The organism is Streptomyces sp. NPDC001536 (assembly GCF_042894505.1).
Taxonomy (GTDB): Bacteria; Actinomycetota; Actinomycetes; order Streptomycetales; family Streptomycetaceae; genus Streptomyces.
Map to the genome: position 1 here is coordinate 1 of NZ_JBIAVQ010000013.1, position 56,052 is coordinate 56,052.

General features: G+C 71.4%; 51 protein-coding genes and 4 pseudogenes (1 of these 55 only partly in view). 28 read left to right on the forward strand and 27 right to left on the reverse strand.

Translation table 11 applies throughout. From position 1 onward, the window contains the following. The 3 genes and pseudogenes from ACFY0U_RS31070 to ACFY0U_RS31080 all read right to left on the reverse strand — a co-directional run. A pseudogene (locus ACFY0U_RS31070) lies at window positions 1-143 on the reverse strand (electron transfer flavoprotein subunit beta); the annotation flags it as partial. 214 nt (window positions 144-357) lie between these two features. After that, window positions 358-867, reverse strand: a complete 510-nt coding sequence (locus ACFY0U_RS31075; protein ID WP_388641478.1) for a flavin reductase family protein — start codon at window positions 865-867, stop codon at window positions 358-360. Between the two features lie 208 nt (window positions 868-1,075). Continuing rightward, window positions 1,076-1,489 carry a TlpA family protein disulfide reductase gene (locus tag ACFY0U_RS31080; protein WP_388641480.1) on the reverse strand — a complete coding sequence of 138 codons (414 nt, stop codon included), beginning with the start codon at window positions 1,487-1,489 and terminating at the stop codon, window positions 1,076-1,078. 76 nt (window positions 1,490-1,565) lie between these two features. Between ACFY0U_RS31080 and ACFY0U_RS31085 the strand changes: the two genes are divergently transcribed. The 3 genes from ACFY0U_RS31085 (at window position 1,566) to ACFY0U_RS31095 (ending at window position 4,043) form a co-directional block, all read left to right on the forward strand. Beyond that, a complete protein-coding gene (locus ACFY0U_RS31085) occupies window positions 1,566-1,982 on the forward strand; it encodes a DUF4395 domain-containing protein (RefSeq protein ID WP_388641482.1) in 417 nt (138 codons plus the stop codon). Between the two features lie 188 nt (window positions 1,983-2,170). Next, a complete protein-coding gene (locus ACFY0U_RS31090; RefSeq protein ID WP_388641484.1) occupies window positions 2,171-2,899 on the forward strand; it encodes a lysophospholipid acyltransferase family protein in 729 nt (242 codons plus the stop codon). Between the two features lie 121 nt (window positions 2,900-3,020). Continuing rightward, entirely contained in the window at window positions 3,021-4,043 is a 1,023-nt protein-coding gene (locus ACFY0U_RS31095) for a hypothetical protein (RefSeq protein WP_388641486.1), read from the forward strand. Between the two features lie 6 nt (window positions 4,044-4,049). On the opposite strand, the gene ACFY0U_RS31100 is transcribed toward ACFY0U_RS31095, so the two are convergent. The 6 genes from ACFY0U_RS31100 to ACFY0U_RS31125 form a co-directional block, all read right to left on the reverse strand. Then, window positions 4,050-5,240, reverse strand: coding sequence for a hypothetical protein (locus ACFY0U_RS31100; RefSeq protein ID WP_388641487.1), 1,191 nt, complete (start codon window positions 5,238-5,240; stop codon window positions 4,050-4,052). Window positions 5,241-5,266: 26 nt separating this feature from the next. Further along, the gene (locus ACFY0U_RS31105) at window positions 5,267-5,971 is read right to left on the reverse strand and encodes a B3/4 domain-containing protein (RefSeq protein WP_388641488.1); all 705 of its coding nucleotides are present in this window, start codon (window positions 5,969-5,971) and stop codon (window positions 5,267-5,269) included. A gap of 8 nt (window positions 5,972-5,979) precedes the next feature. Continuing rightward, window positions 5,980-6,573 (reverse strand): transglutaminase domain-containing protein, encoded by a 594-nt coding sequence (locus ACFY0U_RS31110; RefSeq protein WP_388641490.1) that lies wholly within the window; start codon window positions 6,571-6,573, stop codon window positions 5,980-5,982. An 82-nt stretch (window positions 6,574-6,655) separates the two neighbouring features. After that, window positions 6,656-7,726 (reverse strand): threonine aldolase family protein, encoded by a 1,071-nt coding sequence (locus ACFY0U_RS31115; protein WP_388641491.1) that lies wholly within the window; start codon window positions 7,724-7,726, stop codon window positions 6,656-6,658. Beyond that, window positions 7,723-8,472 carry an SDR family NAD(P)-dependent oxidoreductase gene (locus ACFY0U_RS31120; protein ID WP_388641492.1) on the reverse strand — a complete coding sequence of 250 codons (750 nt, stop codon included), beginning with the start codon at window positions 8,470-8,472 and terminating at the stop codon, window positions 7,723-7,725. Before ACFY0U_RS31120 ends, ACFY0U_RS31115 begins: the two co-directional genes overlap by 4 nt. A 50-nt stretch (window positions 8,473-8,522) precedes the next feature. Beyond that, window positions 8,523-9,920: a DUF6421 family protein gene (locus ACFY0U_RS31125; protein WP_388641493.1), complete on the reverse strand. Its 1,398-nt coding sequence runs from the start codon at window positions 9,918-9,920 to the stop codon at window positions 8,523-8,525. A 382-nt stretch (window positions 9,921-10,302) separates the two neighbouring features. On the opposite strand from ACFY0U_RS31125, the gene ACFY0U_RS31130 reads away from it, so the two are divergent. Then, complete coding sequence (locus ACFY0U_RS31130; RefSeq protein ID WP_388641494.1) at window positions 10,303-10,986, forward strand: glycerophosphodiester phosphodiesterase; 684 nt, start codon at window positions 10,303-10,305, stop codon at window positions 10,984-10,986. A 15-nt stretch (window positions 10,987-11,001) separates the two neighbouring features. Here the strand turns inward: ACFY0U_RS31130 and ACFY0U_RS31135 are convergent, their stop codons facing one another. Further along, a complete protein-coding gene (locus tag ACFY0U_RS31135; protein WP_388641496.1) occupies window positions 11,002-11,532 on the reverse strand; it encodes a GNAT family N-acetyltransferase in 531 nt (176 codons plus the stop codon). A 70-nt stretch (window positions 11,533-11,602) separates the two neighbouring features. Here ACFY0U_RS31135 and ACFY0U_RS31140 point away from each other — a divergent pair, with 70 nt between their 5' ends. Then, the gene (locus ACFY0U_RS31140; protein WP_388641498.1) at window positions 11,603-11,995 is read left to right on the forward strand and encodes a VOC family protein; all 393 of its coding nucleotides are present in this window, start codon (window positions 11,603-11,605) and stop codon (window positions 11,993-11,995) included. Window positions 11,996-12,055: 60 nt separating this feature from the next. Here the strand turns inward: ACFY0U_RS31140 and ACFY0U_RS31145 are convergent. Beyond that, window positions 12,056-12,370 (reverse strand): annotated as a pseudogene (locus tag ACFY0U_RS31145) (hypothetical protein); the annotation flags it as partial. A gap of 166 nt (window positions 12,371-12,536) precedes the next feature. On the opposite strand from ACFY0U_RS31145, the gene ACFY0U_RS31150 reads away from it, so the two are divergent. Beyond that, window positions 12,537-13,301, forward strand: coding sequence for a VOC family protein (locus tag ACFY0U_RS31150; RefSeq protein ID WP_388641499.1), 765 nt, complete (start codon window positions 12,537-12,539; stop codon window positions 13,299-13,301). An 89-nt stretch (window positions 13,302-13,390) separates the two neighbouring features. After that, on the forward strand, window positions 13,391-14,443 hold the full coding sequence (locus ACFY0U_RS31155) for an aldo/keto reductase (RefSeq protein ID WP_388641500.1): 1,053 nt from the start codon (window positions 13,391-13,393) through the stop codon (window positions 14,441-14,443). Here the strand turns inward: ACFY0U_RS31155 and ACFY0U_RS31160 are convergent. From ACFY0U_RS31160 to ACFY0U_RS31175, 4 genes are all read right to left on the reverse strand, one after another. Continuing rightward, window positions 14,440-14,937: a cupin domain-containing protein gene (locus ACFY0U_RS31160; protein ID WP_388641502.1), complete on the reverse strand. Its 498-nt coding sequence runs from the start codon at window positions 14,935-14,937 to the stop codon at window positions 14,440-14,442. The two genes, ACFY0U_RS31155 and ACFY0U_RS31160, sit on opposite strands and share 4 nt — an antisense overlap. Window positions 14,938-15,074: 137 nt before the next feature. Next, window positions 15,075-17,588 carry a cellulosome protein gene (locus tag ACFY0U_RS31165; RefSeq protein WP_388641503.1) on the reverse strand — a complete coding sequence of 838 codons (2,514 nt, stop codon included), beginning with the start codon at window positions 17,586-17,588 and terminating at the stop codon, window positions 15,075-15,077. A 112-nt stretch (window positions 17,589-17,700) separates the two neighbouring features. Next, window positions 17,701-18,237, reverse strand: a complete 537-nt coding sequence (locus tag ACFY0U_RS31170; RefSeq protein WP_388641505.1) for a MarR family winged helix-turn-helix transcriptional regulator — start codon at window positions 18,235-18,237, stop codon at window positions 17,701-17,703. Then, a complete protein-coding gene (locus ACFY0U_RS31175; RefSeq protein WP_388641507.1) occupies window positions 18,234-19,844 on the reverse strand; it encodes an FUSC family protein in 1,611 nt (536 codons plus the stop codon). Before ACFY0U_RS31175 ends, ACFY0U_RS31170 begins: the two co-directional genes overlap by 4 nt. A gap of 163 nt (window positions 19,845-20,007) precedes the next feature. Between ACFY0U_RS31175 and ACFY0U_RS31180 the strand changes: the two genes are divergently transcribed. The 6 genes from ACFY0U_RS31180 to ACFY0U_RS31205 all read left to right on the forward strand — a co-directional run bounded on the left by ACFY0U_RS31180 (window position 20,008) and on the right by ACFY0U_RS31205 (window position 24,332). Beyond that, window positions 20,008-20,538 carry a DUF5134 domain-containing protein gene (locus ACFY0U_RS31180; RefSeq protein ID WP_388641508.1) on the forward strand — a complete coding sequence of 177 codons (531 nt, stop codon included), beginning with the start codon at window positions 20,008-20,010 and terminating at the stop codon, window positions 20,536-20,538. A gap of 75 nt (window positions 20,539-20,613) precedes the next feature. Next, complete coding sequence (locus ACFY0U_RS31185) at window positions 20,614-21,549, forward strand: M56 family metallopeptidase (protein ID WP_388641510.1); 936 nt, start codon at window positions 20,614-20,616, stop codon at window positions 21,547-21,549. Window positions 21,550-21,606: 57 nt separating this feature from the next. Further along, a complete protein-coding gene (locus ACFY0U_RS31190) occupies window positions 21,607-22,278 on the forward strand; it encodes a phosphatase PAP2 family protein (RefSeq protein ID WP_388641511.1) in 672 nt (223 codons plus the stop codon). Next, entirely contained in the window at window positions 22,275-22,775 is a 501-nt protein-coding gene (locus ACFY0U_RS31195) for a hypothetical protein (protein WP_388641513.1), read from the forward strand. Before ACFY0U_RS31190 ends, ACFY0U_RS31195 begins: the two co-directional genes overlap by 4 nt. 9 nt (window positions 22,776-22,784) lie before the next feature. Then, window positions 22,785-23,501, forward strand: a complete 717-nt coding sequence (locus tag ACFY0U_RS31200) for an HAD family hydrolase (RefSeq protein WP_388641515.1) — start codon at window positions 22,785-22,787, stop codon at window positions 23,499-23,501. A gap of 153 nt (window positions 23,502-23,654) precedes the next feature. Next, a complete protein-coding gene (locus ACFY0U_RS31205; protein WP_388641517.1) occupies window positions 23,655-24,332 on the forward strand; it encodes a TetR/AcrR family transcriptional regulator in 678 nt (225 codons plus the stop codon). Here ACFY0U_RS31205 and ACFY0U_RS31210 read toward each other — a convergent pair. Next, a complete protein-coding gene (locus ACFY0U_RS31210; RefSeq protein ID WP_388641518.1) occupies window positions 24,320-25,819 on the reverse strand; it encodes an LVIVD repeat-containing protein in 1,500 nt (499 codons plus the stop codon). The genes ACFY0U_RS31205 and ACFY0U_RS31210 overlap by 13 nt on opposite strands. A 97-nt stretch (window positions 25,820-25,916) precedes the next feature. Here ACFY0U_RS31210 and ACFY0U_RS31215 point away from each other — a divergent pair, with 97 nt between their 5' ends. Next, window positions 25,917-26,555, forward strand: a complete 639-nt coding sequence (locus ACFY0U_RS31215; RefSeq protein ID WP_388641519.1) for a DUF305 domain-containing protein — start codon at window positions 25,917-25,919, stop codon at window positions 26,553-26,555. 27 nt (window positions 26,556-26,582) lie between these two features. Here the strand turns inward: ACFY0U_RS31215 and ACFY0U_RS31220 are convergent, their stop codons facing one another. Beyond that, entirely contained in the window at window positions 26,583-27,044 is a 462-nt protein-coding gene (locus ACFY0U_RS31220) for a DUF6214 family protein (protein ID WP_388641520.1), read from the reverse strand. Between the two features lie 199 nt (window positions 27,045-27,243). Between ACFY0U_RS31220 and ACFY0U_RS31225 the strand changes: the two genes are divergently transcribed. Further along, the gene (locus ACFY0U_RS31225) at window positions 27,244-28,587 is read left to right on the forward strand and encodes an FAD-dependent oxidoreductase (RefSeq protein WP_388641521.1); all 1,344 of its coding nucleotides are present in this window, start codon (window positions 27,244-27,246) and stop codon (window positions 28,585-28,587) included. 88 nt (window positions 28,588-28,675) lie between these two features. Beyond that, window positions 28,676-30,064: a nucleobase:cation symporter-2 family protein gene (locus tag ACFY0U_RS31230; RefSeq protein WP_388641522.1), complete on the forward strand. Its 1,389-nt coding sequence runs from the start codon at window positions 28,676-28,678 to the stop codon at window positions 30,062-30,064. On the opposite strand, the gene ACFY0U_RS31235 is transcribed toward ACFY0U_RS31230, so the two are convergent. Next, window positions 29,984-30,337, reverse strand: coding sequence for an ArsR/SmtB family transcription factor (locus tag ACFY0U_RS31235; protein ID WP_388641523.1), 354 nt, complete (start codon window positions 30,335-30,337; stop codon window positions 29,984-29,986). The genes ACFY0U_RS31230 and ACFY0U_RS31235 overlap by 81 nt on opposite strands. 120 nt (window positions 30,338-30,457) lie before the next feature. Here ACFY0U_RS31235 and ACFY0U_RS31240 point away from each other — a divergent pair, with 120 nt between their 5' ends. Next, window positions 30,458-31,537 (forward strand): NADH:flavin oxidoreductase/NADH oxidase, encoded by a 1,080-nt coding sequence (locus ACFY0U_RS31240; RefSeq protein ID WP_388641524.1) that lies wholly within the window; start codon window positions 30,458-30,460, stop codon window positions 31,535-31,537. A gap of 308 nt (window positions 31,538-31,845) precedes the next feature. Here ACFY0U_RS31240 and ACFY0U_RS31245 read toward each other — a convergent pair whose 3' ends face one another. Next, entirely contained in the window at window positions 31,846-33,162 is a 1,317-nt protein-coding gene (locus ACFY0U_RS31245) for a PHB depolymerase family esterase (RefSeq protein ID WP_388641526.1), read from the reverse strand. Between the two features lie 340 nt (window positions 33,163-33,502). Between ACFY0U_RS31245 and ACFY0U_RS31250 the strand changes: the two are divergent. After that, a pseudogene (locus ACFY0U_RS31250) lies at window positions 33,503-33,646 on the forward strand (pectate lyase); the annotation flags it as partial. A 40-nt stretch (window positions 33,647-33,686) separates the two neighbouring features. Beyond that, the gene (locus ACFY0U_RS31255; protein WP_388641527.1) at window positions 33,687-34,469 is read left to right on the forward strand and encodes a pectate lyase; all 783 of its coding nucleotides are present in this window, start codon (window positions 33,687-33,689) and stop codon (window positions 34,467-34,469) included. A 63-nt stretch (window positions 34,470-34,532) separates the two neighbouring features. Here the strand turns inward: ACFY0U_RS31255 and ACFY0U_RS31260 are convergent, their stop codons facing one another. After that, a complete protein-coding gene (locus tag ACFY0U_RS31260) occupies window positions 34,533-35,264 on the reverse strand; it encodes a PaaX family transcriptional regulator C-terminal domain-containing protein (protein ID WP_388641528.1) in 732 nt (243 codons plus the stop codon). A gap of 65 nt (window positions 35,265-35,329) precedes the next feature. Here ACFY0U_RS31260 and ACFY0U_RS31265 point away from each other — a divergent pair, with 65 nt between their 5' ends. Both ACFY0U_RS31265 and ACFY0U_RS31270 read left to right on the forward strand, forming a co-directional pair. Beyond that, complete coding sequence (locus ACFY0U_RS31265) at window positions 35,330-36,970, forward strand: DNA alkylation response protein (RefSeq protein WP_388641530.1); 1,641 nt, start codon at window positions 35,330-35,332, stop codon at window positions 36,968-36,970. A 122-nt stretch (window positions 36,971-37,092) separates the two neighbouring features. Then, on the forward strand, window positions 37,093-39,096 hold the full coding sequence (locus ACFY0U_RS31270; protein WP_388641531.1) for a HEAT repeat domain-containing protein: 2,004 nt from the start codon (window positions 37,093-37,095) through the stop codon (window positions 39,094-39,096). Between the two features lie 11 nt (window positions 39,097-39,107). On the opposite strand, the gene ACFY0U_RS31275 is transcribed toward ACFY0U_RS31270, so the two are convergent. Next, on the reverse strand, window positions 39,108-39,707 hold the full coding sequence (locus tag ACFY0U_RS31275; protein ID WP_388641533.1) for a hypothetical protein: 600 nt from the start codon (window positions 39,705-39,707) through the stop codon (window positions 39,108-39,110). A gap of 282 nt (window positions 39,708-39,989) precedes the next feature. Between ACFY0U_RS31275 and ACFY0U_RS31280 the strand changes: the two genes are divergently transcribed. The 4 genes from ACFY0U_RS31280 (at window position 39,990) to ACFY0U_RS31295 (ending at window position 43,932) form a co-directional block, all read left to right on the forward strand. Further along, window positions 39,990-41,075: a WD40/YVTN/BNR-like repeat-containing protein gene (locus tag ACFY0U_RS31280; RefSeq protein WP_388641535.1), complete on the forward strand. Its 1,086-nt coding sequence runs from the start codon at window positions 39,990-39,992 to the stop codon at window positions 41,073-41,075. 72 nt (window positions 41,076-41,147) lie between these two features. After that, a complete protein-coding gene (locus tag ACFY0U_RS31285; RefSeq protein WP_388641537.1) occupies window positions 41,148-41,825 on the forward strand; it encodes a uracil-DNA glycosylase in 678 nt (225 codons plus the stop codon). A 50-nt stretch (window positions 41,826-41,875) separates the two neighbouring features. After that, window positions 41,876-42,892: an N-acetylglucosamine kinase gene (locus tag ACFY0U_RS31290; protein ID WP_388641899.1), complete on the forward strand. Its 1,017-nt coding sequence runs from the start codon at window positions 41,876-41,878 to the stop codon at window positions 42,890-42,892. 119 nt (window positions 42,893-43,011) lie between these two features. Continuing rightward, complete coding sequence (locus ACFY0U_RS31295; protein WP_388641539.1) at window positions 43,012-43,932, forward strand: sirohydrochlorin chelatase; 921 nt, start codon at window positions 43,012-43,014, stop codon at window positions 43,930-43,932. Between the two features lie 89 nt (window positions 43,933-44,021). Here the strand turns inward: ACFY0U_RS31295 and ACFY0U_RS31300 are convergent, their stop codons facing one another. The 3 genes and pseudogenes from ACFY0U_RS31300 to ACFY0U_RS31310 all read right to left on the reverse strand — a co-directional run bounded on the left by ACFY0U_RS31300 (window position 44,022) and on the right by ACFY0U_RS31310 (window position 47,276). Next, window positions 44,022-45,047 carry a lactonase family protein gene (locus ACFY0U_RS31300; protein WP_388641541.1) on the reverse strand — a complete coding sequence of 342 codons (1,026 nt, stop codon included), beginning with the start codon at window positions 45,045-45,047 and terminating at the stop codon, window positions 44,022-44,024. Window positions 45,048-45,149: 102 nt separating this feature from the next. Then, window positions 45,150-45,567, reverse strand: a pseudogene (locus tag ACFY0U_RS31305) (nitric oxide synthase oxygenase); the annotation flags it as partial. A gap of 221 nt (window positions 45,568-45,788) precedes the next feature. After that, entirely contained in the window at window positions 45,789-47,276 is a 1,488-nt protein-coding gene (locus ACFY0U_RS31310; RefSeq protein WP_388641542.1) for an FUSC family protein, read from the reverse strand. A 222-nt stretch (window positions 47,277-47,498) separates the two neighbouring features. Between ACFY0U_RS31310 and ACFY0U_RS31315 the strand changes: the two genes are divergently transcribed. Next, entirely contained in the window at window positions 47,499-47,975 is a 477-nt protein-coding gene (locus ACFY0U_RS31315; RefSeq protein ID WP_388641543.1) for an Lrp/AsnC family transcriptional regulator, read from the forward strand. A 13-nt stretch (window positions 47,976-47,988) separates the two neighbouring features. After that, window positions 47,989-48,723: an HAD family hydrolase gene (locus ACFY0U_RS31320; RefSeq protein ID WP_388641545.1), complete on the forward strand. Its 735-nt coding sequence runs from the start codon at window positions 47,989-47,991 to the stop codon at window positions 48,721-48,723. Between the two features lie 107 nt (window positions 48,724-48,830). Here ACFY0U_RS31320 and ACFY0U_RS31325 read toward each other — a convergent pair whose 3' ends face one another. Both ACFY0U_RS31325 and ACFY0U_RS31330 read right to left on the reverse strand, forming a co-directional pair. Beyond that, complete coding sequence (locus ACFY0U_RS31325; protein ID WP_388641547.1) at window positions 48,831-50,246, reverse strand: FAD-binding oxidoreductase; 1,416 nt, start codon at window positions 50,244-50,246, stop codon at window positions 48,831-48,833. A gap of 109 nt (window positions 50,247-50,355) precedes the next feature. Continuing rightward, window positions 50,356-52,974: a helix-turn-helix transcriptional regulator gene (locus tag ACFY0U_RS31330; protein ID WP_388641548.1), complete on the reverse strand. Its 2,619-nt coding sequence runs from the start codon at window positions 52,972-52,974 to the stop codon at window positions 50,356-50,358. A 189-nt stretch (window positions 52,975-53,163) separates the two neighbouring features. On the opposite strand from ACFY0U_RS31330, the gene ACFY0U_RS31335 reads away from it, so the two are divergent. Beyond that, window positions 53,164-55,986 (forward strand): beta-L-arabinofuranosidase domain-containing protein, encoded by a 2,823-nt coding sequence (locus ACFY0U_RS31335; RefSeq protein ID WP_388641550.1) that lies wholly within the window; start codon window positions 53,164-53,166, stop codon window positions 55,984-55,986. A gap of 3 nt (window positions 55,987-55,989) precedes the next feature. Here the strand turns inward: ACFY0U_RS31335 and ACFY0U_RS31340 are convergent, their stop codons facing one another. Further along, window positions 55,990-56,052, reverse strand: partial view of a LysR substrate-binding domain-containing protein gene (locus ACFY0U_RS31340; RefSeq protein WP_388641552.1) — the end only. The gene runs 690 nt beyond the window's last position; the window shows 63 of its 753 coding nt (coding positions 691-753); its start codon lies off the right edge, out of view — the gene reads right to left on this strand; it ends in the stop codon at window positions 55,990-55,992.

The following is a 56,052-nucleotide window of genomic DNA, read 5'->3' on the forward strand; positions in this document are numbered from 1 at the left end:
AGGGCCTGCTCGACCGCGTACTCGTCCAGCTCGGAGAGCAGGCCGTCCACGTCGTCACGGTCGACGGTCAGGTCATCGGCGAAGTGCCGGTCGCCAGTGGCGTCGGGCACGTACTTCACGGTGACAACGATCCTCAAGCTCACGCCGGCTCTCCTACTGCTGCGTCGACATTTCTCTGCTGCCTACTTGCAGGCAGCATAGGCGCCCCAAGCGGCCGATCCCGTTCGGGGCGACCCGCGCTCCGAACGAAATATTACTCGTCAGTACACCCAGTTCGTTCCCGCTAAGCAAGCGCTTTGAACTGTGACCTTCGCAACGCAGCGTAATCGGAACTCGACCGCTTCGCAGAAGTGGGCGTCAGTCGCGCAGCCCGCCGAACCGGCCCTGGTGGTAGACGAGCGGACGGCCGGCACCGGCCGGATCGCCGAGGAGCACCTCGGCCAGGACGATGCGATGGTCCCCGGCGGGCACGCGCGTGACGACCCGGCACACCAGCCAGGCCAGGACGTCGTCGAGGACGGGCACACCCTCGGGGCCCTCGCGCCAGGCGGTCGGCGTGCCGAAGCGGTCGGCGCCGCTGCGCGCGAAGGTGGCGGCCAGCTCCTGCTGGTGCTCGCCGAGTATGTGCACGCCGACGTGGTCGGCCTCGGATATCGCCGGCCAGCTGGAGGCGCCGACACCGATCCCGAAGGAGAGCAGCGGGGGCTCGACGGAGACCGAGGTGAGGGAGGTGGCGGTGAAGCCGACCGGACCCTCCTCGCCACCGGCGGTGATCACGGCGACCCCCGCCGCGTGCCGCCGGAAGACGGAGCGCAGGAGGTCGGCGGAGGCGAGTTCAGGGGTACGGAGTTCCGGCGAGGCCGTCATGGAGTGATCCTTCGGCAAGGAGGGGCGAGGGGGTCCGTGGCTGCTCAACAACCCGGACAGCGCGCGCTCGCCGTACGGGCGAGGTCGACATGGACCCGCCCGAAGAGAAGGAGTTCCGAAGGCATACGGTCAGGCTGACGATAGGTGCTGCGCACAGTCAAGTACGTTCCGGCATATGGGAGATGCCTCACCGTCCGCGTGAGCCCGGTCAAACCGCCTCCCCCAGCGCCGCGATGACGTCCGCCTTGCGCGGCTGCCCGGTGGCCCGCCGCACGACACGGCCATCGGCGTCCAGCACGAGCACGGTCGGCGTCTTGAGGATGTCGAGTTCGCGGACGAGGTCCAGATGGGCCTCGGCGTCGATCTCGATGTGGGCGACTCCGGGCACCATGTCGACCACCTCGCCCAGGATCCGCTTGGTGGCGCGGCAGGGCGCGCAGAAGGCGCTGGAGAACTGGACGAGCGTGGCGCGCTCCCCCAACTCCCCGCCCAGCTCGGCCGCGCCGAGCCGCTTGCCGTCGTCACGCCCGCGCACGCGCACTCTCCCGCTCCGCCGCTTGTGCAGCACTCCATAGGCGCTCGCGACGGCGAGCACCACCACACACACCACAACTCCGGCCATCACTGGGCTCCAGCGTTCACGAGACTGCAAAGATTCCCGGTGCCACGAACGGTTTTCCATGCAGAATGCTTGATTCATGGACATCGACGTGAGGGGACCGCGCTTCGGGGCGGCCGTGACGACCCTAGTACTGGCGGTCGTGCTGATCACCGGCAACGTGTGGCTCCTGGCCTGGCAGACCCTGGCGTTCGCCCTGGGCGCGGCCGGCGGAGTGGCGCGTTCGCCGTACGGCTGGCTGTTCCGCAAGGCCGTGCGACCCCGGATCGGCCCGCCGACCGAGTTCGAGGCGCCGGAGCCGCCGCGGTTCGCGCAGGCGGTCGGGCTCGTCTTCGCCGCCGTGGGGCTCGTCGGCTACGCGCTCGGACCGACATGGCTGGGGCTCGCCGCGACCGGCGCGGCGCTCGCGGCCGCCTTTCTCAATTCCGCGTTCGGGTACTGCCTGGGCTGCGAGGTGTACCTGCTCGTGCGGCGGGTAACGGTACGTACGCAGTAAAGGCGGCGTAAAAGCACGAGGTGGATCAAGCAGCCGACGTGACAAGGATCTCGCCGTTCACGGGCACGAAGACTGGCCCCCGGTCCGTTCTTGGGGCACGATCTGCGAGATGCCGTAAACCTACGGCGCCGTAACTTTCCCGCCGGGAGCCGTCTTTCCCAGCAGAGAAGGAAGGGTCCACCCCGTCCATGGCAGAGCTTGTCTATCGACCCGCTGTCGGCCTCGCGCTCACGCTGTTCAAGGCGTGGGACCTCAAGATCGACTGCCAGGGGTCGGAGAACATCCCGCGCTCGGGCGGCGCCGTGCTGGTGAGCAATCACATCAGCTACCTGGACTTCATCTTCGACGGCCTGGCGGCGCTCCCGCAGAAACGACTCGTTCGCTTCATGGCGAAGGAGTCCGTCTTCCGGCACAAGATCTCCGGACCGCTGATGCGCGGGATGAAGCACATCCCCGTGGACCGCAAGCAGGGTGAGACCGCGTACCAGCACGCGCTGGACTCGCTGCGTTCCGGCGAGATCGTCGGGGTCTTCCCGGAGGCCACGATCTCGCAGTCGTTCACGCTGAAGTCCTTCAAGTCGGGTGCCGCGCGCATGGCCCAGGAGGCGGGCGTCCCGCTGATCCCGATGGCGGTGTGGGGCACGCAGCGACTGTGGACCAAGGGCCACCCTCGTAACTTCAAGCGCAGTCACATCCCGATCACGATCCGCGTCGGCGAGGCGATCGAGGCGTCCAAGGACAAGTACGCGGGCGCGATCACCCGCCAACTGCGCGAGAGCGTCCAGCAGATGCTGGAGGCCGCGCAGCGGGCGTACCCGGTCCGGCCGAAGGACGCCAACGACACGTGGTGGATGCCGGCGCATCTCGGTGGGACCGCGCCGACGCCGGAGGAAGTCAAGGCGTCCGAGGCCCGCTGACACCCCGCGGTCCGCGCGGTGCGGCGCGGCCGATAGGGTCCCGGCGGTAAACGGAAACCGGGTGCCCGGGGCTCTTCACGTGGTCGTCGGACGATCCGGTGGCGCGCTACGGGGGCTGGGCATGAGGCGTTGGATCAAGGTGTCGGTCACGGCTGCGGTCGTGCTGGGGATCGGCGGCTGGATCGCCACCCCGTACGTCAACGACTGGTGGCTGCTGCGTACCGCCTGCGACGGATCGCTGCCCGTCGACGCGGTGCGGGAACTGGGGCGCAACGGCTCGCACTTCAAGGACGCGACGAGCGCCTCCCATCCGGAGTTGGGTGACTACGGCTGCTCCCTCGGCTTCGAGGGCGACGAACTGCGCAGCGACCGGCTGCTGATGATGGAGGCGTACACCCGGCGGGACGACCTGGACCGGGAGTTGATGACGGTCTTCCCCGAGTCGGGGTTCGACACCATGGCGCCGATGCCGGACGGACTGCCCGGCTTCATCGACAAGTTCGGCGCTCTCCAGCTCCTGGTGCCCTGTCCGGAACTCAAGAAGGACGACGAGGGCCGCCAGCCCAAGCTGTTGGTGCGCACCCGGCTGGGTCGGGACACGCTGTGGGGCACGCCCGCCGCCTACGAGACGGCCGTGACGCTCGCCAACTCCGCGTCCGAGCGGCTGGGTTGCGGCGCCGAGCCGCTGAGGACACCCGAGGGCGATGCCGCACCGGTGGATCCGGACAGGGATCCGAAGACGGTGTCTCTGGACAGGTCCGCGGACACCGCCTGCGGCTGGGCCGACGAGTCCGGGCTGCTCGAAGCGTCCCGGTGGCAGGTCGCGACGCTGATGAACGACGCGGGTCCGGTGGGGCGTTGCGACCTGTACGCGCGGGACGCCGATTCCGGCGAGATGGAGACCCAGCTGTCGTTCGCCGCCTGGTACGGCGACTGGAGCAGCCGTCTGATCGCCGAGGAGAGCCGCCTGCCCGCGGCCCGTACGGCGACGGCGCGCTGCGACGGCGAGGCGGCCAACTTCGCGCTCAGCGACGACGAGGACATCCCCGGCGTCGGCGAGGCCGTGAAGCGGAAGCTGCTCACGGCCTTCGCCCGGGAGCAGGTGCGGCAGCGGGGGTGCTCGGACCTGGAGCTCGGCGGCTGAGTCCGCTCAGAACGTCATCCACAGCGCCCTGACGTACCGGTCGTCGATCAACTGCCGCAGGTCCGAGGCGCGTTCCGGCGGCACGTTCCGCGCCTTGGCCCAGGCGTCCAGCACGGTGAACAGCTGGTGCCGCCCGTCCATCAGGTCCCCGGCGACCGGCCCGGAGACCTGTCGCTCGGCGATGTCCCCCATCGGCGGACGGCTGCTCAGCTGTCGCGTGGCCGCCCGATAGGTGCCGCGCGTGTGCTGCTGCACGACTCTGTCGAAGGCCGCGAGGTCGGGGATGGTGCCCTCCCTGGCGTAGCGCGCCCGGAGGTTCATCAGGGTGCCGACGCGGTCGGTGAGGTGTTCCAGGTCGATGTCGACCCAGGTGTCGGCGGGCCGGGGTGTCCCGTCCTTGTCCGGCTCCGGGTGGTGGTCGGGGTCCGCGCCCGCCCGGGTGAGGCGTTCGAGGTAGTAGGCGAGGTAGGCGCGCTGGGCGTCGTAGAGGATCGCGAACGCCTCGGGGTCCTTGGCGAGTTCGGCCATCAGGGCTTCCGGGTCCGCGCCCACGGACGAATAGGGCTGGGCGTGCTCGAAGTCGGCGTGCGCCTCGCCGGGGGCGAGGAAGCGGCCGTACGTCGTCCACCCGGTGTCGTCCGGTGCGGCCGACGTGGCGTCGGCGGCCGGGGTGTAGGCCTCGTCGTCGGGGCTCAGATAGCGGTTCGCGTCCACGACGTACTCGGCGAGCAGACGGGCCAGGCCGGGTGCCAGGCCGGCGGGCACCTCCGTGTCGTCGAAGGCGGCCACGACCGCGTAGGCGCCGCGGGCCTGGGCGAGGGTGTGGGGCTTGCCGTCCGGGGCACGGGTGGCCGCCTCCACGACCCGGCCGAGCACCTCGGCGCCGTCCCCGCACGGGTTCTCGTGCACCAGGAGGTCGCGCACGGCGCCGAACAGGGTCAGTTCGTCGCCCGGGTCGAGGGCGCGGGTGGCGGCCGCCGGGTCCTTCGCGAGCGCGCGGGTCGACGCGGGGATCTCCTGGCATCGGGGCTCGTCCCCGGAGTCCGCGAGGACGACCGGCACGGCCGTGGCCGTCGCCAGCACCGCCAGCGCCACGGCCGAGGTGAGCAGCCAGTGCTTCCTCAGCCGGGCGAGCGGCCTGGTCGGCTGCTCCGCGTCCACACTCGTGCCGTCTTCCGCTGCTCCCCCATCACGCATGCCGGGAGGTTAACGACCGCGACGGATCAGCCGCGCACCGGGTCGGCCTCGTGCACCTCGATACGTGCCCCGGGGCTGAACTTCTCCAGCAGCTCGGCGAGTTCGGCGGCCGCCGCCTCCACCTCGGGGACCGGCATCGGCGCGAGGCTCTCCAGCAGGAAGATGCCGGAGACGGTCTCCTCGGTGAGCCGGGTGCGCGGCCCCTGGCGCCAGTTCCAGCGCCGGCAGGTCACGCCCCGCTCGTCGCGCCAGACCACCTCTCCGGCGTCGGGGTGCTCGACGGTCTCCACGCCGCCGGCCACGGTCACGAAGTCCTCGTCGCCACTCGCCCGCACGAGGCGCATCCCGCCCTCGATGCGGTCGATGTCCTCGCCGCCGACCGGGATCAGATGGGCGACGCTGATGGCGTTGTAGAGGTCGACGAGCAGGTTGATCCGGGGCAGCCCACCGTCCGCCAGAGCGCGCTTGGCCAGCGCCTCCGCCGAGTTGCGGGTGCGCGAGGGCTTCGACCCGAACGCCGTGTAGGCCTCGCGCCAGGCGGCCATGTGCGGGTCCTCGTGCGGGGCCCGCCCTGCCAGGCGTACGGCGAGACGGCGGGCGGCGTCGTCGAGAAGCGCGGAACTCGCCTCGGTGCTCGGTCCGTTGACGAGGCCGTGCGCCTCGACGCCCACATGCGTGAAGCCGGGCGCGAGCGCGCGCACCTCGTCGGACACGGTCAGGGAGAAGGTCATCGACTGCCTCAGAGTGCGGAAGGGAGTGTCTTCCACAGGTGGGGCCGGTCGGGGGCGGCCTGCAGAACACTCAACACGGTCGGATGAGGTTCAGCGTACAGCACCGGGTAGTCCACCTCATTGGACTGCGGATCCGGGATCCACGCCAGCCGCTCGCCTTCGAGGGAGAACCGGGCATCCACCCCCGGCTTGTTGCCGCGCGGGTCCTGCCGGTGCCAGGCCCCGTTGAACCGCAGCGCGACCAGACCGTGCACGACATGCCCGGTCCCGTCGTCGCTCGCCAGTCGCTGATAGCAGAGGGCGGTCGGGATGTCCTCGGCCCGCAGCAGCGCGGCCAGCGCATGGGCTTTGGCGTGGCAGATGCCGGTGCCCTGTTCGAGCACATCGGAGGCCCGCCAGGTGACACGCAGGTCGCCGGAGTCCTGCGAGTGGGGGATGGCGTCGCGCACGAACTCGAACGCCAGCTGCGCATAGGCATACGAGTCCGCGGCCTCCGGGGCGAGGCGCGCAGCCGTCTCGCGGACCAGCGGATGGTCATGGTCGATGACCTGGTCGGCCGCCAAGTACGCGGACAGGTCAGGGGTGTTCTGGATCAGCTCCATGACCGCAGAGCATAGGAACGCGATCACCGAGAGTCAATTCTTTTTCGGGTGACCGCATACCTATGCATTGATGGGGAGGCCGCTAGTGCGCCATCTCCTCCTTCAGCGCCGCGACGAACGCGTCCACGTCCTCCTCGGTCGTGTCGAAGGCGCACATCCAGCGCACGACGCCCGCCGTCTCGTCCCAGAAGTAGAACCGGAACCGCTTCTGCAGACGCACGCTCACCTCGTGCGGGAGCTTGGCGAACACGCCGTTGGCCTGCACCGGGTAGAGGATCTCCACGCCGTGCACGGCACGGACGCCCTCCGCGAGCCGCTGGGCCATCTCGTTGGAGTGGCGGGCGTTGCGCAGCCACAGGTCCTTGGCGAGCAGCGCCTCCAGCTGGACCGACACGAAGCGCATCTTGGAGGCGAGCTGCATGGACAGCTTGCGCAGATGCTTCATGTGGCTGACGGCGTCCTGGTTGATGACCACGACGGCCTCGCCGAACAGCGCGCCGTTCTTGGTCCCGCCCAGCGACAGGATGTCGACGCCGACCGCGTTGGTGAACGTCCGCATCGGGACGTCCAGGGAGGCGGCCGCGTTGGCTATGCGGGAGCCGTCCAGGTGCACCTTCATGCCGTGCGCGTGGGCGTGGTCGCAGATCGCGCGGATCTCGTCGGGCGTGTAGAGCGTGCCCAGCTCCGTGCTCTGGGTGATCGAGACGACCTGCGGCATCGCGCGGTGCTCGTCGTCCCAGCCGTACGCCTGCCGGTCGATCAGCTCGGGCGTGAGCTTGCCGTCCGGCGTGGGCACCGTGAGCAGCTTGAGGCCGCCCATGCGCTCGGGGGCGCCGCCCTCGTCCACGTTGATGTGCGCGCTCTCCGCGCAGATCACCGCGCCCCAGCGGTCGGTGACCGCCTGGAGGGCGACGACGTTGGCGCCGGTGCCGTTGAAGACCGGGAACGCCTCCGCCGTAGGGCCGAAGTGGCTGCGGATGATCGACTGCAGGTTCTCGGTGTAGTCGTCCTCGCCGTAGGCGACCTGGTGCCCGCCGTTGGCCAGGGCCAGGGCGGCGAGCACCTCCGGGTGGGCGCCGGCGTAGTTGTCGCTGGCGAAGCCCCGGCTGTCCGGGTCGTGGTGCCGGCGGGCGTCGGTCTTGGGAGGGTTCACGGCTTCTCGGTGAGCCACAGACGGTTTCCGTTCACTTCCCCGGCGGGCTTCTCCCAGACGTCGGCGATGGCCCCCGCGAGGTCCTTGACGTCCGTGAAGCCCGCGAACTTCGCGTTGGGACGCTCGGCGCGCATCGCGTCGTGCACCAACGCCTTCACCACCAGGATGGTGGCGGCCGAGCTGAGCTCCGCACCGGCCCCCGCCTTGCGGAAGAAGTCGGCCATGGCGAGCGTCCAGGCCTCGGCGGCGGCCTTGGCGGCGGCGTACGCGGCGTTGCCCGCGGTGGGCTTGGTCGCACCCGCGGCGCTGATCAGGACGTAGCGTCCGCGGTCGCTGCGCTGGAGCGCCTCGGAGAAGGCGAGGGAGGTGTGCTGCACGGTGCGGATGAGCAGCAGCTCCAGGAAGTCCCAGTCGTCCAGGCTCGTCTTGATGAAGGTCTCGCTGCCGCGCCAGCCGCCGACGAGGTGGACCACGCCGTCGACACCGCCGAAGTCCTTCTCGATCCGCGCGGCCCAGTCACGGGTGGACTCCAGGTCCAGCAGGTCGACCGGCTCACCGGTGACCGAGGCGCCACCGGCGCTGTAGCGGGCCGCGTCCACGGCCTCCGCGAGACGCTCGGGGTCGTTGTCCGCGCCGACGACGGTCGCCCCGGCCTCGGCCAGCCGCAGCAGCGTCGCGCGGCCCGCGGGACCGCCCGCGCCGGCCACCGCGATCACCGCACCGCTGAGAGCTCCGTTCCCCGCCATGTTCTTCGCCTCCTGAGCTTGCCGTGCAGTGTTCTCGGTGCCGTGGTCGCTCACGCGGCCACTCGCTCGGCACTCTCCGCCGTGATGCCGCGAGTCGAGGCGATCACGTTCTTGAGCTTCTTGGAGAGGGCCTCATAGAACATGCTCAGCGGAAACTCGTCCGGAAGCACGTCATCGACGAGCTTGCGCGGCGGCTGGGTCAGGTCGAGGGCGTCGGGACCCTTGGCCCACTTGGAGCCCGGGTGCGGGGCGAGGTAGGTGGAGACCAGCTCGTACGCGGCGAACCAGTGGACGAGCTTGGGACGGTCGATGCCCGCCCGGTAGAGGTCCTCGATCTCGGCGCAGAGCTGGTTGGTGACCTGCGGGGCGCGCTGCCAGTCGATGTAAAGCTTGTTGTCGGTCCAGCGGACGACGTCGTGCTTGTGCAGGTACGCGAAGAGCAGCTGGCCGCCGAGCCCGTCGTAGTTGCGGACCCGCTCGCCGGTGACCGGGAAGCGGAACATGCGGTCGAAGAGCACCGCGAACTGCACGTCACGGGCCTGCGAGACGCCTTCCGCCTCCAGCTTCACGGCCTCCTTGAAGGCGGTGAGGTCGCAGCGCAGCTCTTCGAGGCCGTACATCCAGAACGGCTGGCGCTGCTTGATCATGAAGGGGTCGAAGGGCAGGTCGCCGTGGCTGTGGGTGCGGTCGTGGACCATGTCCCACAGGACGAAGGCCTCCTCGCAGCGCGTCTGGTCGTGGACCATCGCGGCGATGTCCTCGGGCAGCTCCAGGCCCAGGATGCCGACCGCGGCGTCGGTCACCCGGCGGAAGCGGGCGGCCTCGCGGTCGCAGAAGATGCCACCCCAGGAGAATCGTTCCGGCGCCTCGCGCACGGCGATGGTCTCCGGGAAGAGGACGGCCGAGTTCGTGTCGTAGCCGGCCGTGAAGTCCTCGAACTTGATGCCGCAGAACAGCGGGTTGTCATAGCGCGTGCGCTCCAGCTCGGCCAGCCAGTCGGGCCAGACCATGCGCAGCACGACCGCTTCGAGATTGCGGTCGGGGTTGCCGTTCTGGGTGTACATCGGGAAGACGACCAGGTGCTGGAGACCGTCCGCGCGCCCCTTGGCGGGCTGGAAGGCCAGCAGCGAGTCGAGGAAGTCGGGCACCTCGAAGCCGCCGTCGGCCCAGCGCTTCAGGTCCTTGACCAGGGCCTCGTGGTAGGCGGTGTCGTGCGGGAGCAGCGGGGAGAGCTGCTCGACGGCGTCGACGACCTGCCGTACGACGGCCTCGGCGTCCGTGCGCCCCGGGGCGCCCTCGGCGGTGAAGTCGATCGACCCGTCCTTGGCCTGCCAGGGCCGGATCCGCTCCACAGCATCCTTGAGCACGGGCCATGCCGGGTGCTCCACCACCCTGGTCACGGGAGGAGCCTGCTCCCCCGTCGCCGCCTGCACAAGAATTTCCGTCATGTCCCATCCTCCACGGGAGAACCTCGCGTTAGGACACCGTATGCATATGAGCTTCCTTCCAGCAAGAGCAGACTCCGGAGATTATCCTGCACACCCGCATGGTCACGAAACTTTTTCCTGCCGGATGCCATGAGAGCCGCCCAGATGGGTAGACGTGCTCCTCTGGGCGGACTCGCGTGGTCAATGTCCGCAGGACTCGCCCACGCCAGGGTGACCACCCGGAGCCGTACCGGGCTGGTGCCGCCTCCCGTGTCACCCCGATCCCCCGTGTACGCGCGGGTTCATCACCGGCCGGGCGCACTAGGCTGCGGATCTGCCCGCGCGATCGTCCGCTCCGGTCCGCGCGCACGCCGAGCCGCCGTCGACGGAAGCGAGTTGAACCTTGAACTTCCTTACCATCGGTCATCGCGGGGTCATGGGTCTCGAACCCGAGAACACCCTCCGTTCCTTCGTGGCCGCCCAGCAGGCCGGCCTCGACGTCATCGAACTCGACCTGCACCTGAGCAAGGACGGTGCCCTGGTCGTCATGCACGACACGGACGTGGACCGCACGACCGACGGGACCGGTCCGATCGCCGAGAAGACCCTCGCCGAACTGCGCGCCCTGGACGCGGGCCGCGGTGAGCGCGTGCCCGTCTTCGAGGAGGTCCTGGACGCGGTGCGACTGCCGCTCCAGGCCGAGATCAAGGACATGCAGGCGGCCCGGGCACTGGCCGAGGTCATGCTCCGGCGGGACCTGGTCGCCCGGGTGGAGGTGTCCTCGTTCCATGACGAGGCGATCGCCGAGATCTCCCGCCTGGTGCCGGGCGTACGGACCGCGCTGATCGCCAGCCGGTACGGCACCGACATCGTGGACCGTGCCGTCGAGGCCGGTGCCGCGACGGTCTGTCTGAACATCCGACGGATCACGCTGGAGGTCGTGGAGGCCGCCCGCAAGGCGGACCTCAGGATCATCGGCTGGGTGGTGAACACACAGGACCATCTGCGGCTCGTACGGGCCCTCCAGCTGGACGGCGCGACCACCGACTACCCGGAGATCAAACGCACCGCCCGCTTCACCGCGTAGCCCCCTGCATGAACGTCACACCAGCGGCTTGACCAGCAGCTCGAACTGAAGGTCGTCACGCTGCGGAACGCCGAACCGCTCGTCGCCGTACGGGAACGGGGTCATCCGGCCCGTACGGCGGTAGCCGCGGCGCTCGTACCAGGCGATCAGGTCGTCGCGTACGGAGATCACCGTCATGTGCATCTCCGTGGCGCCCCACTCCTCACGGACCCTGCGCTCGGCCTCGGCGATGATCACCTTCCCGAGGCCGCCGCCCTGGAGCTTCGGGCTGACCGCGAACATCCCGAAGTAGGCGTGGGTACCGCGGTGTTCGAGCTGGCAGCAGGCGACGACCTCGCCGTCGCGCTCGACGGTGAGCAGCCGGCTGTCGGGCGACTTGATGACCGCGAGAACGCCCTCCGGGTCGGTCCGCTGCCCCTCCAGGATGTCCGCCTCGGTGGTCCACCCCGTCCGGCTGGAGTCCCCGCGGTACGCCGACTCGATCAGCACGACCAGGGTGTCCACGTCGGTGTCGACGGCATCGCGGAACGTCAGTCCAGCGGTCATGGGGCGTATCTCCGCTCTCGGGCACGGCACGGGCACGGACGAGCGTAGCGCTCCCACTAGGCTCCGCCGCATGGTGCATGTACTCAGCGGCCGGACCCTCCTCCACCCCACCGACCCCGAGCGTTCCCGGGTCTTCTACGGCGAGCAGCTCGGCCTCGGCGTCTACCGCGAGTTCGGCACGGGCCCCGAGCGCGGCACCGTCTACTTCCTCGGTGGAGGCTTCCTGGAGCTCTCGGGACGCTCCGAGACGCCCCCGTCCCCGGCGGTGCGGCTGTGGATGCAGGTCGCGGACCTGACGGCCGCCCACGAGGAGCTGGTGGCCAAGGGGGTCGAGATCGTCCGGCCGCCGGTGAAGGAGCCCTGGGGTCTGATCGAGATGTGGATCGCGGATCCCGACGGCACCCCGATCGTGCTGGTGGAGGTCCCGGCGGACCACCCGATCCGGTACCGGCCGGGAATCTAGGGCCGGTGCTCCCAGCCTCGGTCGGTGCGGGTCAGTTCGCGGAAGCCGCCCGAGGTCAGCTCGCCCGCGTCCCCGGTAGGCCTCGCCGACCTCGGGGTCCTCTCGGTACCGCAGCAGATGGGCGGCCGCGACCACGTGCCGGCGCTGCTCGGCGACGAGGGTGACGCGCTCGCACATCCAGGGGTCGGTGAGGAACTCGTCGGGTCGCCGTTCCAGGGCGCTGAGCACGGTGTTCGTGGAGACGGAGACGCCGGGGACGACGGCGGCTGGGGGTCCCCCCGCTCGAGCGAAGCCGAGAGTGGGGGGAGGGCGTTGACCGCTCGGTCAGCTGCCGCGGTCGTCGCGGTGGAAGGGGCGCACCTCTGGGGCGGGCATACCTCCGGTCGGTGGTGAGGGGAGGCCGCCATGAGGTGCGGTACGCCGTCGAGGGTACGCGGGCCCATGGCCGCCGGGCCAGAGTGCGACGCCGGATGGCAGGGGCGGTCGAGCGGGGCTAGCGTGCGAAAGGGGACGCCCGCGTCGGCAGGAAGGCCGTGACGCCATGAAACTCGACAAGCCGGTGGCCGGCGGGCCCTGCTGGGCCGAGGTGGGAACTCCTGATCTGGCGGCCGGGCAGCGCTTCTACGGCGAGCTCTTCGGCTGGCGGACCGAGACCGACTCCCGTGAGGAGATGGGCGGCTACACCATCGCGTACGTCGGTCATCTCTCCGTCGCCGCGCTCGTGCCGTTGGGTGAGGAGCCGCAGCCGGTCACGTGGTTCGTGACATTCGCCGTGGCGGACGTCGACGCCACGGTGGAGAAGGTCAAGTCGGCCGGTGGCACGGTGGCGTTCGAGCCCGGTGACGTGCCCGGCATGGGGCGCTTCGCGTCCGTCGCCGATCCGCAGGGCGCCGCTTTCCATGTGTGGCAGGCGCAGGGCTTCGAGGGGGCGGGACTGCTCAACGAGCCGGGCTCGCTGGGCTGGGTGGAGCTGATGAGCAGGCAGCCCGAGCGGTCGGTGGACTTCTACACCACCGTGTTCGGCTGGAGTGTCAACGCCTCGGAGCGCTACACGCAGTGGGGTCTCGACGGTGCCGACTTCGGCGGCATGGTGACGATGGACGACAAGTTCCCGCCCGAGGTGCCCCCGCACTGGCTGCCCTACTTCGCGGTGGCGGACGTGGACGCGAGCGCGGCCACGGCGACGGAGTCGGGCGGCACGGTCCTGATGGAGCCCACGACGGTGCCCGACAGTCTGCGCATCGCGGTGCTGCGGGATCCTCAAGGGGCGATGTTCGGGGTGTACTCGGCGGGCGCCGAACACTGATCCGCGGCCGCCACGAAACGCGCTTGCGTTGAAGTGCGCTCCAGCCCATAGCGTCGTACGCACGAACTGCCCGAAGGGGGAACTGAATCGTGCGTTACACACTGTTCGGCAGGACCGGTCTGCGCGTGAGCGAGCTGAGCCTGGGCGCGATGGTGATGGGTGAGGCCCCGGGCGCCGGCTCCGACAAGGAGACCAGCGCCAAGCTCCTCGACGCCTACGCCGACGCGGGCGGCAACTTCATCGACACGGCCGACATCTACTCGGGCGGCACCTCGGAGCGGATCCTCGGCGAGCTGCTGGAAGGGCGGCGCGAGGAGTTCGTGCTGGCCAGCAAGTACACATGCGGCACTCGCGCGGGAGATGTCAACGCGGCCGGCAACCACCGCAAGAACCTGGTCGGATCGGTGCAGGCGAGCCTGGAACGGCTGCGCACCGACCGGCTCGACGTCCTGTGGGTGCACGCCCGGGACAACTTCACCCCCGTCGACGAGGTGATGCGGGCGCTCGACGACCTCGTACGGACCGGGAAGGTGCTGTACGTCGGTGTCTCGGACTGGCCCGCCTGGGAGATCGCGCAGGCCAACACCCTGGCGGAACTGCGGGGTTGGACCGCGTTCGCGGGCTCGCAGCTCCGCTACAACCTGCTGGAGCGCACCCCGGAGCGTGAACTGCTGCCGCAGGCGCGGGCGTTCGGACAGGCGGTACTGGCGTGGGCGCCGCTGGCGGCCGGAAAGCTGACCGGCAAGTACCGGCGGGGCGAGTCGGGCCGGCTCGACTCCTGGGACGGCAAGGCGAGCGCACAGGAGGAAGAGGTCGTCACCGCCGTCCTGGAGGTCGCCGAGCAGGGCGGCTGGAGCCCGGCCCAGGTGGCGCTGGCCTGGCTGCTCCAGCGGCCCGGCAACGTCGTCCCGATCGTCGCGGCCACCAAGGAGCACCAACTCGCCGACAATCTCGGCAGCGTCGACGTCCGCCTCGACGCCGACGCGGTGGCCCGTCTGGACGAGGTGAGCGCGGTGCCGCTGGGCTTCCCGCACGACTTCGTACGGGACCCGAACGTCGTCCGGACGATCTACGGCGACCGCTGGACGGACATCGACGACCGGCGCTCGGGGTACCGGCGTACGGCGACCGACGTCGTCTAGTCCACGAAGTAACTGTCGTGCCGGACGCGGAACTCCGTGAGCTCCTCGCCGCCGCGCCGCGTCATCTCCGCGACCCGCTCGAAGTACTCCTCGCGCGGGGCGCCCGGGGAGAAGAGCATGAGCATGGACGTGGGCTCGTCGGTCACGTTCTTGAAGGCGTGCAGACCGCCGACCGGCACGTACAGGAAGTCACCCGCGCGGCCGGTGACCCACTTCTCGCCGTCGTAGAGCTCCAGTTCGCCCGAGAGGACGTAGAAGGACTCCGACATCGCCTTGTGGAAGTGGGTTCTGGCCCCGGCGGACCGCGGGCCCAACTCCGCTTTGTAGAGGCCGAATTCGCCGCCGGTCGAGGCATGAGTGGCGAGGTAGTGGGTCGAGCCGCCGGGTGAGGAGAGGTCCGCGGGGGTGTCGGAGGGGCGGAAGACGGCGTTCACTTCGCCCTTGTCCCCGTGGTAGCGGGGCTCCGGGTACGAGAGGTGCTCCGGGTAGGACATGATGCGCTCCTTCTGGATGGTCTCCACCGGAATGGTGGCCCGCGCCCCCGGACGCCGGCATCGGGCCTCCGGATGATCTCCGCCGGTCCGGGGACGAGGGCCTCGGACCTAGACCCGGGCCTGGTCAGGGAAGGTCGTCAGGCGAGCGGCGTCACTGTCACCGAGTCGAGGACGGGGGCGTAGGCCGAGCGCTGTCCGTGCGAGTTGGTGCCGGTGCCGTCGAAGTCGGGGAGCTCGTCGGCGGTGAACGTGACGGTGTTGGCGCCCTGTCGGAGGGTGACGGGGACGGAGAGCCGCCAGAAGTTGTTGAAGTGGAAGGTGGTGGGGAACAGGACGCGGCAAGTGTCGTCCCCGTTGACGGTGAGGTCCGCGTGACGGCAGACCGGGTCCGGGTTGTAGTGGGTGCTCGGCGGCTGCTCTCCGTTGGAGTAGCGGATCGTCAGGGCGTGGCGTCCGGGGCGGTCGGCCGTCACCGTGAGGGTGAGCGCGTTGGCGGGGCCGCGGCCGATGCCGTCGACGGCCTTGCCGCCGGTGGCGTAGGAGAACGCGGCCACCTTCGCGGTGCCGGTGAGCTGTCCCGCCTCGGCGGCGTACGACGTGGTGGGCAGCAGGCCGCGTGAGGGGCCGACGGTCACGGCTTCCAGGTGGAGTTCTTCCGAAGTCGCCGCGACGGTGACCTTGTTGACGCCCCCGGCGAGGAAGACAGGGAGCTCGGCGTCCCCGATCCGCCCGATCTCCTCCCCGTTGACCGTCAGCAGGCCTTCGCCGTCTCCGCGGAGGCCGACGGTCGCCTCCCCGTCGTCGGCCGCGTGCACCCAGAAGGTCGCGGTCGCGCCGGGCGGGAGCACGGCGGCGGGGCCGCTCACGCGCGCTCCGTCGGCGAGGGCCGCGTACCCGGCGTCGTAGCGCGCGACGGTCTGCGGGTCGCGCAGGACCAGGTCGAGCCGGTCGATGACCGCGTCGCCCCGGGTGGCGCCGAGGTCGGGGTCCTGTGCCGCGAGGGTGATCCGGTGGCGGCCCGCGGTCAGCTCCACGTCGGTGTCGGTGTGGCCCCAGACGGCTGGCTTGTAGCCGAGCGGCAGCAGGAGCTCGCGCGGGTGCTCGCCGTCGACGCGCAGGAACACGTTGGTGGGCCCGTGCTCCCGCACCGGTTCGGCGAGGTTGTGCGCGTTGGCGTAGACACGGATCTCGTACGTCCCGTCCCGCGGGACCTCGACGTCGAAGGCGAGGACGCCGTCGGAGCCGGTGCGCAGGCCGCCGACGTGGTAGCCGCCGGAGGTGGCGAACCTGTCGACGTGCTGCGGGGATCCCTCGGGACCGTTCCTGGAGTAGCCGCTGCCCGTGTAGGCGGCGTCCTCGGCCTCGTACGTCTTCCGCCAGCCCGCCGGCGGCTGCGCGGGAACGGTGCCGTCTCCGGGCGAGAGGATCAGCTGGTAGGCGGACATCTCGTCGAGGCCGGTCAGGGGCAGCGTCACCGTCCCGTCCACCACCGGGATTTCCTCGTCCTTCAGGATCAACGGCTGGGTGGAGGCGCCGAGTTGGCCCGTCCAGGGGATCTCCTGGAGCCGTGCGCGGACTCTCGCGCCGAAGAGGTCGGGCCGCCGCACGACGATGTCGGCGGAACCGCTCGATCCCCCGAACAGCACCCGGGCCTGCCGCTTCTCGCGGTCGAGCGTGGCGACGCCCTGGAGCGTGTACTGGACGTTGGGCTGGGGCGCGGTCACCGCGACCGTGTTCCCGGTCATCTGGCCGTAGGCGTTGAAGAGCCACCACTGCCCGTTGGCCTTGTTGGCCTCGACGGCCGAGTCGTTGAGGTTGCCGGCGATGTTCCAGTACGCCATGTCGGCGTCGACCTTGGACTCCTCGATCGCGGCGATCCACTGGATCATCTGCCCGGGGACGGACACGTGGTAATTGTGGGCGTACTCGTTGACGTTGACGGGCAGCGGCCCGATGCCCAACTCCCGCTCCCACTCGCGGTACTTGGCCACGTTCGTGCGGACCTCGGCGGGCGAGGACAGCTCGTGCCAGGTGATCACGTCGGGCAGGACGCCGTGTTCCTTGGCCCAGGCGAGGAAGCCCTTGACCTCGGGGTACAGGACGCAGGTGTTGGGTCCGGCGATCCGGGCGTCCGGGTCGAGGCCCTTGATCAGCCGGTGGATGTCCCGCCAGGCGGCGAAGTAGTGCCGGGGGTCGGTGTGCCACGAGGTGCCGTCGTAGCTCCACTCCCCCTCGCCGAACATGTTGCCCTCGGGTTCGTTGAACGGGACGTAGACGACGTGCGCCTTCAACTCACCCATGGTCAGGACCTGTTCGACCTGCCTGCGGATGCTCTCCGTGAAGCCGGCGAGCCGTTCCTCGCCGGTCGCGCCGGGCCACTCGTAGGGGAAGCCGCGCAGGATGTCCGGCATGTAGAGGTAGACGTCCTGGCCGCCGGCCGCGACGAACGACGGCAGGATCTCCAGGGCGTCCGCGCCGGGGTGCTGGACGCCGTCCTGGGCCTTGGTGGCGACCGTGCGGACGTACATGCCCTCGACGACGGCACGGCTGGGCACACCGTCGCCGTAGAGGCCGTAGAGCGTGCCGCTCGCTCCGCCGTGGAAGGGGCCCGTCTCGGTGCCGAGGTCGACGGTGAGCGTGTGGGCTGCCACGGCATCTCTCTTTCGTCCGGTATCTCGCACATCAGTCGGCGAATCGAACCTAGGGAGCGGACGTGGATCACGTCAATGGAGAAGCCGCCTCCGAAACTTCCGATACGGCTGATCAGACGCGGAGCGCCCCGAGGCGGCCCTCCAGCTGCGTCAGCAACTCGCCGAGCAGTGAGGCGAGTTCACCCTGCTTCTCGCCGTCCAGCACGGACAGCACCGCGGTCTCGTAGGCGAGCTGCTCGGGCAGGATCCCGTCGACGAGGTCACGACCGGCGTCCGTGAGGCGGAGGTGGGCCACCCGGCGGTCGCGGCTGTCGACGCGGCGCTCGACCAGTCCGCGCTCGGTGAGCTGCTTGAGGCGCTTGGTGACGGCGGCGCCCGAGGAGAAGGTCTCCCGGGCCAGATCGCCGGGCGTCAGTTCATGGCCGGTGCGACGGAGCGCGCCGAGCAGGTCGAACTCCGGGCGGCTGAGGCCGGCCCGGCGCAGCGGGGCGTCCTCGGCCTGCTGGAGGAGGGCGGCGGAGCGGTTGATGCGGCCGATGATCTCCATGGGTCCGGTGTCGAGGCCGGGATGGACGGTCTGCCACTGCCGGACGACCGCCGCGACCGTGTCCGTCCGCGGGCCGCTTCCCCTGCTGGTCTCCGCCGTCATGGCCGTACGTCCTCCGTCGTCGCGCTGGTCAGCCGTCGTGTCGTCGCGGCGAGCGTACGGTGTCCCGCCTGCTCGGCGAGGACGACCCGCTCTTGGGGCAGGGCGCGCTGCCACCACTCGCCGGACGCGGCGTCCACGGTGGCACGCAGTTCGACGAGGGCGGCGGCCAGGGTCCGGCGCGCCGGCTCCAGGGCGGCGGGGGCAGGGTGGGGCTCGGCGAGGAGGCGGGCGATGCGTTCGCGGGCGCGGTCGACGGCGGTCAGGGCGCGCTCGACGCGGTCGCCGGAGCGCCGGTCGGTGACGGCGACCGCGGCGACGAAGCCGACCAGGGCGCCGACGACGGTGTCCGCGATCCGCTCGGTGATCAGCCGGCCCGGCTCCTGGAAGCCGGCGAACTCGGTGATGAGCAGGGCCATCGGGGTGACGCAGACGCTGCCGAGCCAGTAGTTGCGGCTGATCAGGGCCTCGGCGCCGAAGTTGAAGGCGAGGCAGCACAGGACGAGGGCGGCCGGGCCGAGGTGGGCGAGCGGGACGACGGCGGCGAAGAGGAGGACGCCGGCGAGGTTGCCGACGACACGCTGGACGCCTCGGCTCCAGGTGAGGGTGAGGTTGGCCTGGTAGAGGGAGGCGGCGGTGACCAGGGCCCAGTAGGGGCGGCCGACGCCGAGGGCCAGGGAGGCGTATCCGGCGAGGGCGCAGCCGAGGGCGGTGCGCAGGGCGAGGGGGGCCAGGGGGCCGAGCCGGCGCCACAACGGGGCACCTTCGAGGCTGAGTTCGGCGTCGATGCCGAGCAGCTCGCCCCGGTCCTCGGTCCGTGGGACCGGTCCGTTGCCGCGCAGGTCGCGCGCCCAGGCCCGCAGCCGGTCCGGGTCGGTGTCGGCGGGGGCGGCGAGGGCGACCTCGGCGCGGACGACGAGGCGGTCCAGGGCACGGCGGGGCTCGGTGCGGGCGCCCGCGGACAGCAGCGTCTGCCAGGCGGCCTGGACGGCGGCGGCCGCCGCGGCGCGGGCGCGGGGGTCGTCGGGCTTCTCGGCGTACGCGGCGGCGGTACGCAGCGCGTGGGCGGTGGCCCGGCGTTCCGGGCCGTGCGGGCGGACCAGGCCGGGGGCCATGCCGATGAGCCAGGCCCAGACGCCCGCCGCGGCGGCGAGGGCCAGGTGGCCGGGGACCTGGGCAGGGGTCTGCGGGGCGAACAGGGCGGCGGAGGTGATGAAGGTGAAGATCACGTTGCCGGGAGGGCCGATGCGGGACGCGTCGCACAGCGCCTTCTGCGCGGCGGCCAGGAGGGCGCCGACGGTGACGAGGGCGACGGCGCTCGCGGTGAGCGAGGCGGCGACGAGGGCGACGGCGAGACCGGCGAGCATACCGAGCACGACCCGGGCCAAGGTGCGGGCCCGGGCGGCGTAGGGGCGGTTGTGGGCGTAGAGCGCGCACAGGGACCCGGCCATCGTGTACATCGCCAGGTCGAGGCGGCCGAGCGCCAGCAAGGTCAGATTGGGCGGGGCGACCGCGACGACCACGCTCAGGGCGGGCTTGAACCAGATGTCCGAGGGTCGGCCGAGGCGCAGGACGCCGGCAAGGGGGAGACGTGGGGTCGCGCTGCTCATACCTACAAGCTTAACAGGTGTTTTACTCGTAAAGGATTCTGATGGCCCTTCGCTGACCTGCCGTGCTCCGCCGAATGCTCCCCGTGTACACCCTTGCGCCCGCGTGCGCGCCACGGGGGCGGGGCATCGCATCCCTGACCGACCGTCGAGCGGGGAGGTGCGTGTGCACGGACCGGCTTCGCCCGGCTGGCTGCTGGTGGCGCTGTGTGCGGCGACCGGGGCCTACTGTCTGCTGCGGATGCGCAGCGAGGTCGAGGAGCAGCGCCGTGCGGCGGGCGGCGAGGCGCTCATGGGCTTCGGCATGGCCGCGATGGCCGTACCGGCCGCCGTGTTCACTCCGCCGTCATGGGCCTGGTCGGTCTACGCCGTCGTGTTCGGCGCGGCCGCCGTACGGGCCCTGTGGGCGGCACGGGCGAGCACCCACCATCTGCACCACCTGGTGGGGGCGTCGGCGATGGTCTACATGGCGGTCGTGATGGCCGCCTCGCCGGGGCATCACGCGGGATCCGGGATCCCTCTGCTGACCGGGGTGCTGCTCCTCTACTTCGTGGGGTACGTCCTGCTGTCCGGGGTGCGGCTGGTGCCCGTGGCCGCCGGGGGCGGGAGTGTCGGCTGGGGCGATCGGCCGGAGCTGGCGCGGGCGTGCCGGCTGTCGATGGGGATCGCGATGGTCGCGATGCTGGCGACGCTCTGAACTCCTCCGTGTCCTGCGTCACTTTGCCCTCGCGGGCCGTACCCCCGCGCGGTACGCCGCTCATAGGCTGCTCCCATGATGGTCCCCGCGGCACTGTTGCTGCTCGGCGCGCTGACCGCCGTCCTCGCCCCTCGGCTGCTCGCCCGGGCCGACTGGGTGGACCGTGAACCCGTGGTCGCCCTGTGGGTGTGGCAGTGCGCGGTGGCGGCCGTACTCCTGTGCTGCGCCCTGTCGATGACGCTCAGCGCGGCGGCCGCCTGGCAGGCGGTGCGCGGCCATGTCTTCGCGTCGGCGCCGTCCGGGGTCGTGGAGGCGTACGCGCTCGGCAGGGGCGGCAGCTGGGCGGCGACGACCGCGGTGACGCTGGCGCTGGGCGGGGTGTGGAGCGCGGCGATGCTGGTCCGTGAGGTCGTACGGGCCCGTGCGCGGCGGCGGCTGCGCCGGGCCGAACTCCTGGTGCGGGCCCCGCTGTTGCCCGGCGAGGAGCAGGGCTCCGGCCGTCTGGTGGTCCTGGAGGGCGAGCGGCCCGACGCCTGGTGGCTGCCCGGATCGGCGCCCCGACTGGTCATCACCACGGCCGCGTTGCGCCGCCTGAAGGGGCGGCAGCTGGACGCCCTGCTGGCCCACGAGGAGGGTCACGCGCAGGCCCGGCACGACTGGCTGCTGCACAGTTCGGGCGCGTTGGCGGGCGGCTTTCCGCAGGTTCCGGTGTTCGCCGCGTTCCGCGACGAGATGCACCGGCTCGTCGAGCTGGCCGCGGACGACATGGCCTCGCGCCGCTTCGGGCGTCTGACGACCGCGCTGGCGCTGGTGGAACTCAACGAGGACCGCGGGGTGTTCGGCCCCTGCCCGACCCCGCAGGCGCATGTCCCGCAGCGGGTGAACCGCCTGCTCACCGCCCCGGACCGGCTCACGGCGGCCCGCCGGCTGCGTCTGACGGCGACGGCGGCGCTGGTGCCGGTGGTTCCGGTGCTGGTGGCGTTCGTGCCGGGATTGCGGGCACTCGGCTAGAACGCCGGCGCACAGCGGAATTGGCCTCCTGCCCCACAGGTCGGAGAGGATCGTTGTATGCACTCGCCGCCCCTCGACGCCCCGTCCCGCCCGCAGGACCAGCGCACCGCCCTCCGCTCGGCCGGTGCCCTGACCGTGTGCTCCGTACTGCTGCTCACCCTGGTAGCGGTCCGGTGGCACCCCCTGATCGGCCTCGACGAGGACATCGCGGCGACCACGCACCGCTGGGCGGTGGACGAGTCAGGGCTCACCCAGACCTTCCGTATCCTCACGGACTGGGTGTGGGACCCGTGGACGATGCGCCTGCTGTGCACGGTGGTCGCGCTGTGGCTTATGTGGCGACGGCAGGCGTGGTGGACGGCTCTGTGGCTGGGGATCACGTGTTTGCTGGGCACCCTGCTGCAACAGGGGCTCAAGGCCGCCGTCGACCGTCCCCGCCCGGTCTGGCCGGACCCCGTCGACTCGGCCCATTTCGCGGCCTACCCCTCCGGTCACGCCATGACCGCCACGGTCGTCTGCGGCCTCCTGCTGTGGCTTCTGCACCACTACGACGCCGGCCGACGCGTCTTCCGTACGGCCCTGGCCGTCTCCGTGCTCTCCGTCGTCGGGGTCGGTCTCACCCGTATCTGGCTCGGCGTCCACTGGACCACCGACGTCGTGGGCGGCTGGCTGCTGGGACTGCTGGTGGTGGCCGTGGCGGTGCTCGTGCACGGACGTCGGAACACGTGAGCTACCGCTACGTGGGACCGGTGGAGATCCGGGCGGCGGTCCGCCCCGGCTCCGAGGGCCGCGCCATCGGCTCACCGGCCGACCTGGGGGCCTGGGTGACCGAGCGCGGCGAGGCCGAGGCGCGGGAGCCGTACACCTTCGTCGTGGACCTGGACGGCCGGCTGCGGCTCGCGCCGCGGCGCAGCGAGCATGTGGCGTGCGCCGCAGGGCGTCCCGTCCTGGCGGCGGGCGAGATGGCCTTCAGCCGCGCCTCGGGGCGGTGGACGGCCCACGAGATCAGCAACCAGTCGACCGGCTACTGCCCGGACCTCACGTCGTGGCGGGCGGTCGCCCGGGCCCTGGAGGCCGCCGGGGTCGGCCACCCCGGCGGCTTCACCCACGAGGTCGTGTTCCGTCGCTGCGAGCGGTGCCGGGAGTGTTCCGTGGTGCGTGAGGAAGATTTCGTGTGCGTGTTCTGCGGCAGCGATCTTCCGGTCGAGTGGAACGTCGACTCGTAGGATCTCCGCATGATCGCAGTGCTGTTCGACTTCTCCGGGACCCTGTTCCGTATCGAGTCCACCGAGTCCTGGCTGCGCGGAACGCTCGCCGAGTCCGGGATCGCGCTCCCCGAGGCCGAGATCACCGCGGCGGCGAGGGCGCTGGAGGTGGCGGGGGCGCTGCCGGGCGGAGCGAATCCGGTGCGGGTGCCCGAGGAACTGGCCGGCCGGTGGGCGACCCGGGACGAGAGCGCCGAGCTGCACCGGGCCACCTACACCGGGCTCTCCCGGCAGGTGCCGTTGCCCGACCCGGGGCTGCACGACCGGCTCTACGACCGCCACCGGTCACCGTCCGCCTGGCAGCCCTACCCGGACGCCGCCGAGGTGCTGCGGGCGCTGCGCGGGCGCGGGATCGGCGTCGGGGTCGTGAGCAACATCGGCTGGGACCTGCGGCCCGTGTTCCGGGAGCACGGCCTCGACCCGTACGTGGACGTCTACGCGCTGTCGTACGAGCACGGCGTCCAGAAGCCGGATCCCCGGCTGTTCGCCCTCGCCTGCGAGGGACTCGGGGCCGACCCGCGCAGGACCCTGATGGTCGGTGACGACCGGCGGGCCGACGGCGGTGCGGCCGCGCTGGGGTGCGGGGTGCACTTCGTGGACCATCTGCCGGTGACCGAGCGCCCGGACGGGCTGCTGCCGGTGCTGGATCTCGTGGACGGAGCCCGAAAGAACACCGCCGGTAAGTAGCCTCAGGCCACCACTGGGGCGGAAGAACCGCCCGCCTCGGACGATCCCCCGCGTCGCCCGAGGCAGACGGCAGCCCTGACCAGCGGATTCCTCGGCTGGTCCGGACGTGCTGAGTATAGTTGGCTGGTAACCAGTCAACGCAGGAGTTACAGCATGTCCCCGCGCAGCGCCTCGGTCAATGAAGAGTTGCGCCGCCGTTCCCGGGAGCGGCTCCTGCACGCGGCGGTCGAGCTGGTCTCCGAGCACGGCTACGAGGCGACGACGCTCGGCGACATCGCGGACCGGGCCGGCTCGGCGCGCGGGCTGACGTCGTACTACTTCCCCGGCAAACGCCAGCTCGTGCAGTCCGCCGTGCACCGGCTGATGCACCGCACGCTGGAGGAGGCGCTGGAGCGCGAGCCGCGGACCGACGACGGCAGGGAGCGGATGGCGCGGGCCATCGACGCGATCCTGGGCCTGGCCAGGGAGCGTCCCGTACTGATGCGCCAGCACATGGCCGGACTGCTTCAGGCCGAGGGTTTCCTGCCGTGCCCGGAACAGCGGCGCCTGGCCGAACTGCTACGGGACACCGTCGCCCGTTACGGCTCGGACGACGTCGACGCCGACTATCCGATGCTGCGCGCCCTGCTGATGGGCGCTGTCTACGCCGCCCTGGTGCCCGGTGTTCCGATGCCGATCCCGGTGCTGCGGGCCGAGTTGTTCGGGCGCTACCGGCTGGACTGGGAGCTGGGCGTCCCGCCGGACACCGCTGAGGCGTCCGACGGGACGTACGAGACCGATCTGTCGCGCTTCTTCGCGACCGGCGATCCCGCGGCCGGTCAGTCGAAGTAGTCCGGCTGCGTCTGGACGTTGAGCTCGCCCAGCCGGACCCACTTGGCCGCGTCCGTGCGCCGGTCCTTGATCTTCAGGACGTCGAAGCCCTTGGCGATGTCGTTCGAGTAGATGTAGCCGTTGTAGTAGTACGCCGACCAGGGACCGGCGGTGGTGAGCTGCTCGGTGTTGACCGGGCCGCGCTCGAAGTAGGCGATCTCCTTCGGCTTCGCGGAGTCGGTGAAGTCCCAGACGGAGACGCCTCCCTGGTACCAGGCCTGGACCATGATGTCCTTGCCCTTGACCGGGATCAGCGAGCCGTTGTGGGCCACACAGACCTCGACGTCGGCCTGGTGGCGGGGGATCTTGAAGTAGCTGCGGAAGACCAGCTTGCGCTTGTCGCCCTTGCCGACGATGTCGTAGATGCCGTCGGCGCCGCGGTTCGGACCGACCGCCGCGTTGCAGGTGGCCGCGCCGCCGCCACCCAACTCATCGGTGAACACGACCTTGTTGGCCTTCTGGTTGAAGGTCGCCGAGTGCCAGAACGCGAAGTTGACGTTGTCCTGCACCCGGTCGATGACCTTCGGGTTCTCGGGGTCCTTGATGGAGAACAGGATGCCGTCGCCCATGCAGGCGCCCGCCGCCAGGTCCTTGGAGGGCAGCACCGTGATGTCGTGGCAGCCGGTGGTCTTGGAGACGCCGGGGTTGGTGGGTCCACCGGGGTTGCCGCCGCCGTCCGGGCCCTCACCCGGGAACAGCACCGGGAAGCTCACGACCGCCGCCTTCTCCGGGGAGTTGCGCGGCACCTTGACGACGGAGATGCCGTCGTGCGGCGGCTGGCAGTCGGGGTAGGCGGCGTTCGGCGAGTACGAGGAGACGTATACGTAGACGTTCTTGCGCTCGGGCACCAGCGTGTGGGTGTGCGAGCCGCACGCGGTCTCGACGGCGGCGACGTACTTCGGGTTCGCCTTGTCGCTGATGTCGAAGACCTTGATGCCCTCCCAGGAGGACTTCTCCGTCGCGGGCTGCGTGGTGCTGTTGCAGCTGTTGTCGGTGCGCGAGGAGTCGGTCGACAGGAAGAGCAGGTCCCCGGAGACCGAGATGTCGTTCTGGGAGCCGGGGCACAGGACCTGGGAAACGATCTTCGGTGCCTTCGGGTTGCTGATGTCGTAGGTGACGAAGCCGTCGAAGTTGCCGGAGAAGGCGTACCTGCCCTGGAACGCCAGGTCCGAGTTGAGACTCGCCAGGGCCTTGGGCGAGTTGGAGACGTGCTCGATGTTGTCGGAGTGGACGATCTCGTCCTTGCCGGGTATCTCGCCGTCGGCTATCGCGGCCCGGACCTCGGCCTCGGTGCTCTGGGACACTTCCTCGCCCACGGTGGGGCCGTCCCCGGGGTCCGGGGTGGCGACCGCGGGTCCCGCCGTCAGCAGCGCCGCCAGGAGCCCGGCCGCGGCCGTGGCAACTCCCAGTCGTCTGTGCCGCGTTCGGGGATTCTTCAACAGGATCACTGTTTCCTCCCTAGTTCCGTTCACCTCGGAACGGTTCTCGCACGACCGAAGTATTGTCTTCGCCATGCACATACCAACAGGGGGCAACAAGATCGCAATGAGATTTTTCGCCCCGGCGGCCCTCACCGCCCTCGCGATGCTGGGAGTTGGGGCCTGCGACGCGGACTCGGACGCGACACCGGCCCCGAGCGGACCGTCGGTCCTCGTCCCCGGCAAGCCCGGCGAGGCGAACCGCACCCTCTCCGCCGACGAGGCCGCGGACCAGCGCGCCGAGGACGACTCCCCCAACTCCGCGGACGTGGCGTACGCCCGGATGATGATCGAGCACCACACCCAGGCACTGGAGCTGACCGAACTCGCCCCGGAGCGCGCGAAGTCCACGAAGGTCGAGAAGCTGGCCGAGCGGATCGCGGCGGCCCAGGGGCCGGAGATCGCCGCCATGCGGAGCTGGCTGAAGACGTACGGCAAGGAGGAGGAAGAGCAGGAGGGCAACGCGCACGACCACGCCTCGATGCCCGGGATGGCCACCGAGGCGCAGATCGACAAGCTGCGGGCCGCCAGGGGCAAGGCCTTCGACGAGCTCTTCCTCACCCTGATGATCACGCATCACGAAGGGGCGATCACCATGGCCACCGACGTGAAGGGACAGGGCAACAACATCCGGATCGAGGAGATGGCCGACGACGTGGTCGCCCAGCAGACTTCCGAGATCTCGCGGATGCGGGACATGCTGTAAGGCCCCTCGCGACCTCAACAGCGTTAGTCAGCGCCTGGCATGACGTGGTGTCAGGTATCCGGCGTCGCGCGCCTGCGCGATCAACCTGAGCGACTTGCGGCGGCTGTGCCCGGTCGCGCACATCACCGCGAGCACCGGGTCGAACCCCTCCTCCTGGGCCGCGCGGTACTCCTGGGCCAGCAGCCGGCGGCCCTCGACACCGCGCGGCCAGGCGGGCCGGGCGCGCCGCGATCCGGCCGGCTCGTCGTCCTCTTCCACCGGTCCGGCTCCGCACGCCTCGAAGAGCGGGCCCTCGATCCAGTCGGCGAACACCGCGAGGTCGTCCAGGGAGAGCGCGGGCTGAGCCCGGACGTCCTCGATCGAGACCTGTCCCTCCGCCACGACCGCGAGCGCGTCGACCCGGGCTCCGTCGGTGAACGCCAGCCGGACGTTGAACCAGGCCGTGGCGCCCTCACCCTCCCGCACTTCCCACGCGGGCCACACGGACACCGCACCGTCCGTCGGGCAACGATCAGAAAGATTAAGAAACGATGCTTCTAGCACACACGCAACGTAACCGCATGATCACTTTCCATACCAACGGACACGCGTCCACGGACCTGTACAGCACCCTGTCAGCGCAGCAGCGACGGTGCGATGCTGGAGACATCAGCGATCTCCTCTGATCCCTCGGGTAAGGAGTACCGCCGTGCTTCGTGTCGCCGTCGTCGGCTCCGGGCCGAGCGGGTGCTACACCGCCCAGAGCCTCGTCCAGCTGGATCCGTCGGTCCGTGTCGACGTCCTGGACCGGCTGCCGTGTCCGTACGGCCTGGTGCGCTACGGGGTGGCGCCGGACCACGAGAAGATCAAGTCCCTCCAGAACAATCTCCGCACCGTCCTGGAGCACGAGCGGGTGCGCTTCCTCGGTGGCGTCCGGGTGGGCGAGGACGGGGTGCCCGCCGCGCGACTGCTGGAGCTCTACCACGCGGTCGTGTACTGCGTGGGGGCCGCCACCGACCGGCATCTGGGCGTTCCCGGCGAGGACCTGCCGGGCAGCTGGTCGGCCACCGAGTTCGTGTCCTGGTACAGCGCCCATCCGGACGCCGTCGACGACGGATTCGTACGCGACGCCCGCTCGGCCGTGGTCATCGGTGTGGGGAACGTCGCGGTCGACGTGGCACGGATGCTGGCCCGGGGCGCCGCGGAGCTGAGCCCCACGGACATGCCGCAGGCCGCGCTCTCCGCGCTGGCCGCGAGCCGGGTGGCCGAGGTCCACATGGTGGGTCGACGAGGCCCCTCCCAGGCGCGCTTCACCACCAAGGAACTGCGCGAGCTGGGCGGCCTGCCGGACACCGAAGTGATGGTGGAACCCGAGGAGTTGGCGCTGGACCCGGCCTACCTCGACCCCTCCGCCCTGCCCGCCGCGCAGCGCCGCAACGTGGAGGTGCTGCGCGGCTGGGCCACGGCTCCCGGGCATTCCGCCTCGCGCCGGATCCGTGTGCGCTTCTTCCTGCGGCCCGTCGAACTCCTCGCGGAGAACGGGCGGGTGGGCGCGGTGCGCTTCGAGCGGACGCTCCCGGACGGACGGGGCGGGGTGACGGGGACCGGCCGGTACGAGGACATCCCGGCCCAGTTGGTGCTGCGGTCGGTGGGCTATCGCGGGGTGCCGCTGGAGGGCCTGCCGTTCGACCCCGCGACCGGCACGGTGCCGCACCTCGCGGGGCGCGTGCTGCGCGAGGGCGCCGTCGCGCCGGGTGAGTACGTGGCGGGGTGGATCAAGCGGGGGCCGACCGGGGTGATCGGCACGAACCGTCCGTGCGCGAAGGAGACGGTGACGTCGCTGGTGGAGGATGCCGCCGTTCTCGTACGCAGGGAATTGGCCGGCGATCCGCTGGCGGCGCTGAGGGCTGACGGGATCGAGCCCGTCGAGTGGACGGGGTGGTGCGCCATCGAACGGGCGGAGGCGGAGCTCGGGGCCTCGCTCGGGCGGAGTGTGGTCAAGCTGCCGGACTGGGAGTCGTTGCTGGCCGCAGCGCGGAGGATCACCTCGTAGCAGGGTGGAAGACGTCCGGGTGGGCATGACACACAGCGGCAACAGCTCGGAAATCAACAAACTGTTCAAGGAGCCTACGGTCTCGCTCATGACGACAACCGCTCCCGTACACCCCGTCGACGAAGTCCCACCCGTACGCCAACTGGCCGCTTTCGGCCTCCAGCACGTCCTCGCGATGTACGCCGGAGCCGTGGCCGTCCCCCTGATCGTCGGCAGCGCGATGAAACTGTCGCCCGCCGACCTCGCCTACCTCATCACGGCCGATCTCCTGGTGTGCGGTATAGCGACGCTCATCCAGTGCATCGGCTTCTGGCGCTTCGGCGTGCGCCTGCCGATCATGCAGGGCTGCACCTTCGCCGCCGTCTCCCCCATGGTGCTGATCGGCACCACCGGCGGCGGACTCCCCGCGATCTACGGCTCGGTGATCGTGGCAGGGCTCGCGATCATGCTGCTGGCGCCGGTGTTCGGCAAGCTGCTGCGGTTCTTCCCGCCGCTCGTCACGGGCACCGTGATCCTGATCATCGGCCTGTCGCTGCTCCCGGTCGCGGGCAACTGGGCGGCCGGCGGCGTCGGTTCGCCCGACTTCGGGGAGCCGAAGAACCTCGCGCTCGCCGGGTTCGTCCTGCTCGTCGTCCTCGCCGTGCAGCGCTTCGCGCCGGTCTTCCTGAGCCGGATCGCCGTCCTGATCGGCATCGTGGTCGGGCTCGCGGTCGCGGTGCCGTTCGGGTTCACGGACTTCGACGGGATCGGCGACGCGGACTGGCTCGGCATCAGCACGCCGTTCCACTTCGGAGCGCCCACCTTCGAGTTCTCGGCGATCGTCTCGATGCTGGTCGTGGCGCTGGTGACGATGACCGAGACGACCGGTGACCTGATCGCCGTCGGCGAGATGACGGACCGCAAGGTCGAGCCGCGCTCGCTCGCGGACGGTCTGCGCGCCGACGGTCTGTCCACCGTCCTCGGCGGTGTCTTCAACACCTTCCCGTACACGGCGTACGCGCAGAACGTCGGCCTCGTCGGCATGACCCGGGTCCGCAGCCGCTGGGTCGTCGCCACGGCGGGCGGCATCCTCGTCCTGCTCGGCCTGCTGCCCAAGCTGGGCGCGGTCGTGGCCGCGATACCGGCGCCGGTGCTCGGCGGGGCGGGTCTGGTGATGTTCGGGACGGTCGCGGCGAGCGGCCTGCGGACGCTCGCGCAGGTCGACTTCAAGGGCAACAACAACCTGACGGTGGTGGCCGTCTCGGTGGCGATCGGCATGCTGCCGGTCGGGGTGCCGGCGGTCTACGAGAAGTTCCCGGACTGGTTCCAGACGGTGATGAACAGCGGCATCAGCGCGGGCTGTCTGACCGCGATCGTGCTGAACCTGCTGTTCAACCACCTTCCCTCGAAGGCCGGTTCAGTCGCTCCCGAGGCGGCCGGCCTGACGGGAGGCGGCACCGAGGAGACTGTCGAGAAGTCCCGGGAAGAGGTCGTCTAGGTCGTCCTTGCGCAGGCCGTTCATCTTGGCCGTGCCCCGGTAGATCTGGCGGATCACCCCGGCCTCGCGCAGCACCCGGAAGTGGTGCGTGGTCGTGGACTTGGTGACCGGCAGCTCGAACTGCGAACAGGAGAGCTCGTCGCCGACGGCGGCGAGCTCTCGCACGATCTGGAGGCGCATCGGGTCGGAGAGCGCGTGCAGGATCGGCTCCAGCCGGATCTCCTCGCGCGCCGGGTGCGGAAGATCACGGCTGCTGACGGCGGGAGAGGTCACGACGGCTCCAGACTCTTCGGGGCACCCATTGTACGAGACCTCTCGTAGTTTGACACTCTCCGTACTACGATGCCTATCGTACGAGTCGACCACTCGGTCCCGTGATGATTGGAGCCCGCCGTGAGTGCACTCTTCGAGCCCTACACCCTGCGCGATCTGACGATCCCCAACCGGGTGTGGATGCCGCCGATGTGCCAGTACTCCGCGGCGCCCGAGGGCCCTGAGACCGGGGCTCCGAACGACTGGCACTTCGCTCACTACGCGGCGCGAGCGGCCGGCGGCACGGGCCTGGTCATCGTCGAGGCGACGGGGGTGAGCCCCGAGGGGCGGATCTCGCCGTACGACCTCGGGATCTGGAACGACACCCAGGTCGAGGCGTTCCGCCGGATCACCCGTTTCCTGGTGTCGCAGGGCACGGTGCCGGGCATCCAGCTCGCGCACGCCGGCCGCAAGGCGGCCACGGACCGGCCGTGGAAGGGCGGCGCGCCGCTCGGCACGGACGGGTACGGCTGGCGGCCGCTGGGGCCGAGCCCGCTCGCCTTCGACGAACGGCACTCGGTGCCGACCGAGTTGACGGTCGCTCAGATCCAGGAGATCGTCGGCCAGTTCGCGGACGCCGCCCGCCGCGCCCTCGCCGCCGGGTTCGAGGTCGCCGAGATCCATGGCGCCCACGGCTATCTGATCAGCAACTTCCTCTCCCCGCACTCGAACCACCGCACGGACGCCTACGGCGGCTCGTACGCGAACCGCACCCGCTTCGCCCTCCAGGTCGTGGACGCCGTACGGGAGGTGTGGCCGGACGACAAGCCGCTGTTCTTCCGTATCTCGGCGACCGACTGGCTGGAGGAGGGCGGCTGGACGGCGGACGACACGGTCCGCTTCGCCGCCGACCTCCAGGCCCATGGCATCGACCTCCTCGACGTCTCCACCGGCGGCAACGCCTCCGGCGTCCGCATCCCGACCGGCCCCGGTTACCAGGTCCCCTTCGCCGCCCGGGTGAAGGCGGAGACCGCACTGCCGGTGGCCGCGGTCGGCATGATCACCGAACCCGAGCAGGCCGAGAAGATCCTGGTCAACGGCGAGGCGGACGCGGTGCTGCTGGGCCGTGAACTCCTGCGCGACCCATCGTGGGCCCGGCACGCGGCGCGCGAGCTGGGCGGGGACGTGCATGTGCCGGACCAGTACCACCGGTCGGTCTGACCCTCACGCGGGGCTCCATCTCGACGAGCCCTCCGGTCCTCCCTCCGGAGTACGGCGCCCCCAGCACGTACTCCCGGAAGGTCGGGGTCGATGTCTCCGTAGGCACGATGTGCCGGGGGCGCCCGACGACAAGGCTGGCCGCATCGAACGTGAGGAGGGCGCCATGAACCGCCAGACCCGCATCCGCGTCAGCCGCCGCCCCGCAGCACCCCGGGACGAGAAGATCGACCGCAGGACACCGTCGGGACGCCTGCTGCCGTACTGAGTCACCGGAAGGCGGCCGGATGGCTCCGGCCGCCCCGGGGACCTCAACCGCTTGTGCAGACCGTTCCGTTGAGGGTGAACGCGCCCGGCGCCACGCTGTTGCCGGTGTGCGTCGCCTGGTAGCCGATGCTGACGCTCGCGTTCGGGGCGAGCGTGGCGTTGTACGAGGCGTTCGTCGCCGTCACCGCGCCGGAGTTCGGTGCGTAGGTGGCGTTCCAGCCGTTGGTGATGGTCTGGCCGGTGGGCAGGGTGAAGCCGAGCCGCCAGCCGCTCAGCGTGGTCGTGCCGGTGTTGGTGATGGTCACCGAGGCGGTCAGCCCGGTGTTCCAGGCGTTGGTGGTCACGGTCACCTTGCAGGGGCCGGCCGGGGGCTGGGGTGCGGGGCCGTCGCTGTCGAGGCCGAAGAACGTGAGGACGCGGGCCGCCATGCCCCAGGCGTACAGGTTGTGGCCGACGCCCTGGAGGCTGATGGCCTCCACCGGGGCCCGGTCACCGGTGCCGCCGTAGCGGGTGCGGGTCCAGCCGGACTGGGGTGTGTCCGTGGCCGCCGGGGTCTGGCCGACGCCGTGGACGTTCGTCCACTGCTTGATCTCCTCGCCGAAGTTGGGGTAGCGCAGCACGTCGTCCTCGGTGCCGTGCCACAGCTGCATGCGCGGGCGGGGTCCCGTGTAGCCGGGGTAGGCGGCGCGGGCGATGTCGCCCCACTCCTGTGCGGTGCGGATCACGGTGCCCTGGGCGCAGGCGCTGTTCCACTCGGAGCCGTCGGTGGTGGCGAAGCAGCCGAACGGCACGCCCGAGAAGGCGGCACCCGCGGCGAACACGTCGGGGTAGTCGCCGAGCAGGACGTTGGTCATCATCGCGCCGGAGGAGATGCCGGTGGCGAAGATCCGGCTGGTGTCGGCGTCGTAGGCGTCGACCGTCCAGTCGACCATGGACTTGATGCCGACCGGGTCGCTCCCGCCGCCGCGGCGCAGCGCCTGCGGCGAGGCGACGTCGAAGCACTTGCTGGAGCGGGTGACGGACGGGTAGACGACGATGAACCCGTACTGGTCGGCGAGCGAGGCGTACTCGGTGCCCGAATACATCGCCGGGCCGGAACCGGTGCAGTAGTGGACCGCGACCACGATCGCCGGGTTCTCGGTGACGCTCTCGGGGACGTACAGGTACATCTGGAGATTGCTGGGGTTGGCACCGAAGTTCGTGATCTCGGTGAGCGTCGCGGTCGGGGCGAGCTCCTCGCGGGCGGAGGCCTGCGGGGCGGCGAGGAAGCCGGCGGCGAGTAACGCCACCAGCAGTGTGTGGAGCGCGGCGAGGACCGCGCGCAGCGGTCTCCTCGCGGAGGTGCCGGCAGTGGCGGACACGGTGGGTCCCTTCGTGATGGCGGCTCGTGGGGGGCATCGCTGAGGGGAGCAACAGGCATGGTGACATGCACATGGCCGCCATGGAAGCGCTCCCACACACCCTGTTGCCGACGCGATCCGTTGTGCGCAAAGCGTTGACTAGAAAGCGCTTGCCCTCTACGTTCCGTTCAGCAGCGTGGCCAACGGGCTGAACAAGAGGCCCAGAACGTCACTATGTCCGCACATCGCTGTTCAGATTGACGCACGGCATTCAGGTAGATGATCGAATAGGGCTCTCCTGAAGGGACGCACCCCCATGCGTACTCGCCCCCCACGTACACATGCGCAAAGAGTCACGGTGGTGCGCGGCAACGATCTCGGCGGGGCCGCGACCGAGATCTCCCGGACGGGCGGCTTCACCAGCCCGCCGTACGGCCACACCCCGGAGTCCGCCTCGGCGGTCGTCGCCTCGGCGACGTCCGGCGCGGGCGCCGGAAGGCTCTGACACCCCCCTCGACCGCTCGACGGACAGAAGGAATCGGGACATGACTTCTGCACCACGTACGCGCGCCCGCACACGCGCGCTGACCGGCGCGACGGCCACCCTCGGCCTCTCGCTTGGCATGATCATGACTACCGGAGCCGCTCCGGCGAACGCGGCCACCTGGCCGACGCCCAGCAGCAGCCAGCCGGTGTCCGCGACCATCCCCGTCTCAGGCACCGTGGACGGCGGGATGAAGCGGTACTACGGCAGCGGCGCCCTGGCCGGCGACGGGCAGGAGGAGGGCCAGGACCCGATCTTCAAGCTCGCGGCCGGCGCGACCCTGAAGAACGTCATCATCGGCGCCCCCGGTGCCGACGGCATCCACTGCGAGGGCAACTGCACCCTGCAGAACGTGTGGTGGGAGGACGTCGGCGAGGACGCCGCGACCTTCCGCGGCGGCTCCACCTACACCGTGACGGGCGGCGGCGCCAAGAAGGCCGCCGACAAGGTCTTCCAGCACAACGGACCCGGCACGGTGAACATCTCCAACTTCGCCGTCAGCGAGTTCAAGACGCTGTACCGGTCCTGCGGCGACTGTTCCACCCAGTACACGCGCAAGGTCAACCTCAGCAACATCGAGGTGACCGGCACCGGCTCCACCGCGCGCCTGGTCGGCATCAACGTCAACCGCAACGACGTGGCGACATTGAGGGGCATCACGATCCTCAACGACTCCAGCCGCAAGGTCGTCCCCTGCCAGAAGTACAACAACACCACCGCGGTGGGCACAGGCCCCGACAGCACCAACTGCCTGTACTCCACCTCGGACATCACCTACAGGTAGTCCCCCCACGGTGAAGGCGGCCGTACGAAGCGTCCCCGCACGGCGCTTCGCACGGCCGCCGCATCATGTGCCCAACTCCCGCCGGTAGGTCGTGTACGCGGCGCGCAGAGCCTGTCCCGGCCAGCTCTCGGGCAGGAGTTCGTCGGGCAGGACGGGGTCGGCGAGCAGATGCCGTACGACCGCCGCGAAGGCGGCGAAGAGGTCCGCGGGGCGATCCGCGCGTGCCGCGTGGGCGAGCAGGGCCCGGCCGGTGGCGGACCAGGCGTCGAGCGGCCAGAGCGTGGCGGCCAGTTCGCCGGCGGGGCGGTCGGGACGGGCGGTGCAGCGCTCGGCCACCTGATCGAGGTCGTCCGGCAGGGGGCGGCGCAGGTTGGCGGGACGCAACCAGACGCCCTCGCGGAGTTCGGCGAGCCGCAGGGCGGTCAGCCGGGTGCGCAGGTCGGCCCGCTCGGCGGGGCCGCGACCCGTCGCGGTGATCACGAGCATCTCCCAGTCGCCGTCCCACGCGCGCGTGCGTGGATGAACGGCGTCGTCCTGGCGCCGCTGGCGCTCCAGCAGCCGGTCGCTGAGCCGGTACACGGTGTCCGTGCGCCGCAGGTCACCGGCCGCGACCATCCGGCTGAGCGCGGCCCGCGCGGTGGAGCCGCCGACACCGAAGGGCTCCACGCGGCGTACCAGCTCCTTCACCGGCAGCTCGGGCGGATGCGCCCCCAGCAGCAGGCTCAGCACGACCGAGCGCGCGGACAGCGGGCGCAGTTCCGGCTCGTCGGGCCGCACCGTGATGTTCGTCCGCATGGTCACGTACTGTATGTCGTGTTGCATCATTGCTACGACCGCAGCGAGAGTGCAACACTTGCTGCATGGACTCCACGCGCGCGACGCACGACGTCACCAATCAGCCCCCGCCCCTGGCCCCGTACGACGCGTCCGAGGACACGGCCCTCCTGGAGGGGCTGCGCCGCGAGGGCGCCGGCTGGGCCGAGGAGGACATCCGCCGGCTCGGGCGGCTGGCCGGGAGCGTGGAGGCCCAGGAGTGGGCCGAGCTCGCCAACCGCCACGAGCCCGTGCTGCGCACGCACGACCGGTACGGGCACCGTGTCGACGAGGTCGAGTTCCATCCGAGCTGGCACCACCTCATGCGGGTCGCGGTCACCGAGGGACAGGCCGGCGCGCCCTGGGCGGACGGCCGGCCGGGCGCCCATGTCGCGCGTACCGCGGGCGGGCTGGCCTGGGGACACACGGACGCCGGACACGGCTGTCCTACCTCGATGACGTACGCCGCCGTCCCGGCCCTGCGGCACCAGCCGGAGCTCGCGAAGGTCTACGAACCCCTGCTGACCGCCCGGGAGTACGACCCGGTCCTGCGGGTGCCGACCGAGAAGCCGGGCCTGCTCGCGGGCATGGGGATGACCGAGAAGCAGGGCGGCTCCGACGTCCGCACGAACAGCACGACGGCCACCCCCACGGCCGAGCCCGGCGTGTACACGCTGCGCGGGCACAAGTGGTTCACGTCGGCGCCCATGTGCGACGTCTTTCTGGTGCTGGCGCAGGCTCCGGAGGGGTTGTCCTGCTTCCTGGTGCCGCGCGTCCTGCCCGACGGCAGCCGGAACACGTTCCGCATCCAGCGACTCAAGGACAAGCTGGGCAACCGGTCGAACGCGTCCTCCGAGCCCGAGTTCGACGGGACGGTCGCCTGGCTGGTCGGGCCCGAGGGCCGCGGCGTCAAGACGATCATCGACATGGTCAACTGCACACGTCTGGACTGCGTGATGATGTCGGCGACGCTGATGCGCAAGACGCTCGTCGAGGCGGGCCACCACGCCCGCCATCGCAGCGCGTTCGGCGCCCGGCTGGCCGACCAGCCGCTGATGCGCAACGTGCTCGCCGATCTCGCCCTGGAGTCCGAGGCCGCGACCACGCTCACGCTACGGCTGGCGGGGGCGGCCGACCGGGCGGTGCGCGGCGACGAGGGCGAGCAGGCCTTCCGGCGCATCGCGACGGCCGTGGGCAAGTACTGGGTCACCAAGCGGGGCCCGGCCTTCACCGCGGAGGCCCTGGAGTGCCTGGGCGGCAACGGCTATGTGGAGGACTCGGGCATGCCCCGCCACTACCGGGAGGCGCCCCTGCTGTCGATCTGGGAGGGCTCGGGGAACGTCAACGCCCTCGACGTGCTGCGGGCGTTGGTGAGGGAACCCGGCACGGCGGACGCCCTGTTCGCCGAACTCGCCCTGGCGCAGGGGGCGGACGCTCGCCTGGACGCGGCCGTGGGCCGCTTGCGGGGCCTGTTGGCCTCGGCGTCCGAGACCGGCGCCCGGCGGCTCGTGGAGCAGATGGCGCTGACCCTTCAGGCCTCCCTGCTGGTCCGCCACGCCCCGGCCCCGGTCGCCGACGCCTTCTGCGCGACCCGGCTCGGCGGTGACTGGGGGCACGCGTTCGGCACGCTTCCCGACACGGCCGATCTGGGCGCGATCCTGGGCCGTGCGCTGCCCGGGGAGGACTGACCGAGGGAGCAACGACCGGCCACCGTAGGGCCGTTGGCAGACAGTAACCCCGCGATTCCGCTTCGTTGTCAGTGCCGTGGTGCAGACTCCGATCAGATGGCGTTTCGCATGGGGAGGACAGCGTGTTCACGGGGATCGACGAGGTCGACTGGGCTTCGATGCGGCATGCGTACGGCAGTGCCGAGGACGTGCCCGGCCTGCTGCGGGGGCTGGCCTCCGCGGACGCCGCCGAACGGGAGATCGCGCTCGACGGGATGTACGGGGCCGTGCACCACCAGGGAGATGTGTACGACTCGACGCTCGCCTGTGTGCCGTTCCTCTTCGCGCTCGCCGAACGGGCCCAGGTGCCGGAGCGCAGCGAGATCGTGGAGCTCCTGGTCAGCATCGGCGGGGACGGCGAGGTACCCGAGGACGGCCCGTACGCCACGGCCAGGACGGCCGTGCGGTCGGGTGCCGAGGTCTTCCAGCGGCTGACCGGGGACGCCGACGCCGCGGTGCGCGGGGCGGCCGCGGGAGCCGTCGTGCGGTTTCCCGACGAACCGGCGCATGTGCTGGGCCTGTTGCGGGAGCGGATCAGAGTGGAGCGGGACGACCGGGTGCTGCTCGCGCTGGCCGAGGCGCTCGGGTTCCTCGCCCGCCATCACCCCGGGCACGCGGCCGAGGCCGTCGACCTCCTGGCGGCCCAGAGCGCACCGCCGTTCGGGCCCGGGCTGCGGCTGGCCGCGCTCGGGCAGCTCGCGGGCTGTGCTCCCGACCGGCTCCCGGCCGACCTGGTGCCCACGGCCGTCGGACTGCTCCGGGAGCGGTCCGAGCACCGGCCCGTCGCGCCGTGCGAGCCCGACCGGCCGGACACGGACACCCTGGTCGGCCGGTTGCGGCGGTTGCGCCCCTCGGACGAGGAGGGATCCCAGCTGCTGCGCACCCTGCACACCGCGCTGGGCGATCGGGTGGACGACCGGATCGCCCTGCTCGACGGGCAGTTGACCAGCCCGGACCCGACCGACCGGTGCAATGCCGTGTGGATGTCGATGGGGCTGATCGGCGAGTGGCGCGGCGACTACACCGGACCCGTCGCACTGATCGGTGCTCAGCTGAGCACCGAGGAGGGTTGGTTGCTCGAGGCCGCGACATCCGTCCTGGAGGGCCTCTTCGAACTGGCCGTACCCGCCGCCGACGACCTTGCCGCGCTGGTGACGCGCCGCCCCGATCTGTGGGTTCAGCCCTTCGAGCGCAGCCCTTCGTGGTTGGGCGGGCCGCTCAAGGCCTTGGCCAGGTGCGGGGATCCGCGAGCGGTGCCGGTCCTGGGCGAGGTGCTCGCCGGGTCCGACGTGCCCGACGAACTGGGCCGGGTCGTCCGGCACCTGGGACAGGCCGCGGCCCCGCTCGCGCCCGCACTGCGCGAAAGGCTCGCGAGCGTCCCCCTCGACGCTTCGGACGCCTACGACCGGGCCGGTCCGCTGCTGATGGCGCTGAGGGAACTCGACGACCGGGAATGCGTGCCGCTGGTGCTGCGGCTGCTGCTCGGGACGCCGGAGGACCACCGATCGAGGGACACCTTGGCGGAAGAAGGGCTGCGGACGCTCGGGGCGTTCGGGGCCGCGGCGCGCGAGGCGATACCGGTGGTCCGGGGGCTGTTGGAGGGCGGGAGCGCGGTCGCGGCGGCGGATTCACTGTGGGCGATCGAGGGGGATGCCGAGCTTGTCCTGCCTGTTCTCCTGCGGGCGTTGGAGGGCGAGGGCCCCGGTCAGCCCTGGGCCGCGGCCGACGTACTGGCCCGGATGGGGCCGGTGGCCGGACCCGCGGTCGACGGACTGCGGCGGCGGATCGGAGCGTCTCACCCCTGGGAGCGCAAGTCGGTGGCGTGCGCGCTGTGGCGGATCTCGGGCGATACGGAGCTTGCCCTTCCGGTGCTGCGCGACGTGTGGGCCCAGAACGTGCACACCCGCGTCCCGGTCGCCGAATGCGTCGCGGCCATGGGCCCGGACGGGTCCGCACTGCACGACCTGCTCCGGACCGAACTGGCCGCCCCGCGACGGCACACCGCGCCCGAGGGACACGGAACGCACGACGTCTTCACCGACGAGCGCTTGCTGGATGTGTGCCGGGAGACATTGCGGGACGCGTAGGCGCGGCCTTTTCACCACGAGCCGCCCTCGGCCCGGCGCCCGCTCCACATCGGCCCGAACCGCTCCCACTCGGTGTCCCACTGGTCGATCCGGCGGCATTCCAGGCGGCCGCGCAGCATGCGGCCGGCGACGAAGGGCACGAAAGCGGCGCTCGCGCCCACCAGGCCGCCGATCAGGGAGGCGCGCAGGGCGGCCTGGGAGGCGGTGGCCGGGCGGGTGACCAGGAGGCCCTCCCGGTCCGTCCAGACGGTGACCGTGGTGCCCGAGGGACTGCCGGGGCGGACCCGGACCTGGCCGGTGTGGGACGAGCCGTCCGTCGCCGACCAGCGCACCTTCGCCCAGACCCGGTCGCCGCTCGCCGTCCCGGTCTGCCCGGCGAACGTCCCGGGCGCCTCCTCCACGAGCCGTGCCTCGACCTGCCGCCACTCCACGCGCTCGCGGGCCAGGTTGTGCTCGACGGAGCGGGTGGTGCCCATTCCGGCGAACACCCCGGTGAGGGCGCTGAGCAGCCAGGCCCCGAGCACGATCCAGGCCTCCACCTTGTCGGCGCGGCGCTTGAGCGGATTGCGCCGCCAGCGCCATAACCACACCTTCGAACCACGGAACGCCATCGAAGGTTTCCTCCTCATGAGCGCGCGAACATGCCGTACCGCCTCTCCATACGGGGGACGGCTCCTCGGTGCTCAGGGACCGGCCCCCGACACGACCGTCGCACGGGTCACACCCCCGTGGCCGCGACTTGCGCAAAGCGGCCCGCGACTCCCCGCAAGCGGTTACCATCCCCGCCCTGACTCGCGCCTGACCTGCGGCGCAACCGTTTCCAGGGGTGACTGTCAGTGGCGGGGTGCAGACTGGCGGATATCTGAGACAAAGACGTCACGGAGGTGATCGGCATGACCGAGGTACTGCTCGCCGTGGGCACCCGAAAGGGCTTGTTCATCGGACGCAGGCGGGGTGGGACCTGGGAGTTCGACGAGGGGCCCTACTTCAACGCACAGGCCGTGTACTCGGTCGCGATCGACACCCGCGGCGACCGCCCGCGGCTGCTGGCCGGCGGCGACAGCGCGCACTGGGGTCCGTCCGTGTTCCACTCCGACGACCTGGGGCGCAGCTGGACCGAGCCGGCCCGACCGGCCGTCAAGTTCCCCAAGGACACCGGCGCTTCGCTGGAGCGGGTCTGGCAGCTGCACCCGGCGGCCGCGGAGCCGGACGTGGTGTACGCGGGCACGGAACCGGCCGCGTTGTACCGCTCCGAGGACCGCGGCGAGACCTTCGAGCTGGTCCGCCCGCTGTGGGAGCACCCCACCCGCTCCAAGTGGGTGCCCGGCGGTGGTGGAGAGGGGCTGCACACGATCTTGACCGACCAGCGCGACCCGCGGACCGTGACGGTCGCCGTCTCGACCGCCGGGGTGTTCAGGACCACTGACGGCGGGGCGAGTTGGGCCCCCTCCAACTCCGGTGTCTCCGCGGTGTTCCTGCCGGACCCGAACCCCGAGTTCGGCCAGTGCGTGCACAAGGTCACCCAGGACGCGGCGACCCCGGACCGGCTGTATCTCCAGAACCACTGGGGCGTCTACCGCAGCGACGACGCGGGTGCGCACTGGACGGACATCGGCGAAGGTCTGCCGTCGACGTTCGGATTCGCCGCGGCCGCCCATCCGCACCGCGGTGACACGGCGTATGTGTTCCCGATCAACGCCGACGCGGACCGGGTCCCGGCCGACCACCGCTGCCGGGTCTTCCGTACGGCGGACGCGGGCAAGAGCTGGGAGCCGCTGTCGGCGGGTCTGCCGCAGGGCGACCACTACGGCACGGTGCTGCGGGACGCGCTGTGCACCGACGACGCGGACCCGGCGGGCGTGTACTTCGGCAACCGCAACGGCGAGGTGTTCGCGTCGGCCGACGACGGCGACAGCTGGCAGCAGCTCGCGTCCCATCTGCCGGACGTGCTGTGTGTGCGGGCCGCGGTGGTCGGATGAGTCACGAGGGGGGACGGCCGGGCTTTGGCCACCGGTTGATCACCGCTGTCTGTACGGCAGTAGGGTGACGCCGTGGCACCAAGACCCTTGCATGAAATCGTCGAACCGGGCTGGGCGAAGGCCCTGGAACCCGTCGCCGGACGCGTCGCCGAGATGGGTGACTTCCTGCGGGCGGAGATCGCCGCGGGACGCACCTATCTCCCGGCCGGACCGAACGTCCTACGGGCCTTCCAGCAGCCCTTCGACGACGTCCGCGTCCTGATCGTCGGACAGGATCCCTATCCGACGCCGGGACACGCGGTGGGGCTGAGCTTCTCGGTCGCGCCGGAGGTGCGGCCGCTGCCCGGCAGCCTGATCAACATCTACCGGGAGCTGAACACGGATCTGGGTCTGCCCCAGCCGTCCAACGGCGATCTGACGCCGTGGACGCAGCAGGGCGTGCTGCTGCTCAACAGGGCGCTCACCACGGCCCCGCGCAAGCCGGCCGCGCATCGCGGCAAGGGCTGGGAGGAGGTCACCGAACAGGCGATACGGGCGCTGGCCGCGCGCGGCAAGCCGCTGGTGTCCATCCTGTGGGGCCGCGACGCCCGCAACCTCCGTCCGCTGCTGGGCAACCTCCCGTCCGTGGAGTCCGCCCACCCCTCCCCCATGTCGGCCGACCGCGGCTTCTTCGGCTCCCGCCCGTTCAGCCGGGCCAACGACCTGCTGGTCGGGCAGGGAGGAGAGCCGGTGGACTGGCGTCTGCCGTGACCGGGGCGGGGGACGTGCCGGACGCGGCCGGGGGCGAGTTGCCCGGACGGGTGACGGAGTCCGCCACGGGGGCGTCTCCCGCGGATCCGCCCGTGGACGACTCCGGGTTCCTCGCCGTCGACTCCGGTGGCTCCGGGCTGCGGGTCGTCGTCGGGACGGTGAGGCGCGGGGCGTTGGCGCAGCGGGAGTCACGGGAACCGGTGCGCACCGGGGCGCGGGGCATCGACCCCGCGCATCTGATGGCACAACTGGTGCCGATGGTGCGGGCGTTGACCGCGGAGACGGGAGTCGCCCGGCCGCGTACCGCCGTTGTCGGTGCCGCCGGTCTCAGCACCCTCGGTGAGGCCCTGCGCGCCGAGCTCCCGGACGCCCTGGGGCGGGAGTTCGGAGTCGGGCGGGTCGCTCTCGTCGCCGACGCGGTCACCGCCTATGTGGGCGCCCTCGGGCCGACGCCCGGTGCGGTCGTCGCCGCCGGCACCGGTCTGATCGCCGTCGGGACGGATCTGGCGCGGTGGCGCCGTGCGGACGGCTGGGGCCATCTCCTCGGCGACTGCGGCAGTGGTGCCTGGATCGGGCGGGCCGGCCTGGAGGCGGCGCTGCGCGCCTATGACGGGCGGCCGGGGGGATCGCCTGGACTGCTGGCCCGCGCCGAGGAGTTGTTCGGAGCGATGCCCGATCTGCCCGGCCTGCTCTATCCGCGCCCGGACCGTCCGGCCGTCCTCGCCTCCTTCGTTCCCCAGGTCGCGGCCTGCGCCCCGGACGACCCCGTCGCCGCGGACATCCTGCGCGAAGCCGCCCGGCACATGGCCGAGTCCGCGGCCGCCGTCTGCCCCGCCGAGGGAACGCCCGATGTCGCCCTCACCGGCGGCCTGTTCAAGATCGGCGCCCCCCTTCTCGAACCCCTGGAGGAGGAGTTGGCGAGACGGCTGCCCCACGCGCGGCGGGTGGCGTCGGCCGGAGACCCGTTGCACGGGTCCGTGCGGATCGCGACCGACCTCGCGACAGGGACGCTCACTCTGCCGGGTGACCGGGCGATGTTGTCCGTGGTGACCGGATCGAGCGACTGATCCAGACACGTCCGCCGCTTCCGATCCGTACGTAACTCATCAGACAAAACCGGACGGATACCGCTCACCTGCACCCTCCCCGAACAGGGAAGCCCAGTAAGCCAGTAACATGCGGCGCCATGAGCTCCCCCACTGGGCCCGCCGGCCTGCCAGTACGAATGCCGCGCCCCCGCCAGCCCGGACGGCACCGCCGTCCCGAGCCTCTGGCGGCTCCCGAGGGCGCGCCCGCGCTTGTTCTCGCCGTGCCGGGAGCGCCCAGCGCCGCCACGCGCGGCCTCGCCGAAGAGGTCGTGAGCATCGCCCGCTCCGAGCTCCCCGGCCTGGACGCCCGGATCGGGTACCTCGACGGGGACGACGCGGAGTTCCCCACGCTCCAGTCGGTGCTCACGCACACCGCCCAGGAGCGCACCGCACGCTACGAGCAGGCCAGGGCCGCCGGGGTGGACGTCAAGGAGCCCGAGGGCCCCGTCGCCGTCGTCGTGCCACTGCTGGCCGGTCCGGACAGCGCCCTGCTGCGGGTCGTCCGCCAGGCCGTCATGGACAGCCGTGTCGCGGCCGACCTGACCGATGTGCTCGGCCCGCACCCGCTGCTCGCCGAGGCGCTGCACGTGCGTCTGTCGGAGGCCGGTCTGGCCCGCGCGGACCGGGCCCGGCTGTTCACCGTGGCGACCGCCGCGGACGGCATCATCCTGGCCTCCGTGGGCGGTGACGAGGCGGTGCAGGCGGCCGGGATCACCGGCATGCTGCTCGCCGCGCGCCTCGCCGTGCCGGTGATGGCCGCCGCGCTCGACCAGGAGGGCTCGATCGCCTCCGTGGCCGAGCAGCTGCGCGGCTCCGGCTCGCAGAACCTGGCGCTGGCGCCGTACCTGATAGGGCCGGAGATCGACCCGGGTCTGATCGAGGAGGCGGCCAAGGAGGCGGGCTGTGCCGCCGCGGAGGCGCTCGGCCCCTATCCGGCGATCGGCAAGCTCGCGCTGGCCAAGTACACGACGGCGCTGGGCATCGCGCCGCAGCAGCCGCAGGGCGCGCCGACGCGCTGACGTCGCGCCTCACCACCGCAGGACATGCCGAAGGGCCCCTCCCGGCGCGGGAGCGGGCCCTTCGGCGTTGCCGGGAGGCCCGGCGGGGCTCAGCCGAGGACCACGCAGGACGCCGCGGGCAGTTCGGTGGACCCGGCGCGGCGCGGCAGTCCGGTGTCCGGGTCGACCGCGAACCAGGTCACGTCGCCGGAGCGTTCGTTGGCGACGTAGAGGAAGCCGGCGGACTCGGCGAGCGCCCGGGGCCAGTGGCCTCCGCAGGGCACGGTCCCGACGAGCCGCAGTCGCTCTCCCTCGACGGCGAACGTGGACAGGACGTCCTCGCCGCGGGTGGCGGTCCAGACGAAGCGGCCGTCGGGCGCGACGACGACGCCCGACGGGTAGGCGTCGCCGACCGGAGCCCCGGACAGCACCTGGGCCTCCGTGAGGGGCTCCAGGAGGCCCTCTGCGGGGTTCCAGCGGCAGACGGTGACGGTCGGGGCGAGTTCGTTGACCACGTAGGCGTAGCTGCCGTCCGGGTGGAAGGCCAGGTGGCGGGGGCCGGAGCCGGGGCGCAGGGCGATCTCGCGATGGAGGACCGGGCTGCCGTCGGCCAGCGTGCACACCCGCGCCGAGTCCGTGCCGAGGTCGATGCTGACGGCCCACCGCCCGCTGGGATCGGCCTGGACCTGGTGGGCGTGCGGGCCCTGCTGGCGGCGGGCGTGCGGGCCGGAGCCGGTGTGCGTCAGCACGCCCGAGGCGGCGGACGCGAGGGTGCCGTCGGGGCGGACGGGCACGGCGGTGACGCTGCCGGAGCCGTAGTTGGCGGTCAGGACGTGCCCGTCGTACAGGCCCAGGTGGGTGGGCCCGTCGCCGCCGACCCGCACCCGTGCGCCGGCCGGTTCGAGCTTGTCGCCGTTCACCCGGTACGCGGCCACCGCGCCGTCGGCGGTCTCGCTGACCGCGTAGAGCGTGCCCCCGTCGGGCGCCAGGGCCAGATAGGAGGGGTCGGGTACCCGGTCCACGCTGCTCAGGGGCGTCAGGGCGCCGCTGTCCGGGTCCACGGCCGCCGTCACGATGCCGGGGCCCCCGGCCGCCGTGAACGACCCGATGAACGCCCTCCGCTGCCGTTCTGCCACCGCTGTCCCCTCTCGGTCCTGTGCCGTTCGGGGCGACCGTAGCAGTGGATCACCAACGGTCTAGACCAAATGGGGGACGATCTCCTCGACTTTCCGCGACTTTCACGGTCCCGCCACGGAAGCGGTGCCGCTCTCGCCGCGGACGCGGGCCAGCGCCTCGGGGTGGTGGACGTACGCCGGCCGGTGCTCCGGCGTCTCGTAGGTGCGGTGGAAGACGGGTGTGGTGCTGCCCGAGATCGGGGGCACGATCCAGGACCAGTCGGCGCCCACGGACTCGGTGTGGTGGTCGGTGACGGTGACGCCCGCACGGTCGAAGGAGTGCAGTACCGCGCGGTTGAGCTCGACGAGGGCGCGGCCCTTCCACAGGGTGCGGTCGGTGCGGGTGTCGAGGCCGAAGTGGGCGGCGATCCGGGGGCAGGAGGTCGATGGGGGGTCCCCCCATGCCCTTCAGTCTATGGGGGAGGTCGGTGTCGGCGAGGTTGCGGGCGCCGATCTCGGTGCCCATGTACCAGCCGGCGAACCGGTCCGGCTCCGGTGTCCCGACTCCGTTGCTGCGCGGGAAGTTCCGCATGGCACACCCCCCAGGCGGCTCGCCCGCGGACCGCTCCCGCACGGCCCGCGGGGGTTGTGTGCGTCGATAGCCGCGGAGTTACCCGCCCCGTGGCCTGATCCACCCTGTAGATGGCCGGTACTGCTATTTCCCGGGAGACGACCCCCGGACCCCCATCCCCCAGGGGCGGTTCAGGCTCCCACCAGAGGCGAGCCGCTCGGCGTCCTCAGCGGCTTGGCCAGCTCGGCGAGGGCGCGTTCCAGGCCGTGGAGATGGGCCAGCGCGGGTTCCACGGTGGGCGGCTGGTCCGTCACCGCGACGCTTCGGCCGCCCGTGAGCGCCTCCACCGCGGTCTCCACCCGCCAGCAGGCGGCGGCCAGGCGGGCGTCGTGGGAGGCCTCGGGGTCGGCGGCGACGGCGACCAGGCCGCGGACCTCACGGGCGCAGTCGTCGAGCAGGGCGAGCACCCGGCGGGCGCGCCGCTTGCGGCCGAGCATCGGGTTGAGCGGGTGCACCAGCGGTGCGACGGAGAGCCGTACCCGGCCGAGCAACTGCTCCAGTTCGGCCACGCGCGGGGCCGGATCGGCGCCCGGTACGTCGCGCAGCCGGGCGGCGGCCTCGGCGGTGCAGGCGTGGACGCAGCGCAGGGCGCGCTGGATCCAGGCGTCGGTGGTGGTGTGGGTGGTGACCGGCAGCACGAACAGCACGGCGAGCATCGCGCCGATCGCCCCGATGCCGGTCTCCGCCAGGCGCAGGGCGAGCAGACCGGGGGTGAGCAGGCCCAGGAGGCCGTAGAGCAGCTCGGCGAGGACCGTGACGCAGAGCATCATCCAGGTGTACGACACCGCGGCCGTGTAGAAGATCCCGAAGACACACACGGCCAGGAGCGCGGCCGAGGGCACCGCCGCCCCCGCCACCGGAACGGCGACGAGCAGGCCGAGGCCGATGCCGATCACCGTGCCGAGGACCCGGCGGAAGCCGCGTACGAGGGTCTCGCCGCGCGAGGTGGTGTTGACGAAGACCCACCAGGTCGCGCCGACGGCCCAGTACCAGCGCTCCGGGGACACCAGTTGGCCCACGACGAGCGCGAAGGCCGAGCCGGCGGTCGCCTGGATCGCCTGGCGGGTGGTCACACGGGCCAGACCGGTGCCGGCGGGCGGGGCGGGCACGGGGGCCGGGGGCAGCCGGCGCTCGTAGCACCACACGCCGAAGCGCACCACGGCGGCGATCAGCACGGACAGCAGGACGGCCGTGTACAGCTCGGGCAGCCGGTCCGGGGTCGCGTGCAGGAACTGCGCCACGAAGAACGTCATGAACGCGAACACGCCGAGGCTGTGACCGCGCGGGCCCCAGCGGCGCGCGTACACGCCTGCGCCGATCACGGCGAGGAAGGTGAGGTCACGGGCGACGGGCTGGTCGTGCAGCCCGGCCGCGGCGGCCAGCACGGGAAGTCCGACGACGGGCAGCAGAGCGGTGGTCACGGCCTGTCCGCGGACCGTGGCGTCGGTGACGGTGAACAGGGCGAGCAGCGCGGCGAGTCCGCCGGTGACGGCGCCCACGAGGGAGTGTCCGGCGAGGCCGCAGACGGCGACCGCGAGCCCGATGCCGAGCACGGCCCGCGCGGCGAAGCGCAGCCGTACGCGTCCCGGGTCCGGCGCCATGAACACCCTCTTCAGCACTGCTGTCCGCCCCCTGATCAGTCCCGGTCCGAATCCCGGCATGTATCCCGGCATGAAAAAGGCGCCGCGGGGTCCGCAGCGCCATCGACCTGCTCATTGCAGCATCGTAACCACGACTGGCTCAAGTGGCGTCGCATATGCTGAGCCATTGGTACAGCCGAAACGGTCCCCGCCCGTCCATCAGCGGGCCAACGGACCACGGACGAGGAGAGGCGGCGCACCATGGCCGTGGACGAGCTCGACACCCGCATCCTGCGGCTGCTGCTGGAGCAGCCCCGCACGAGCGTGCGCGAGTACGCCCGGATCCTCGGCGTCGCCCGCGGCACGCTCCAGGCCCGTCTCGACCGTCTGGAGCGGGACGGAGTGATCACCGGCACGGGTCCGGTCCTCTCCCCCGCGGCCCTCGGCCACCCGGTGCTGGCCTTCGTCCACATCGAGGTCACCCAGGGGCGGCTCGACGACGTGGGCGACGCGCTGGCCTCCGTGCCGGAGATCGTGGAGGCCTTCTCGATCGCGGGCGGCGGGGATCTGCTGACACGGGTCGTGGCACGGGACAACGCGCATCTGGAGGACGTGATCCAGAAGGTGATCAGTCTGCCGGGCGTGGTCCGCACCCGTACGGAGGTGGCGCTGCGCGAGCGGGTGCCGCACCGGCTGCTGCCGCTGGTGGAGTCGATCGGCCGTTCCGCCCGTACCTGACATCCTGGGCACCATGAGCAACCTCGGCACCCTCTCGGTCATCTTCGATCTCGACGGAACGCTCGTGGACAGCGAGCCGAACTACTTCGAGGCGGGCCGCCAGATCCTCGCCGAGCACGGCGTACCGGACTTCACCTGGGCCGAGCACGAGCGGTACGTCGGGATCAGCACCCTGGAGACGGTCGGGCTCTGGAAGCGGGAGTACGACCTGGAGGCCTCCGTCGAGGAGCTGTTCGCCGCCAAGAACCGCCGCTATCTGGAGCTGGCCCGCGCGAACACTCCCGCCTACCCCGAGATGCGCAAGTTCGTGGAGCTGCTGGCCTCCGAGGGCGTACCGATGGCCGTGGCCTCGGGCTCGTCACCGGAGGCCATCGACGCGATCCTCCGGAGCACCGGCCTCGACGCCTGTCTGCGCACCGTCGTCTCCGCCGACGAGGTCGAGCGCGGCAAGCCCGCCCCGGACGTCTTCCTGGAGGCCGCCCGCCGACTGGGCGCGGACCCAGCCGACTGCGTGGTCCTGGAGGACGCGGCCCCGGGTGCCGCCGCCGCACACGCGGCCGGGATGCGCTGCATCGCGATCCCGTACGTCGCCGCGCAGGCCGACGCCCCGGAGTTCAGTACCGCGGCTCTGCTGCTGCGCGGCGGTCAGCCGGAGTTCACGGCACGGTCCGCGTACGACTGGCTCGTGCGTTCGACCCTGGGTGCCGACGGACCGCGACCGTACGGCACTTCGCCCGGATCTTCGTGAACGCCTTGAGCCTGCCGGGCCGTTGGTGAGCCTGGTCAGGTCGCGGCACTTCGGGGGTGCCCCGCCCCGCAGTCGGGGCACCGCCCGTTCGCCGATGTCCGGTGCGCCTAGGGCCGTGCCTCGTGCGAGGGCTTCGGTGCCGGCTGGATGTTCTGGTTGAGGCGGAAGACGTTGTCCGGGTCGCGGTCGGCCTTGATGCGGGCCAGGCGGTCGTAGTTGCCGCGGTAGCTGGCCCGGACGCGTTCCTGGCCCTCGTCCATCATCATGTTCACGTAGGCGCCGCCCGCCGAGTACGGGTGCAGCGCGTCGAAGTAGTCGACGGTCCACCGCTTGATCAGCTCGGCGTTGGCCGGGTCGGGGTCGACCCCGGCGTAGACCGAGGCCCAGCGGGCGTGGCGGTAGGCCCAGGGGGTGTCGTCCTGGCCCACGTCGTGGGCGGCGCCGTCGATCGGGTAGAGGTGCATGGTCGACTGCATGGTGGGGACCTCGGCACCGTACTTGGCGTGGAGCTCGACGGCGTCGTCCGGGATGTTCTCGACGAAGTCGGCGCGCCAGTACCACTGGTGGCCGGGCGGGTAGAGCCCGTCGAACGCGGACTGGATGTCGGGGTGCTGCATGGGCATGGGGGCGTGCAGCAGCGGCTGGGGCAGGGCGTCGAGGAGCGGGGCCATCTCGCGGGCGGCCGCCTCCGTGTCACCTCCGGTGTAGCACCACACCACGCCCGCGGTCTTGCGGAGCTGGATCTCCTCGGGGAACGGCGGGGCCGGCGGTACGGTGCCGTGCAGGAAGAAGCCGTTGAGCTCGCGGGGCGCGTTCGGCAGGAAGTCCCGGTAGGCGGCGAGGACTTCGGGGCTGTCCTCGACGGCCCAGAAGGTCGGTCCGGCGATGACGGTGCTGATCTCGTGGAGCCGGAACAGGAAGGACGTCACGACTCCGAAGTTGCCTCCGCCGCCGCGGATCGCCCAGAACAGGTCGCTGTTCTCGAAGCCGCTGGCCTGCACCTTGCGGCCGTCGGCGAGGACGACGTCGGCCTCCAGCAGGTTGTCGATGGTCAGCCCGCACTTGCGGGTGAGGTGACCGAGCCCGCCGCCGGTGGCGATGCCGCCGACTCCGGTGGTGGAGATGATGCCGCTGGGCGTGGCCAGGCCATGGGCGTTGGTGGCGCGGTCGACCTCGCCCCAGACACAGCCGCCGCCGACCCGTACGGTGTGGGCCTCGGGGTCGACCTCTATCTCCTTGAGGGGTGACAGATCGAGGACCACCCCGTCGTCGACGGTGCCGAGACCGGCGCCGTGGTGGCCGCCTCCCCGGACGGCGAGGGGCAGGTCGTGCGCGCGGGCGAAGGCGATGACGGCGGCGACTGCGTCCGCGTCGGCGCAGCGGGCGACGAGCGCGGGGCGTCGGTCGATCATCGCGTTGTAGACGGTTCGGGCCTCTTCGTAGGCGGTGTCGTCGGGGCCTATCAACTCCCCGCTGAACCCGGTCAGTTCCTTGCGTGCCGCCTGGGCGATCGTGCTGGTCATGCGGTCCCCCGTTCAGAAATCGGGTAGATCATGCCAATTCACATATTCTACTCGCGTCGCACCACAGTGGACATCCGTGACGGTCACCCACCTCGGGGCCGGCGGGTACCTACGTTTCGCCGGGAAGCGAGGCCTCACCTTCCGGCAGCAGCCCGAGCCGCGCGGCGCGGTCGGCGGCATGCCGTCGGGTGGGCGCGTCGAGTTTGTCGAGGACGGCACGTACATGGTTGTCGACCGTGCGTACCGAGACGACGAGCCGGGCGGCGATCTCGGCGTTGGTCAGGCCTTCCGTGAGCAGCCGCATGACCTGGAGCTGGCGCCGGGTCAGGCCCGCGGGGTTCTCGCGGGTCGCGGCGAGGGGGCCGCGCGGGATGTGGCGGACGCCGAGCCGGCGCAGTTCCGTGCGGAGCAGCCGGGCCCGGGGTTCGGCGCCCAGGGCGTCGAGGGCGGCGAGCGCGGTGAGTTTGTCGGCGGGGTCGGGGCTCTCGGCCAGGGCGACGGCATGTTCGTAGGGACAGCCCGCCGTCTGCCAGCGGAGGGCGGCCGTCCGCCACTGGCCGCGGGCCTGGAGCGCGTACGGATGGTCCGAGTCGTCCAGCGAGACGGAGTGCCCCGCCTTGGTGAGCCAGTAGCCGAGCTCGGCGCGGTACGGGATGCCGGGCAGACGGTCGGCCTGGGCGTGCACGGGTCCCGCCGCCGCGACGACGGCGGCGAGGTCGCCGCGCAGCCACGCCGCCTCCGCGAGGGCCGCCGCCACCGGGCCGGTGCGTTGCAGTTCCCTGGTCCGCACGGCGATCTGCCAGGCCTCGGTGAGGAGTTCGGCGGCGCCGGGCCGGCCGCAGCGGGTGCGGACCCGGGCCAGCACGGTGAGCGCGGGGCAGCGGGCGGGCACGAAGTCGTGCAGGCCGTACTCGGCGTGTTTCTCGGCGTCCTCCCAGTCGGCGGCCGCGAGCCTGCGTATGGCCAGTTCGACGTGGAGGTAGTTGAGGAAGCCGAGGTGTTCGGCGCGGTCGGCGAGGTCCATCGCCGGGACCAGGAACGTGTCGGCCTCGTCGTAGCGGAGGTTGTCCAGGAGGGACCAGATGAGGTTGGCGTAGGACCGGCAGGCGTGCTCGACCTCGCCGGCGGCGAGCGCGACGTCGAGACTCTCCTCCAGCTGCCACCGCCCGGCGGGATCCCCGCCGCGCCAGCGGGCGCAGCCGACGTTGTTGAGGGCGTGGGAGAGGATCGCCGCGTCGTCGGCCTTGCGGGCCAGGGCGATGGCGCGTTCGCCGTGTTCGACGGCCTCGGTGTAGCGGTCGGACAGCATGCGCAGTTGGGCGGTGTTGCTGACGGCGAGGGCGAGGAGGCGGTCGTCGCCGGCGTGTTCCAGGACGGTGACGGCTTCCCGGGCGGCCTCCTGGGCCTGGTCGGCGTCGCCGGCCCACCAGTGGATGCGGGACAGCCAGCGCAGGTCGGCGCCGAGGGCGAGGGTGTCGCCGAGGGAGCGGCGTAGCGCCACGGCCTCGCGCTGGGCGGCGACGGCGGCGGCCGAGTCGGCGATGGTGTAGCTCTCCACGGCATAGCGTTCCAGCAGGTCGGCGAGTTCGGCCGGGGCGTAGCGCCGGCGTTGGCGCAGTACGAGGCGGAGTTGGGCGGCGGCCTCACGGTGGGCGCCGGCGCCTGCCGCGTCCTTGGCCGCGTCGGGGCCGTAGCGGGCGATGGCGTCCTGGTCGCCGGCGTGGTCGGCGTGGTGGACGATGCGGGCGGCCTCGGAGCCGGGCCGGGCGACGAGTGCGGCGAGGACGGTGCGGTTGAGTGCGATACGGCGGGCGGCGGGCAGGGAGTCGGCGACGGCGCGCCGGATCAGCTCGTGCCGGAACGCCACCCGCTCCGGCGCCACGGCGAGCAGTCCGCGCTGCTCGGCCTCCGCGAGCACGGCCACCCCGTCCGCCAACAGGGCGTCGACCAGCGGCCGTTCGACGGCCGAGGGGACGACGGCGAGCTGTTCCAGCGCGTCCAGCGTGGCCGCGTCCAGTCCGCGCAGCCGGGCGAGGACGGCGTCGACGACGGTCGGGGGCACGCCCCCGGTGCCGCCTGCGGCCACGATCTCGGCGACGAAGAACGGGTTGCCCGAGGTCACCTCGTACACCTGGGCGGCGTCGAGGCGCCGGGACGCGCTCAGCGTGCGGACCGCGTCCAGGGACAGCCGGGCCAGGGGCAGCCGGTGCACCCGGGGTGTCCGGGAGACCTGGCCCAGAAGGTGGCGCAGGGGGTGGCCGCGGCTCAACTCGTCGTCGCGGTAGGTCAGGACGAGCAGGGCGGGCAGCTGTTCCATGCGCCGGACCAGGAAGCGCAGGGCGTCCAGCGAGGCCTCGTCGGCCCAGTGGACGTCCTCGACGACGAGGACCACGGGATGCGGGGCGCCGGAGAGTTCGCCGTGCAGGGCCTCGTAGACGCGGTGCCGGTCGCCGCCCTCCATGACGGCCCGTGCCAGTTGCGCGCCGACGCTGCCGACGAGGTCGCGGAACGGGCCGAGGGGACGCCCGGTGGCGAGGTCGTCGCACTGGCCGACGAGGACGCGTGCCCGATCGGGCAGCCGCTCCGGCATCGCCTTCACCAGACTCGACTTGCCGATTCCCGCCTCACCGAAGACGAGCGCCACCGAACCGGCGCCGTCCGCCGCCTGCCGTGCGGCCGCGGCCAGTCGCGCCAGTTCGGGCTCGCGTTCGAGGATCCCCCAATCCACGCGCCAGATTCTGCCACCGCGGCACCGGACGGGCCCCGCCTCCGCGCTGCCCGCTCGCCTTCACCCTCCTTGGCCGAACGGCCGGAACTGAACGCTCCAGACCCGTTGACGCTCCCCCGCCCCCTCCCTATCGTCTGGTCGACTATCCGAATGGCGTTCGAGATGACGAACACCGATAGAGGAGCACACATGGCACCGCCCCTCTCCAGACGAAACCTCCTCCAGGCCGCCGCCCTCGCCGCGGCCGCACCCGCGGTCTCGTACGCGGCGACGGGGCGGGCCGCCGCCGCCCCGTCCGCCGCAGCCGCCGTGGCCGCCGCGCCCGCCGCCTGGACCGTGCAGCCCTTCGCACTCGACGAGGTGTCCCTCAGACCCGGAGTCTTCGCCGACAAGCGGCAGTTGATGCTCGACCACGCGCGCGGCTACGACGTGAACCGGCTCCTCCAGGTCTTCCGCGCCAACGCCGGCCTCTCCACCGGCGGCGCGGTCGCCCCCGGCGGCTGGGAGGGACTGGACGGCGAGGCCAACGGCAATCTGCGCGGGCACTACACCGGCCACTTCCTGACCATGCTGGCGCAGGCGTACGCGAGCACCGGTGAGCAGGTGTTCGCGGACAGGATCGCGACCATGATCACCGCGCTGACCCAGGCCCGCGCCGCCCTGCGCACCGACCCGAAGATGCTCACCGTCACCGGGAAGTGGGGCAGCGCGCACGAGAACGTCCGTGGCTCCTACCAGTACGTCGACCTGCCCGCCGCGGTCCTCGGCAACGCCTCCGCGATCACCCTGTCGGTGTGGGTCAAGCCCACCCACGACGCCAACTGGCAGCGCGCCTTCGACTTCGGCAACAACACCACCCGGTACCTGTACCTGGCCACCCGCAACGCGAGCGGTGTGCCCCGGTTCGCCATCACCACCAGCGGCGCGGGCGGCGAGCAGGCCCTCAACGGCACGGCCGCGCTGCCGCTGAACCAGTGGAGCCATCTGGCGGTCACGATCTCCGGCAGCACCGGCACGCTGTACGTCAACGGCACCGCCGTCGCCACGAACACCGCGATGACCCTCAACCCGGCGGCGCTCGGCACCCTGACCAACAACTGGCTGGGCCGCTCGAACTACGCGGGCGATCCCGTGTACGCGGGCGCCTACGACGAGTTCAACGTCTGGTCGCGCGCGCTGACCCAGGCCGAGATCACCTCGCTCCAGACCAACGAGGCCAAGCTCTCCACGGCCGGACTCGGCAACCTCGCCTCGTACTGGTTCCAGGCCACCGGCGGCGGTACGTTCGGCGACGCCTCCGGCCGTGGTCTGACCGCCACCCTGCGCCGCACCTGGGGCGGGCCGAGCCACCCCGGGTTCCTGGCGGCGTACCCGGAGACGCAGTTCATCGACCTGGAGACGCGGACCGCCAGCGACTACACGAAGGTGTGGGCGCCCTACTACACCGCGCACAAGATCCTGCGGGGCCTGCTGGACGCGTACGCCTCCACGGACGACGCGCGCGCTCTGGATCTCGCGTCCGGCATGGGCGACTGGATGTACTCCCGGCTGTCCGTGCTGCCGAAGGCGACGCTCCAGCGGATGTGGGGGCTCTTCTCCAGCGGCGAGTTCGGCGGCATCGTCGAGGCGATCGTCGACCTGCACTCCTCCTCCGGGAAGGCCGAACACCTCGCGCTGGCCAAGCTGTTCGACCTCGACTCCCTCATCGACGCCTGCGCCGCGAACACCGACACGCTCGACGGGCTGCACGCCAACCAGCACATACCGATCTTCACGGGTCTGCTGCGGCTGTACGACGCGACGGGCGAGACGCGCTACCTCACCGCCGCGCGGAACTTCTGGGGCATGGTCGTACCGAACCGCATGTACGGCATCGGCGGCACCAGCACCGGTGAGTTCTGGAAGGCCTCCGGGCTGATCGCGGGCACGATCAGCGACACCGACGCCGAGACCTGCTGTGCCTACAACCTGCTCAAGCTCAGCCGGACCCTGTTCTTCCACGAGCAGACCCCGAAGTACATGGACTACTACGAGCGGGCACTGCTCAACCAGGTGCTCGGCTCCAAGCAGGACAAGGCCGACGCGGAGAAGCCGCTCGTCACGTATTTCATCGGTCTGACACCCGGTCATGTGCGGGACTACACGCCGAAGCAGGGCACGACCTGCTGCGAGGGCACGGGCATGGAGAGCGCCACCAAGTACCAGGACTCGGTGTACTTCAAGGCCGCCGACGGCAGCGCGCTCTACGTGAATCTCTACAGCCCCTCCCAACTGACCTGGGCCGAGAAGGGGGTGACGGTCACTCAGGCCACCGACTATCCGCGCGAGCAGGGCAGCACGCTCACCTTCGGCGGGAGCAGCGCGGCCTTCGCCCTGAAGCTGCGGGTGCCGTCGTGGGCCACGGCCGGCTACCGGGTCACCGTCAACGGCGGTGCGGTGAGCGGGACTCCGGCAGCCGGGAGCTATTTCACGGTGTCCCGGACCTGGAAGGCGGGGGACGTCGTCCGGATCACCGTCCCGTTCCGGCTGCGCGTCGAGAAGGCCCTGGACGACCCGACGTTGCAGACCCTCTTCTACGGACCGGTCAACCTGGTCGCCCGCAACTCCGCCACCAGCTACCTGTCGTTCGGGCTGTACGCCAACGCGGCCCTGTCCGGCGACCTGCTGCCCACCCTCGCCCCGGTGAGCGGCAAGCCCCTCCACTACACCCTGAACGGCACGGAGTTCGCTCCCTTCCTGGAGGGGACGGAGAATCCGACGCACGCCTACTTCCGGCGCGCGGAGCCCAAGGTCGTCTTCGGCACCCTCGACTCCGGGGTCGCCAACCCCGCGAAGTCCGACGGCACCACGCTGCTGGACGAGATCTGGGCGGGGGCGCCGTTCGCGAGCAAGAGCGCGCTCGTGACCAAGGTGACGAGCACCGTGAACGCGTGGGTGTCCGCGGGGCTGCTGTCCCAGGCCAACGGCCAGACGGTGATCAACACGGCGGGGCAGGCGACCTACGTGTCCTGAGTCCTAGGAGCGGCGCCTGGGCTTGCCGCGCTTGGCACCCTGGGTCTTCTTGGCGGCGGGCGGCTT

Coding starts and splice junctions, on each gene's coding strand:
- ACFY0U_RS31075 (WP_388641478.1), bottom strand. CDS start 867: ATGACGGCCTCGCCGGAACTCCGTACCCCTGAACTCGCCTCCGCCGAC.
- ACFY0U_RS31080 (WP_388641480.1), bottom strand. CDS start 1,489: ATGGCCGGAGTTGTGGTGTGTGTGGTGGTGCTCGCCGTCGCGAGCGCC.
- ACFY0U_RS31085 (WP_388641482.1), top strand. CDS start 1,566: ATGGACATCGACGTGAGGGGACCGCGCTTCGGGGCGGCCGTGACGACC.
- ACFY0U_RS31090 (WP_388641484.1), top strand. CDS start 2,171: ATGGCAGAGCTTGTCTATCGACCCGCTGTCGGCCTCGCGCTCACGCTG.
- ACFY0U_RS31095 (WP_388641486.1), top strand. CDS start 3,021: ATGAGGCGTTGGATCAAGGTGTCGGTCACGGCTGCGGTCGTGCTGGGG.
- ACFY0U_RS31100 (WP_388641487.1), bottom strand. CDS start 5,240: ATGCGTGATGGGGGAGCAGCGGAAGACGGCACGAGTGTGGACGCGGAG.
- ACFY0U_RS31105 (WP_388641488.1), bottom strand. CDS start 5,971: ATGACCTTCTCCCTGACCGTGTCCGACGAGGTGCGCGCGCTCGCGCCC.
- ACFY0U_RS31110 (WP_388641490.1), bottom strand. CDS start 6,573: ATGGAGCTGATCCAGAACACCCCTGACCTGTCCGCGTACTTGGCGGCC.
- ACFY0U_RS31120 (WP_388641492.1), bottom strand. CDS start 8,472: ATGGCGGGGAACGGAGCTCTCAGCGGTGCGGTGATCGCGGTGGCCGGC.
- ACFY0U_RS31125 (WP_388641493.1), bottom strand. CDS start 9,920: ATGACGGAAATTCTTGTGCAGGCGGCGACGGGGGAGCAGGCTCCTCCC.
- ACFY0U_RS31135 (WP_388641496.1), bottom strand. CDS start 11,532: ATGACCGCTGGACTGACGTTCCGCGATGCCGTCGACACCGACGTGGAC.
- ACFY0U_RS31140 (WP_388641498.1), top strand. CDS start 11,603: ATGGTGCATGTACTCAGCGGCCGGACCCTCCTCCACCCCACCGACCCC.
- ACFY0U_RS31150 (WP_388641499.1), top strand. CDS start 12,537: ATGAAACTCGACAAGCCGGTGGCCGGCGGGCCCTGCTGGGCCGAGGTG.
- ACFY0U_RS31160 (WP_388641502.1), bottom strand. CDS start 14,937: ATGTCCTACCCGGAGCACCTCTCGTACCCGGAGCCCCGCTACCACGGG.
- ACFY0U_RS31170 (WP_388641505.1), bottom strand. CDS start 18,237: ATGACGGCGGAGACCAGCAGGGGAAGCGGCCCGCGGACGGACACGGTC.
- ACFY0U_RS31175 (WP_388641507.1), bottom strand. CDS start 19,844: ATGAGCAGCGCGACCCCACGTCTCCCCCTTGCCGGCGTCCTGCGCCTC.
- ACFY0U_RS31185 (WP_388641510.1), top strand. CDS start 20,614: ATGATGGTCCCCGCGGCACTGTTGCTGCTCGGCGCGCTGACCGCCGTC.
- ACFY0U_RS31190 (WP_388641511.1), top strand. CDS start 21,607: ATGCACTCGCCGCCCCTCGACGCCCCGTCCCGCCCGCAGGACCAGCGC.
- ACFY0U_RS31200 (WP_388641515.1), top strand. CDS start 22,785: ATGATCGCAGTGCTGTTCGACTTCTCCGGGACCCTGTTCCGTATCGAG.
- ACFY0U_RS31205 (WP_388641517.1), top strand. CDS start 23,655: ATGTCCCCGCGCAGCGCCTCGGTCAATGAAGAGTTGCGCCGCCGTTCC.
- ACFY0U_RS31215 (WP_388641519.1), top strand. CDS start 25,917: ATGAGATTTTTCGCCCCGGCGGCCCTCACCGCCCTCGCGATGCTGGGA.
- ACFY0U_RS31230 (WP_388641522.1), top strand. CDS start 28,676: ATGACGACAACCGCTCCCGTACACCCCGTCGACGAAGTCCCACCCGTA.
- ACFY0U_RS31255 (WP_388641527.1), top strand. CDS start 33,687: ATGACTTCTGCACCACGTACGCGCGCCCGCACACGCGCGCTGACCGGC.
- ACFY0U_RS31260 (WP_388641528.1), bottom strand. CDS start 35,264: ATGCGGACGAACATCACGGTGCGGCCCGACGAGCCGGAACTGCGCCCG.
- ACFY0U_RS31265 (WP_388641530.1), top strand. CDS start 35,330: ATGGACTCCACGCGCGCGACGCACGACGTCACCAATCAGCCCCCGCCC.
- ACFY0U_RS31275 (WP_388641533.1), bottom strand. CDS start 39,707: ATGGCGTTCCGTGGTTCGAAGGTGTGGTTATGGCGCTGGCGGCGCAAT.
- ACFY0U_RS31280 (WP_388641535.1), top strand. CDS start 39,990: ATGACCGAGGTACTGCTCGCCGTGGGCACCCGAAAGGGCTTGTTCATC.
- ACFY0U_RS31295 (WP_388641539.1), top strand. CDS start 43,012: ATGAGCTCCCCCACTGGGCCCGCCGGCCTGCCAGTACGAATGCCGCGC.
- ACFY0U_RS31315 (WP_388641543.1), top strand. CDS start 47,499: ATGGCCGTGGACGAGCTCGACACCCGCATCCTGCGGCTGCTGCTGGAG.
- ACFY0U_RS31320 (WP_388641545.1), top strand. CDS start 47,989: ATGAGCAACCTCGGCACCCTCTCGGTCATCTTCGATCTCGACGGAACG.
- ACFY0U_RS31325 (WP_388641547.1), bottom strand. CDS start 50,246: ATGACCAGCACGATCGCCCAGGCGGCACGCAAGGAACTGACCGGGTTC.
- ACFY0U_RS31335 (WP_388641550.1), top strand. CDS start 53,164: ATGGCACCGCCCCTCTCCAGACGAAACCTCCTCCAGGCCGCCGCCCTC.